Genomic DNA, 57,671 nt, shown 5'->3' on the forward strand with positions numbered 1-57,671 from the left:
CGCGGGAGAATTCGAATTCTCCCGCGCCGCGTCACCTTTTCACCGCCCCCGGCACTCTCAATGCGAAGAAGTCGAATACGGCAGAGAGTCCCCCTACTCGAGTCCCGGCTCTTCACCCACCGGCTCGCAGTTCCCCCCTTCTTGCCGCAGCCGGCACGGATGGGCGTTCCTCCCCGGGAGGAACGCCCATCCCCTTACCCCGCTCCGCCCCGCTCGCCCTCGAGCGCGAGCCACGCGAGCTCCTCGTCGACGACGAGCTCGGTGATGATCCCGGCCGCGAGGGCGCCGCGCAGGCTCTGCAGCTTGGCGGCTCCCGAGACGACGCAGATGCGGCGGGGGATCCGGCGCACGATGTCGAACGAGGGGCCGCTCGATCGTTCGTTCAGGGGGATCCCGTCGGTGCTGCCGTCCTCGCGGAAGAACTGGGTGGCGCAGTCGCCGACCACGCCGGCGTGCGCGAGCTCCTTCAGATCCTCGCGCTCCAGGTAGTTGCCCGAGTAGATGTGGGAGCGGCGGTCGCCGAGGCGCGAACCGAGGCTGAACACGAACAGGTTGGCGGATGCCTGGAGCTTGAGCACCCGGCTGATGGAGCGTTCGCGCCACAGCGCTCGCCGCGTCTCGGGGTCGTCGAAGATCGCGGGGACCGTGAACTGGTAGACGGTGGCCGAGAAGGCGTCGCCGAATCCGCCGAGGAGGCCCGCGGAGTACGCGAGGCCGGAGGTGTGGAGGTTCGCCGCGCCGTTCAGCTGCACCACGCGGGTCTCGTGCACGGGCTTCGCGGGGAGGTGCCGGGCGACGGCGGTCGTGGTGGCGCCCCAGGCGACGCCGATAGTGGATCGGTCGTCGACGGCTGCGGCGACGAGGTGGGCGGCGGTGCGCGCGGTGCGGTCGAGCCGCGCGCTCTCGGAAGCGCGGGCGGGGGCCGGCGCGACGTGCGCGGTGATCCCGAATCGTTCGGAGAGCTGCTGCTCGAGCCGGGAGCGCGCCTCCTGCGGGGAGTGGACGCGGATCTCGACGAGTCCGGTGTCGCGAGCGTAGCTCAGCAGTCGCGAGATGGAGGACCGGGAGACCCGCATCTCCTGCGAGATCGCCTCCATCGTGTGGTTCTGCAGGTAGTACAGCTGCGCCGCGCGCAGCGCCTCCCGCGCCTTCGTCGCGTTCGCCGGATCTGCCATCGTGCTCCTTCGAGTCGACCCATTCTGCACATATGTGCAGATCGCTTGCAAGCCCGTTCAATGCTGGATCAGGCTGTGCGTGAATCTCGAAAGGTCTGGACCCAATGAACGATCGCCCGTCGCCCGCTCGCCCCGCCGTCGAAGCTCTGCGCGAGCGCCCGAGCGCCGATGTGCTGATCATCGGCGGAGGCATCAACGGCATCGCCACCTTTCGCGAGCTGGCGCTGCAGGGCGTCGATGTGGCCCTGGTGGAGCGCGGCGACTTCGTCTCCGGCGCCTCCTCCGCGTCGAGCCACATGGTGCACGGCGGGATCCGCTACCTCGAGAACGGCGAGTTCCGGCTGGTGAAGGAGGCGGTCACCGAGCGCAACCGCCTGCTGCGCACCGCCCCGCACTACGTCCGTCCCCTCGAGACGACGATCCCGATCTTCTCGACCTTCTCGGGGATCCTCTCCGCGCCGTTCCGCCTGCTCGTCACGCACGGCCGCGGCAAGCCCCGCGAGCGCGGCGCCGCGCTGATCAAGATGGGCCTCACCCTCTACGACACCTTCTCGCGCGACGGCGGCCAGGTGCCCCGGCACCGCTTCCTCGGGCGCCGGCGCTCGCTGGCGGAGCTGCCGCAGCTGAACGACGACCTCTCGTACACGGCGACCTACTTCGACGCCTCGATGCACGACCCCGAGCGGCTCGCCCTCGACGTGCTGCACGACGGGATCGTGGCCGGCGGCGACCGTGCGCGCGCCGCGAACTACCTGCCCGCCGTGGGCTTCTCGGACGGCGCCGTGCGGCTGCGCGACGAGGCGAACGGCGGCGAGGAGTTCGACTTCGCCGCCAAGCTGATCATCAACACCAGCGGCCCGTGGACCGATCTTACCAACGCCGCGCTGGGCGAGGACACCCGCTTCATGGGCGGCACGAAGGGGTCCCACGTGGTCCTCGACCACCCCGAGCTCCTCGCGGCGACGGGCGGACGTGAGATCTTCTTCGAGCACTCCGACGGCCGCATCGTCCTCATCTACCCGCTCAAGGATCGGGTGCTCGTGGGCACGACCGACATCGAGGCGGATCCGGCGAAACCCGTGGTGTGCACGCCCGACGAGGTCGACTACTTCTTCGACCTGATCTCGCACGTCTTCCCGAAGATCGAGGTCGATCGCTCGCACATCGTCTACACCTTCTCGGGCATCCGTCCGCTCCCGCGCCACGACGACACCGCTCCCGGCTTCGTGTCGCGCGACTACCGCATCGTCGCGTCCGAGCGCGCAGGGGTGCCCCTGCTGAGCCTCGTCGGCGGCAAGTGGACGACCTTCCGCGCGCTCGCCGCGCACCTCGCCGACGATGCGCTGGAGATCCTGCACCAGCGCCGCACCGTGCACACCGAGACGCTCCCCATCGGCGGCGGGGACGACTTCCCGCGGACCCCGGCCGCGCGCACCACCTGGGTGGCCGCGCGGGCCGACGGACACGGCCGGGATCGCGTCGAGCAGCTGCTCGACCGCTACGGGACCCGTGCCGACGAGGTGCTCGCCGCGGCGCCCGAGCACGAGCCGGAGCTGACGCGGATCCCGGGCTACACGGCGTCCGAGCTCGCCCACCTCGCCGGGACCGAGCAGATCGTGCACCTCGACGACCTGCTCCTGCGCCGCACGTCGATCGCGTTCGTCGGCGGCGTGACCGCCGAGCGGATCCGCGCCGCTGCCGAGGCCATCGCGCCGACGCTCGGCTGGGACGAGGCTCGGACCGCGGGCGAGGTCGCCCGCACCGTCGAACTGCTGCGCACCGCGCACCGCATCGATCCCGAGAAGGGAGGCGCGTTCATCGGCGGCTGAGCAGCCCGATCCGAGCGGCGCGTCCGCTCCTCCACCCGCCGGTCCGCAGCACCGGCCCACCCACACTTCTCCGATGCGCGGGCGATCCGTCCCGTGTACAGCGCGAGAGAACCCGAAAGGTCAATGACGACATGCAAGAAGTCAATCTCGGTCTCTATTTCCTCTCCGAACTCGTCGGCACGGGGCTCCTCATCCTCCTCGGATGCGGCGTCGTGGCGAACGTCGTGCTCGCGAAGACGAAAGGCAACGGCGGCGGCACCCTGATGGTGAACTGGGGCTGGGGCCTCGCCGTGTTCATCGGCGTGCTCGCCTCCGCCTACTCCGGCGCGATCCTCAACCCGGCCGTCGGCGTCGGCCTGCTGATCGCCGGCAAGATCTCCGCGGTCCAGTTCTTCGTCGCGGCGGGCGCCGAGCTCCTCGGTGCGATCCTCGGCGCGATCCTGTGCTGGATCGCGTACCGTCAGCACTTCGACGAGGAGCCCGAGGCGGCCAACAAGCTCGGCGTCTTCTCGACCGGCCCCGCGATCCGCTCGTACGGCTGGAACTTCATGACCGAGGTCATCGGCACGTTCGTGCTGGTCTTCGCGGTGTTCGCGTTCGCCGACCAGGGCGACATCAACGTCGGCGTGCCCGGAGGCCTCGGGCCGCTCACCGCGCTGCCGGTCGCGCTCGTCGTCGTCGGCATCGGCGCCTCGCTCGGCGGCCCCACGGGCTACGCCATCAACCCCGCCCGCGACCTTGGTCCCCGCATCGCGCACGCGCTGCTCCCGATCAAGGGCAAGGGCTCCAGCGACTGGGGCTACGCTTGGGTTCCCGTGCTCGGCCCGCTCGTCGGCGGAGCGATCGCGGCGTTCGCTTCCCCCGTCCTTCTGGGGCTCGCCGCCTGATCGGCGCGCTCACCGCAGCAGCACCCGAACCAGCAATTTCCTCACCGGAGCAACGCCGCTTTCACGAAAGGAAGCACCACATGTCTCAGTACATCATCGCGATCGACCAGGGCACGACCTCGAGCCGGGCGATCATCTTCGACAAGGCGGGATCGATCATCTCCGTCGGCCAGAAGGAGCACGAGCAGATCATGCCGCAGGCCGGCTGGGTCGAGCACGATCCGCTGGAGATCTGGCGCAACGTGCAGGAGGTGATCGGCATCGCGCTCGGTCGCGCCGACCTCACCCGGCACGACATCGCGTCCATCGGCATCACGAACCAGCGCGAGACCGCGGTGGTCTGGAACCGGAAGACCGGCCAGCCCGTCTACAACGCGATCGTGTGGCAGGACACCCGCACGCAGGCCATCGTCGACCGCCTCGCGGCCGACGGCGGCATCGAGCGCTTCAAGGAGACCGTCGGGCTGCCGCTGGCGACCTACTTCTCGGGCACCAAGATCGCGTGGATCCTCGAGAACGTCGAGGGCGCGCGCGAGGCGGCCGACGCCGGTGATCTGCTCTTCGGCACCACCGACTGCTGGGTGCTGTGGAACCTGACCGGCGGTCCCGAGGGCGGCGTCCACGTCACCGACGTCACCAACGCGTCGCGCACCCTCTTCATGGATCTGCGCACGCTCGAGTGGCGCGACGACATCCTCGAGGCCTTCGGCGTGCCCCGCTCGATGCTGCCGCAGATCAAGTCCTCCTCCGAGGTGTACGGCGAGGCCGAGGACTCCTCGCTGCTGCGCGGGACCCCGATCTCGGGCATCCTTGGCGATCAGCAGGCGGCGACCTTCGGCCAGGCGGCGTTCGACGCCGGTGAGTCGAAGAACACGTACGGCACGGGCTGCTTCCTCATCTTCAACACCGGTGAAGAGATCGTGCACTCGCAGAACGGCCTGCTCACCACGGTCGGGTACAAGCTTGGCGACGGCCCCACGCACTACGCGCTCGAGGGATCCATCGCGGTCACCGGCTCGCTGATCCAGTGGCTGCGGGATCAGCTCGGGATCATCTCGGCCGCGCCCGAGGTCGAGGAGCTCGCGGACAGCGTGCCCGACAACGGCGGCGTCTACATCGTCCCGGCGTTCTCGGGCCTGTTCGCGCCGTACTGGCGTCCGGACGCCCGCGGCGCGATCGTCGGGCTGACCCGGTACTCGAACAAGGGGCACATCGCCCGTGCGGCGCTCGAGGCGGTCGCGTTCCAGACCCGCGACGTGCTCGACGCGGTCAACGCCGACGCCGGTGTGGACCTCACCGAGCTGAAGGTCGACGGCGGCATGGTCGCGAACAACGCGCTCATGCAGTTCCAGGCCGACGTGCTCGGCGTCTCGGTCGTGCGCCCCGTCGTCGCCGAGACCACGGCGCTCGGTGCGGCCTACGCCGCGGGCCTCGCGGTCGGGTTCTGGAGCGGCCTCGACGATCTCGCCGCGAACTGGCAGGAGGATCGCCGTTGGGAGCCCGCCATGGAGGACGCCGAGCGCGACCGCCAGCTGCGCAACTGGCGCAAGGCCGTCACCAAGTCGACCGGATGGGTCGACGAGGACGTGCGCTGAGCGAGCTGATGCGCACCGACGTGCGCTGACGCGATCCGCGTGACGCAGAGGGCCCGACCGGTCGACCGGTCGGGCCCTCTGCGTCGTTCGGCGAGTCTGCCGAGCCTGTAACGCGACATCCGTCCGGTAATTCGCGACAGTGCGTTTCGGAAAACCGCGTCATGAATCACCCGATTCCCCGTGTTACAGGGGATGGGCGCCTTGTGAGCGCTCGTCGCGCTCACGAGGGGACCCCATGAACAGATTGACCACCCGCGCGCTCGGCGCGGTCGCATTGGCGGCGATGGCCGTCTTCGCCGTGCCCGCCGCGGCGCTCGCCGCACCGGCGCCGCCGGTGGCCCCGGATTCCGGTCCGACCGCGGGCGGCACGACCGTGACGCTGCAGGCGCCCGCGGGGATCTCGTACACCGAGGTGAGCGCGGGATCCGACCACACGGTCGCGCTCGGCTCCGACGGCAGCACCTACGCGTGGGGGCAGAACGCGTCCGGCCAGCTGGGCGACGGCTCGACGGCTTCGAGCAGCGCACCCGTGAGGGTCTCGGTGCCGGCGGGCGTGACGTTCACGCAGCTCGCCGCGGGCAGCGGCGGCAACACCCTCGCCATCGGTTCCGACGGCAACGCGTACGCGTGGGGGAACAACGAGGACGGGCAGCTCGGCGACGGCACCCGCACGAACCGCAGCACTCCGGTGAAGGTGCAGGCCCCGGCGGGCGTCTCGTTCACGCAGGTCAGCACCAACTGGTACACCTCGCTCGCGCTCGGCTCCGACGGCGGCGTCTACGCGTGGGGCGACAACACCTACGGCAAGGTGGGCAACGGCGCCGCCGGGCCGAACGGCGGCGACAACGCCGTGCCGACGCCGACGCGGGTGCTCACGCCCGCGGGCGTGACGTTCACCCAGGTCGCGTCCGCGGGACGGCACTCGCTGGCGCTGGCCTCCGACGGCACGGCGTACGCGTGGGGCGGCGGCTGGCTGGGGCAGCTCGGCGACGGCGCGGCGCTCGACAGCGCCCTGCCCGTGGCGGTGCAGATGCCGGCCGGCGTGACCTTCACGAGCCTCTCCGGCGGCTACTGGTACTCGCTCGCCATCGGTTCCGACGGCAACGGGTACGCGTGGGGCGACAATCAGTACGGCCAGCTGGGCGACGGCACCACCGCGCAGCGGAACGCGCCGGTGCGGATCCAGGCCCCGACAGGGGTCACCTTCTCGCAGCTGAGCGCGGGCAACGGGCAGTCGCTCGGCCTCGGTTCCGACGGGTTCGTGTACTCGTGGGGCGCCAACGGCTCGGGCCTCGGCACGGGCACGACGTCCGCCACGGCACCGGCGCGGGTGCAGCTGCCCGCTGCATCGGCGCCGTTCACCGGGATCGCCACGGGATTCGGGCACTCGCTCGCCATCGGCTCCGACGGCGGGACGTACAGCTGGGGGCGGAACGCCGCCGGGCAGCTCGGTACGGGCACGACCGCGAACCAGCCGCTGCCGGCCACTGTGCTCACCCCGCCGGTCGAGGTGACGGGAGTCACCTTCGACGGGATCGCGGGCACCGGCCTCGTCGACAACGGCGACGGCACGGTGTCGGTCGTGACGCCGCCGCACGCGGCCGGTCCGGTCGACGTGGTGCTGAGCTGGACCCTCGGCGGTGATGCCCGCCCGGTGGTCACGCACACGGACGGTTTCACCTACGTCGCTCCGGCGGTCGCCCCGACCATCACCGACCCCGAGGACCGCACGGTCGAGACGGGCGGATCGGCGACCTTCACCGTCGAGGTGACGGGCACGCCCACGCCGAGCACGGTGTGGGAGGTCTCGACCGACGGCGGCAAGACGTGGAAGCCGGTGTCGTCGATCCCCGGCGTGCAGGTTTCGACGGACGGCCTGAGCCTCACGGTGTCGCCCGCGACCGCGGTGCACGACGGACTGCGTGTGCGCGCGACTGCGACGAACAGTGCGGGTTCGGTGACGAGCGAGTCGGCGCTGCTGACGGTCGTGGCGAAGGCTGGACCGGGCGGCGGTTCCGACGGCGGTGCGAATGCCGGTGGCGGATCGACCGCGGATGGCGGATCGACCGCGGATGGCGGATCGAACGGCAGCGGGTCGGGTTCCTCGGCGAAGCCGGGCGCGGGGCTCGCGACCACGGGCGCCGGGGCGTCGTGGGCGACCGCGGCACTGGGCGCCCTGCTGCTCGCGGGCGCGGCTGCCGTCGGTCTGCGCGCGCTGACGCGCCGCAGCGCGACCTGACCGCGGCCTGATCCGGGCCCGACCGCGGCCTGGGCAATCCGGTACGCATTTCGGGGATCCGCGCGATCTCGGACCCTTCCGCACAGGAGGTCCGAAATCGTGCGGATCTCCGCGTTGTGGGACGGCGCAACGCGAACCCCGGCCGAGGACTCGCGGCCGCACCGCCCTACCCCTCGCCGGCCTCGATGAGGCCGTGCCGGATCGCCGCGCGCACGGCCTCGGCGCGAGTGTGAGCGCCCAGCTTGCGGTAGAGGCGCTGGATCTGGGTCTTGGCCGTGTTGACCGAGATACCCAGCTCGTCGGCGATGGCCTGCACACTCTGCTGCGTCGCGAGCGCGTGCAGCACTTCGCGTTCGCGCTGCGAGGGCGGTTGGATCCGCGGCAGCTCCGAGACGAGCGAGGGGGTGGATCCGACGTCGGCGAGCAGCTCGGCGAACGCGGGGAACTGCTGATCGCGCGCGATCCCGGCCAGGTCGATGCGCAGCCGTTCGGGGATGAACCGCACCTGCAGAGACAATCGACTGCTCTCCGCGGCCAGGGCGGCCTGCCCGAGATACAGGGCGACCTCCTTCGTCGCGGCGCCGCTGTCGAGCGCGGCGGCAGCGGCGACGAGGGTGCGCCAGGCCTCGGTGCGCGGGACCTCGCGGGCGCCGTCGAAGGCGCCGGCCTCGCGCGAGAGCCGCAGGGCGCCGCCGGGGTCGGAGCGGAGCAGCCGCTGGAGCGCGGGCACCACCGATTCGAGCGGGTCGGCGATCCCCGGGGGCGGAGCGATCCCGGTGTCGTCCAATGTGATCTCCGCGCCCGTCGCGGTCGGGTCGACGAGCCGCATGAGGGCGATCGCGGTGCGCACGTAGCGGGGGATCACGACCCGGTCGCCCTGCTCGGTCCGGTCGCGCAGCGCGCGTTCGAGCCGGGCCGCCGCGACGGGGACTCCGGCGACGGTATCGACGAGCGCGGCGATGCTCTCGTAGATGGGCCACAGCTCGGCATCGCCGATCAAGGTGCGCGCGGTCGTGATCGATGCGCGGGCGGTGTCGAGGTCGCCGTGCTCGAGCGCGATCATGCCGGCGACGAGCGGAGCGGGCGCAGTCATGAACCGAGGTGAGAGGTCGACGTCCGCATGGCGCAGTGCACGCAGGGTGCGTTCGGCGGCGGCCAGGTCGCCGCGGATCGCTTGGATCATGACCAGATTGCCGCCGAAGACGGCGCCGATGGGCGGATCGCCGGCGGCGACAGTGATCTCCCACGAGGCGCGGATGCATGCCGCGGCCTCGGTGAGGCGGTTCGCCGCGAGGTAGGTCATCCCCGCGGTGTCGAGCCCCCAGGCGCCGACGCCCTGATCCCGCGGGGCGAGGGTGCGCGAGAGGTCCTGCCAGATCGCGAGCACCCGATCGGCGCAGTCGGTCGCGCGCTCGAGGTTGCCCTGGATCCGGAACGCGACGGTGAGGATCGCGAAGAAGAGGAGCCGGTCGGCGGGCGGCCCGGGCAGGGCGAGCTGCGTCGGCTCCATCGCGGCGATGAGCCGGATCCGCTCGGTGATCCCGGGACCCTCACCGCGGGTGAAGACTGCGGCGAACCAGCCGAGGTAGGGGCTGGGCTCGAACCAGGCCGGCGGTTGGCCGAGGCAGTCGCGAGCGATCCGATCGAGCACCTGGGTGTTGAGCCGCGCGGCGGCGGTGACGCCGATGCGCCACGCGAGCTGCGCGCCGGCGCGGGGGAAGGCGATCTCCCAGGCCTCGTCGAGGCGGTCCTCGTCGATCCGATCCTGCGCGAACGCGGCGAGCAGCGGCAGCGCGGTCGCGTCGTCGAGGGGCGGCAGTGCGGAACGGAGGCCCGCGGGGACCCGACTGCGGGTACTGCTGGCACCGCCTCGGGAGCCGGTTCCCGAGAGCGTCTCGAGCCAGCCCGCACGGGCGATGCGCCGCTCGGTCCAGCCGCCGGGCAGCTCGAGGGCGGCCTCGTCGCTTGGGCTGAAGGCGGGCAGCAGCGCGAGCCGCTGCAGGCTCGCGCGCAGCGAGGCCGCGCCGGGAGTCGACTCGGGGGACGCTCCGGGGAGCGAATCAGGATCCGCGCCGGGTTCCTCGTCGAGCTCGGCGTCGACGAGCTCGCGCAGCGCTCGGGCGAGCTGCAGCCGGCCCGGCACCGGGCGGTCCTGGGCAGCGGCGTGGCGCAGTTCGTCGAGGGTCGCGGCGACGAGTCCGGGCAGGCCGCCGGTCAATTCCTCGACGAGGGTCGTCGTCTCGGCTCCGGCGTCCGGGTGGGCGGAGGGGAGGATCGCATCGAGCTCGTCCGCGGTGAATCGGAGGTCGCGCAGCCGCAGTTCCGAGGCCGTCGAGAACCGGTGGTGGGAGCCCGTTGCGCGGCCGAGTCCGGCGCGCGATCCGATCGCGATGCGGGCCGAGGGGCCGGCGGCCTCGACGATGGCGGCCAGCCGCGCAGCGGCGTCCGGAGCGTATCCGTCGAACCCGTCGAGCACGAGGGCGTCGGCGTCGGCGACGAACGGCGGGATGGTGGTGTCGCTCGTGGTCGCGCTCGCCGCAGCTGAGTCGGGTCGCTCCTCTGCCCGGGATTCGATCCAGGAGCGGGCGTCGATCCACGCGGTGCGTTCGCCGCGGGCACGACGGTGCTGCAGCCACTGGTCGAGCACCACGGTCTTGCCGCCGCCGCGCGGCGCGATGAGCACGGTGATCCCGGCCGAATCCAGGCGGTCGAGCAGGTGGGTGCGCAGCAGCGGCGCGGCGTCGGGCCGCGAGCGGGGTTCGTCGGTGAAACCGGTCACGGGTCAACTGTAGGGCTAGCGGAGCCGGGCGGACGTTCTGTTACCGAGCTCTGACATGGAGGGATTGACTTCACTCATGAGAGAAAGGTAACATGTCAATACGTTATCGAGGGGATCTGCTTTGGCCTTCCAGCCGACCGAAATCGCCGTGGTGCTCGGCACTCGACCCGAGATCATTAAGCTCGCGAGCGTGATCCGCGCGCTCGGCGATCGCGTTCGGGTGATCCACACGGGGCAGCACTGGGACGACGCGATGGCCGGGCACTTCTTCGACGACCTGGGCATCGGGCAGCCCGACGTGCGGCTCGAAGGCATGTCGGGGGTGGGGCGGGCAGAGCAGATCTCGGCGGGCATCGCGGAGCTCGCGGCGCACTTCGCGGCGCACCCGGTCGCGGCCGTGGTGGTGCAGGGCGACACCAATTCCACCTCGGCGGGCGCACAGGCGGCCAACTACCTCGGCATCCCCGTGGTGCACGTCGAGGCAGGGCTCCGCTCCTGCGACCGCGGCATGCCCGAAGAGATCAATCGGCTGGTGGTCGGCGCCATCGCCGACGTGCACTGCGCAGCGACCGAGCAGGCGGTCGCGAATCTGCTCGACGAGAACCTCCCGGCCGAGCGCATCGCACTGACGGGCAACACCGTGGTGGAGGCGACCATGGAGGCGATCGCGCACGCCGATTCCGCCGCGCGCTTCGCCGCGGAGCCGGGTGCCAGGATCCTCGCGACGATCCACCGCCCCGAGAACACCGACGACCCTGCAGCGCTCGAGCGTGTGCTCGCGGCGCTGGTCGAGAGCCGGGCGAACGCGGTGCTCGCGGCGCATCCGCGCACGGTGGCCGCCGCCGAGCGCTTCGGGCTCACCGAGATGATGCAGTTGCTCGATGTGCGCACGGGGCTCGGGCACGCCGACTTCCTGGCGCTCGCGCAACAGGCCGACCTGCTGGTCTCCGACTCGGGCGGGGTGCAGGAAGAGGCCACGGTGCTGCAGAAGCCGCTGCTCGTGGTGCGGCGCTCGACCGAGCGTCCCGAGTCGATCGCCGCGGGATTCGCCCGGCTGGTGTCGCCGGGCGAGGATCTGCTGGCGGCGATCCGCTCGGCGCTGGGGCAGAGTTGGGTGCACCTGCGCGAGACGCTGTCGCCGTACGGCGACGGGCTCGCGGGGACGAGGATCGCGCAGATCGCGATCGGGCTCGCTGAGTCGCGGGCTCCATAGGGTGCATATCCCCGGTGCATGGACGCCCCGGGATCATGCATCTCTCATCTTCCAGGTGACCGCTGAGTTGTTAGGGTGGCAGTCGAGGAGGACGACATGCCGATCCCACAGACCGCATCGCCGATCATTCCAGCACGGGTGCTGCTGAAGGACGCGATCACGGAGACGATCCGAGACGCGATCCTCTCGGGCGAACTCGCGCCGGGTGCTTCGCTCACCGATATCTGGGTGGCCGAGCAGTACGGCGGCACGCGCGCTTCGGTGCGCGCCGCGCTGCGCCGTCTGGCGGGAGAGGGCCTCGTGGTCGTGCGGCCGCAGGTCGGCACCCGCGTGCGCGAGGTTACGCCGGAGCGCACGCGAGACGCGCTCGCGCTGTACCGCGGCATCACCGAGTCGACGGCGTTCATGGTGGCGGCCGGGCTCGACGACGACGATCTGGCGCTGCTCCGCGATCGTGCAGAGGCCATGCGGAAGGCGCAGCCGGGGCCGGCGAGCGTCGCCGCGTTCGACGCCTTCTACGACGTGCTGCTGGTGCGCACCGGAAACGAGCTGCTGCGCACCTTCCACACGCAGATCGCGGCGCACCTCACGCAGGCGGCGGCCGTTCTGGGCGTCGCGTCGCTGCATCGGCCCGAGGTCGACGCGGTGCTCGCGGCGGCCGAGGCCCGTGACATCGTCGAGCTGGAGCGCGCGATCGACGCGCACTTCGCGCGGGTGGCCGAGGCGTTCGATGTCGTGCTCGAAGCCGAAGGGGGCGAATGACCATGCCGCAGACCGCCAACCGCACGTTCCTGCGGGATCAGGTGTACATCGCGATCCGCGACGCCATCGCCGACGGCGTGCTCGAGCCGGGGGAACGCCTCCGCGAGGACGAGATCGTGGAGTGGCTGGGGTCCTCGCGCGCGTCGATCCGCGACGCGCTGGCGCGCCTCAGCGACCAGGGCCTCGTCGAGATGGTGCCGAACCAGTTCACGCGAGTCGCCCTGGTGGATCGCGACGACGTGCTGCAGTCGCTCGTCACGCAGTTCGTGTTCTTCCGCATCGCGATCAGCGAGGGCACGCCGCGCCTCGGCGATGAGCATCGCGCAGAGCTGCAGCGCCTCACCGACGTGGTGACGACGTCGGTGGCCGAGGGTGGGCGCCCGTCGGTGTACATCTCGGGCCTCGGCGCCTACATGCGCGTGCTCGCGCGGGCGGCGGAGAACGAGATGCTGCTGCACTACATCGAGCAGAGCGGGCCGCTCGTGTCGCGCGCACTGAGCATTCCGGGCACGAGCGTCGACCTGGAACGCCTGAACGGCTCCGTGGTGAGTGTGCACGAGGCGGTGCTGGCCGGCGAGACGGCCCGCGCGGTGGTGCTGCTGCGCGAGTTCGCGTCGGCGATCATTCGCGATCTGGAGTAGCCCCCGCTCCTTCGGCCCCGCCCGCCCTTCGAGAGGCGGGGCTCTTCGCGTGCCCTCGTCCGGGCCTGCGACGGAGTTATCCACAGCGGGAGCGAATCGTCGAACCGAATTGGTGTTACCTGTTACCGTGAGCTATCGCACAATCTCACGGAAGGGGCGGACCTGTACACCGCAGCACCTCCCACCGGCATCGGTGTCGTCGCCGGCGTCCTCGCCATCACGGGCAGCGAGCAGCTCGGCGTCATCCTCATCGGGATCGCGCTCCTGATCAGCGGCGCAGTCCTCACCCGTCTCGGCTGGCTCAATCGTCGGCGTGCACGGGCCGCGTGACCCGCGCGGTACGGCAGGGGCACGCGATGAGCGACATCACCGTCACCGGCGTTCAGCCGCTGAGCCGTCGTGCCCGCCGAGAGCGGGCCGCGGCCCCCGAACCCGCGACCGGCGAGCAGCCCAGCGGCTCGAAGGCGCGTCGTGCCGGTTCGCTCCTCGACCGCTGCGGCCGCGCGCTCATCGCGTTCCTGCTCGCCTGCGCGGGGGTCCTCTGCTTCGTCTTCGAGCGCGAACTGCGCTGCACCGAGACCGAGATCCAGGCCTGGATCATGAACAGCACGGGCCTCGCCGAAACCGCGGTCCCGTCGGTCAACAACGGCATCCCCGCAGTCACCTTCCACGCGGACGACACCTGGATCTCGCTCCGGCTCATTCCGCAGTGCGCGATCGCCGTGTACCTGGGAGCGGCGTGCTGGCTTTCCGCGATCCTGATCCGGGCGCCTCGGGTCCGCCCCGTCCGCCTGTTCACGGCGCTCGCCGTCACGAGCTCTGGCCTCATCCTGCTCAACCAGGTACGACTGCTGGTCAACGGGGTCATGTTTGCCGAGGGCGGGCGCGAAGCCTTCAACTGGGCGCATGGGCCGATCGGCTCCACGATGATGATGCTGGGCGTCGCCGGATCCCTCGCCGTGTTCTTCGCGCTCTGCATCCGACGCTCGGAGCGCCGAGCGTGATCGCGGCCCTCGCCGCCACGGCCCTCGTCGTCATCTGCATCTCGTTCCTCTACCTCTGGGCTCTGTTCTTCGCAGGACTCCGCACCATGAAGAAGCAGGGGGCCGCGCTCTCGACGCTGCGTGGAGCGAGGTACGAGAACCCCTTCGTGGGCGAGCCGGGCACGTTCCATACCTACTTCCTGATCCCGTGCCTCAACGAGGAAGCGGTCATCGGTGCCACGGTCAGGGCGCTCGCGGGCTCCCGGTACTCGACCACGATCGTGATCGACGACGCCTCCGACGACTCGACCATCGCCACCGCCTACGCGCACGGCGGCAACAACGTGATCGTGCTCGAACGCCAGAAGCCCGATGCCCGACGGGGTAAGGGCGAGGCGCTCAACGACGCGCTCAGCCTCGTGCGGCAGCTCGTCGCCGAACGCGGACAGGACCTCGGTCGAGTGCTCGTCACCGTCATGGACGCCGACGGCCGCCTCTCGGACGGAGCGATGGCTGCCGTTCTGCCGCTGTTCGACGACCCCGAAGTCGGTGCGATCCAGCTCGCCGTGCGCATCCGCAACCGCGAGCGCTTCCTCACCCGATTCCAAGACTTCCACTTCTGGTCCATGACCTCCGTCACCCAGTTCGGGCGCCACCAGTCCTCGACCGTGTCGCTCGGCGGCAACGGCCAGTTCTCGCGCCTGTCCGCTCTCAACGAGGCAGGCGAGAAGCCGTGGAGCGAATCCCTCACCGAGGACCTCGACCTCGCCGTCACTCTCGCGATGAAGAGATGGAAGCTCGCGACCACCTCCAACGCGGCTGTCGAGCAGCAGGGCGTCGAGCAGATCAGGACCCTCTTCACGCAGCGTCGTCGCTGGTTCCAGGGACACATGATGCTGGCGAAGCGCCTACCCGAGATCTGGGGCGATGCGCAGCTGTCGCAGCTGCGCGTCCTCGAACTCTCCGCCTACATCCTCACCCCGTGGGTCACGATCCTGCCGTGGTCGATCCTCTTCCACTTGGGCCTCTTCGGTCTCATCGTCGACGGCCCCTCGTTCTTCTCGTTCGTCACCGGCTCCGCGACGCTGCTCATCGGGCTCGTGATCTGGTACGTGCTCGCCTTCGGCCCCGTCTTCGTCTCCGCGTTCGTCTACTGGAGACGCGACGAGGAGAACCGGTTTCGGACGGCGCTCCTGCACGCGCACTGCTTCCCGCTCATGAACTGCATCGCCTTCGCCGCCGTCTGGTCCGCGCTCGCCCGTATCCTCATGGGCGAGAACGGCTGGCAGAAGACCGCCCGGGTGCAGGAAGCCCGTACCGGCGACCCCGTCGAGGTGAGAGCCGACGCCGAAGTCGTGTCGATGTCCGCCACCCCGCTCGGCTCGCGCATCACCATGCACCCCGCCCGCCTCGAGCGCCTCGGGCACGCGCCGGCCCCGCTAGCGCTTCTTGCCGCCCGTGCCCGACCTCCGGGGACGCAGCCACGGGAACAGCGACCCGACGGCGACGCCGATGAGGAGCACGACCAGGAACCAGATCCAGGCCGGCATGGTGAGGGCGAGCCCGAGGAAGAACACGCTCGCGCTCCCCAGGTTCGAGAAGACGAACAGCAGGGCGATCACGAGCAGCACGATCGCGACGATGCTCCTGGCGGAGAGACCCTTCGATTCGGATTCCGCTCCCGGCGTGCTCGCCGGTGCTCCAGTGGTGTGCGACATCTGCCTGGCCCCCTCTCGTCGGCCGCGGATCGGCCGAATGCTGAAAACGCTAGGGGCTCCGGAACACCGTCGAACCGAAGGGTGACATCCAGGGTGACACCGCGATCCGGGAGCTGAGTTCTTCCTGAAAGATCCCTTGAACAGGCAGCAGTTCTTTGGGGGAGACATGCTCGGTAGACGATGGCTCGCGTCCGTGGCGGCGCTCAGCGTGGTGCTCACGGCACTGGTACCGCTCGGCGCGACGGCGGCGTCCGCCGCCGACAACGCGGTGCTGCAGCTCAAGAAGTCGCTCGTGGGGGAGCAGACGGTGTTCGCGCCGGGCGACACCTTCGAGTACGAGATCGTGGTGGGCTGCTCGTCCACCCTCGACCTGGGCTGCCTCGACGCCGCGCTCACCGACGCGCTGCCCGAACCCCTCGTGCTGAACCCCGCGAACCCGGAGCCCGTGACCGCGTCGGTCGCACCGGGCGGCACCGCGGACGTGGTGCTCGACGGCACCACCGGGTTCACCGTCACGCCACAGCAGCAGGACGCCGACGGCAACACCGGCCTGCTCGCCGGCGGCACCATGACCGTGACGGTCAACGTACAGGTCCCCGCCGATACCAGCGGCGAGTTCAACGGCGCCAAGATCACGAACACGGCGAAGGCGGACGCCGGCAACGCCGCCGAGGTGCAGTCCTCCGCCGACATCACCCTGCGGGTCGACACCACCTTGGCGGCGTCCATCTCGAAGCGGGTCTCGCCGGCGACCGTTCCGGCGGTGCCGGGTCGCGCGGTCGAGTGGACGATCGCCCCGGGCAACGCCTCGAACCAGACGGTCGACACGATCGTGATGCAGGATCCCACCGCGCCGCCCTTCACCTTCGCACCGAACCTCGAACTCGTCGGCGTCGACGTCACCGAACCCGCGGGGGCCACCGGTCACGAGGTGCAGTACTGGGTGACCGGCACCTGGACCAACGCGCCGCCGAACCCGATCGGCAGCGCCGGAGGCGTGCGCGTCACCTTCACCGGATCCTTCAAGCCCGGTGCAACCGGCGAAGTGAAGCTGCGTACGCAGACGACCGATGCCGTCGCCGGGATCCCCGAGGGCGGATCGGTCGAGGCCGCCAACACGGCGCAGGCCACCGTCGAGAAGAACGGCGAGGCGAGCGAGCCCGTCACCGCAGACGCGAAGACCACGATCTCGGCGAGCGGCCCCGACGCGACGATCACCAAGACCTTCGACGACAGCACCCTGGTCGCGGGCCAGTCCACCGTCGCCACGATCACCGCGACGAACGGCGCGCAGAACGTGCAGCGCCTCACCGTCACCGAGCCCTCGGCGGGCAAACCCGGCCTCGTGGCACAGGGCCTCGAGTTCACCGGTTTCGGCGAGGCGCTCGCCTGGCCGGTCGCGGCGAGCAGCGCGACCATCACCTACCGTTACACCGACTGCGCCGAGACCAGCGAGCGCACCACTCGCGTCGACTCGCTGCCCGCCGCGCAGAGCGGCTGCACCGTCGACGGCTTCACCATCGTGTTCGAAGCCGATGGTGACGGGATCCAGCCGGAGGCGTACGCGGCACTGCCCCTGCGCGTGGCCGCGCTGCCGGTGACGACCACCGCTGAGCTGCACAGCACCAACTTCGTCGATACGCAGGTCGAGAACGAGCTCGGCCAGACCGGTTCGGCCCAGACCGACGCGTCGTTCACCGTCAAACCGCTCGTCGTCGGGACCGAGGCGTCGAAGCGGATCACGCCCGCGGACATCTACGGGGTCCCGGGCACCCGCGCGAACGTGGCCCTCTCGGGCAAGGTGAGCGACGACTCCACGGTCGGGTCGACCGAGCTCGTCCTCACCGACCCGGTGGATCCCGCGACAGACGGGGACTTCTGGAACGCCTTCGCGCCCGCGCGGATCCACGACACCGACATCCCCAACTGCGTGGCGCTCAGCGTCAGCATCTGGTCGCGGGCCGACGGAGCCTGGAAGCCGCTCGCCGGCGCGACCGACGTGCAGGGTGCGCAGGCCAAGTGGGGCGTCGACATCCCGGCGAGCGTGCGCGCGGACGCCGGCGGGATCCGCTTCGCGTACCGGCCGACGTGCGAGAGCACGCTGCCGCCCGGCTTCACCGCGCTCGTGAACCTCGACGTCGAGGTGATCGCCGCGCACAGCGGTCGCGAGACCTTCACCAACACCGTGCAGTCGTCCGTGCACAACGACGACGCCGTGGAGCCCGACGCGACCGACACGGCCGAGGCGCCGCTCGGCGTGCACCCGCTCGACGGTACCGGCCCCGACCTCGTCGACAAGCACTGGCTCGACGGCACGGTGCCCGCGCTGTCCGGCGAGGAGCGCACCGCGCGCATCGGCTGGAGCACGCAGGGCCTCAAGCTCACCGACATGACCATCACCGACCCGGCCTCACCGGGCGAGCTCTCGGACATCGCGACGTCCGTCTACGACGCGTTCGACCTCGTCCGCATCGCGCCCGTGACCCCGGCCTCCGATCCCCTGATCGCGAACGACCGGATCACCGCCGTCTTTCGCTACTCGGCGAGCGCGAGCGACTGGGTCGACATCACTTCCGCGGCGTGCGCCAACGGATGCGAGGGGAGGTTCGGCGGATATTCCCTCTTGCCCGCCGAGCAGAGCGACACCCTCGGAATCCGCGTCACGTACTCCGAACGCGTCGCGGAAGCCGGGGTCGGCGCATCCTACGATCGTCGCCCCCTGGACCTCGTGTTCCGGATCCGGGACACGCTGCGCAGCGACCCGAGCGCGTACGCGCTGGGTACGTTCCACGAGTACGGCTACAACACGGGAGAGCCCGGTCTCGTGCACAACTCCGTCGCCGCCCACGGGGTGAACACCGCGACCGGCATCGATCGCACGAGCACCGACGGCGACCGCATCACGATCATCGACAGCCCGCTCAACGTGTCGCTGCAGAAGGAGTTCGATCAGAGCCAGCTCGGCCTGCCGCAGCCCGGCACCGATCCGGCAGACTATCCGCTGATCTCGGCGAAGCTCACCGCGAGCAACGACTCGGCCGTCCGCATCGCGTCGATGCGGATCAGCGACCCGGCGTCCGCGCAGGCGCAGCCGACGGCGTTCGACACGCTGAACCTGTTCTCCATCGACGGCGTGACCGCGCCCGCCGGACTCGCGGCGGCCGATGCGCGCATCGTGCTCACCCGCGGCGCGACCGCGGACGCGCCGATCACCGTCGCCGCGGCGCAGGCCCTCGCCCCGAGCGATCTCGCCGACGTCACCGGCGTCGAGGTCGTGTTCGCGAAGTCCGACGGCAGTCCGGTGATCGAGCCCGCCGCGACGGGCGTGCTCGACCTCACTTGGCAGCTGCGCGCCGAGAAGCGATCCGGCGGAGCGGTCGGGATCACCCCCGCGGGGGAGTCGATCCTCAACGAGGCGCACGCCGCGATCGACAGCCCCGGCAGGATCGCGTGCCCCGCCGACGGGTGCAGCACGGGAGAGGCGACCGCCGACGACGAGTTCCGCGTGGTCGAGGCCGACTACGCGATCCGCACGAAGAAGACGATCGCGCCCGGGACGGTTCCCGAGAACGGTTCGACCTCCTACCGCACCACGCTCACCGGCCAGCCGCTCGGCAGCGCGCGCACCACGCTGCTCACCCTGACCGATGCGACGCCGACCTTCTGGAACACCATGGAGTACACGGGCGTCAGCATCCAGGTGCCGCGCCCGGTCAACCAGCTGCGCATGGACGTGCTGATCGGGGTCGACTTCGAACTGCAGGGCGGCGCGCTCGTCGCCGTCTGCGACGGGGTACCCGTCGATGCGTCATCGGACTGCTGGAAGACGGGCGACTGGGTGGACGTGCAACCGGGAAGCACGGCCCAGCTCGACCTGCCGGCCGGCGTCCCGGCGGGCGATGTGGTCGGCGTGCGCTTCTCGGCGCGGGACCTCGAGAACGGCGCGCCCGCGCAGTGGGAGCGTCCCTTCAACCCGACGCTGAACTACGAGCTGCAGACCGAGCGGCTCGAATATCTGCGCAGCGAGCCGATGCGGCGGGTCTCGACCACGCGACCGGGCCTCGACCCGAATCCGGGCGAGACCGAGCGCGGGGTCATCAGCGACACCGTCATCGCCGACGGCACCGCCCAGTTCGGTGCGGACCAGCGGTTCACCGACCAGAAGACGGACACCGCGACGACCACGGTCACGCACCTGACGAACGCGATCAGGGTGACCAAGACCCGCGGCACCAACCCGCTGGTCAGCCCGAGCGCCACCATCCCCTACGTGATCACCGTCGCGAACACGGGTCAGTGGGACATGACCGGCTTCCGCGTGAGCGACCGGATCGGGCTGATCGACGGGCGCTCGCCGCTGGTCGAGCCGACCCCGGCCGCGTATGATTTCGCGGTCAGCGGCCCCGGCGCCCCGTCCGGCGCAACCGGATTCTCGGCCAGCCTCGACGAGAGCACGGGGATCCTCGACATCGTCAACGCCGATCCCGGATTCGTGTTCAAGGCGGGATGGACCCTGACCGTCAAGACCCCGCTGAAGTTCCGCGCCGGAGTCTCGCCCGACGTGACGATCGACAACCGGGTCTCGGCGACCTCCGATCGCCTGTTCGACACCTGCCAGTCGACCACGACCGACCTCAAGCCGAACCCGGACACCCACGAGGTCGCGACCTGCGCCGCGGAGACAGAGATCGGCGCGCGCGCCAGCGCCTCCGTCGCGCTGAAGAAGTGGGTCAAGGGCGACGGGGCTGGCGATCCCGCGACCGGTGCCGACGACCTCGGCGTGCTCAACGTGCTCGGCGACGGCACCGAGTGCGATCCGTCGACGCCGGGCCTCACCGATCGGGGCTTCACCTCGTACCCCTGCGCGCCGATCACCCGACCCGGCGGACTCGCGACCTGGCGGCTCGACTTCCAGAACACGGGCAATGCGAACGCGCGGGTCATAGCGGCGGTCGACACGCTGCCCGATGTGAGCGACCAGGGCGTGATCGTGTCGAGCGGGCGCGGGTCGCAGTTCCACGTCACCCTCGCGGGGACGGCGGGCAGCAACCTGGGCGAGCTCGCGGACGCCGCCGACGGTCAGTTCGAGTTGTTCGGCTCGACCTCCGTGCAGAGCCAGACCTGCAACCAGAACGCGATCGAGCACTTCACCGAGGGCGCGGTCGTCGATCCCGCCTGCGGTTTCGATTGGCAGCCGCTCGCCGCCGGCATGGACGAGACGCAGCTGTCGAGCATCCGCTCGCTGCTCGTCGTGCTCCGGTTCGACGACCCGACGCGCGCGACGAAGCCGGGCCTGCGACCGGGCGAGACGCTGCGGCTCGAGTTCGATACGCGCACCCCGTGGGTGCTGCCGGTCGAGAGCGCCGTCGCCGACGGCCTGCCGGTCGCCTACAACTCCTTCGCGGGCGCCTCCCGGTCCGTCTCGACGGCGACGCAGCCCGAGCGCTCCGAGCTGGTGCTCGAGCCGCAGCGCGTCGGCATCGCGACCGTCACGGCGCAGCTCCAGCTGCGCAAGGCGGTCGAGCGCGGCGGGTTCCCCGCCGGGGTCGAGCTGCCGGCCGCGTTCTCCCTGCGCGCCGACTGCGTCTCCGGCACCGCGCCGGTAGCGCTCCTCGCCTCGAACGGCGACGACGCGAGCCGGACGACGGTGCCGGGCGACGGGACCCCAGTGTTCGTCAACGCCGAGACCGGCCCGGTGAACCTGCCCCTCTTCGCGAAGTGCGGCATCACCGAGGACCCGGCGCCGGCCGGGGCGACGGTGTCGGTGGATCCGGCGGACGGTGTCGTCGCCGAGCGGGATCTGTCGCAGAACGCCTCGGTGTGGAACCCCTACCGGGGCGAGACCGAGCGCTCGGCCGTCACCGTGACGAACACCTACACGACCGGCGGCTTCACCGTGCGCAAGGTCGCGGATATGGGCGGCGCGGTCGATCAGGACGGCACGCCGATCGGCACCGCGCAGCGCTTCGCGTTCGCGGCGAGCTGCGACTACCTCGGCCAGGAGGTCCTGCCCCAGGCGCAGCGCGGCTTCGAGCTGCGGGCGGGCGAGACCCGAACGATCACGGGGATCCCGACCGACGCGAACTGCCGCGTCACCGAGACCGACACGGGTACCGCGGTGGGGACGAGCACGACGGTCACGGGCGATTCGGCCGAGCCGCGCACCGAGGCCGGCGAAATCGCCCGCTTCCGGGTCGTCTCGGGCACGACTCCGCAGGTCGCGGTCGAGTTCGTGAACCGCTTCACTACCGGCACGCTCAGCATCACCAAGGAGCTCACCGGAGCCGGCGCGGAGCGCTGGGGCGACGGACCGTTCACGGTGCGGGTCGTGTGCACCCTCGCCGGGGCCCTGCCCGAGACCGTCTACGACGGTGGGGTGCAGGTGTCGCGCGCGGCACCCACCGCCACGGTCGAGCACCTGCCCACGGGCGCCGAGTGCACCGTCACCGAGACGGATCCGGGCGTCGCGACCGAGCACACGACGGATCCGGCGGGCGGGCGCGTCACGATCGGCGACGACGCGGACGATCCCGTGGCCGCGGTGACGGTCGTCAACGAGTTCCGCACGGGCGCCTTCGACGTGCTCAAGGAGGTCGCGGGCCCCGGTTCGCCGACGTTCTCCGACGGGCCGTTCGATTTCGGCTACGCCTGCACCTTCGGCGGCGAACGGATCGCCGACGGCACGCTGACCCTGCGCGGCGACGGCTCGGGCGACCCGCTCCGGTCCGAGGCGGTACGCGGGCTGCCCGTCGGCGCGGAATGCGCGATCGCCGAGACCGGCACGGGCGGAGCCGACGAGACGCCGGCGCCCGTGAGCATCACGATTCCCGACGAGCAGGAGGGTGCGGAGTCGGTGGTGACCGCCGGATTCCTCAACGAGTTCTCGGCCGGCACCATGACCGTCGAGAAACGCCTCGACGGGCCCGGTGCCGAGCTGCCGAGCGCGCGGGACGCGCAGTTCACGATCCTCGCCACCTGCCAGGCGGAACGCGACGGCACGCTCGTCACGCTGCACGAGGCGAGCCTGCGGATCCGTGGCGGCCAGACCCTGCCCGTGGCCGACGCGAACGGCGACCCGGTGCAGCTGCCGTTCGGCGCGCACTGCTTCATCCGCGAGACCGACCGCGGCGGGGCCAGCGCCTCGACCGTCAGCCACGGCGACTACGTGAACGCGGCCGTGATCGCGCGCTCCGATGCGTCGCAGACGCTCGCGCTCGTCGCGACCAACACCTTCGAGCTCCCGGCCCCGAAGCCGGGCGGTACCGGCGGCGCGAACGGGATCGCGGTGACGGGCGCGCCGCTCGGCACCCTGCTCGGCACGGCCGGAGCCGCGGCGCTCATCGCCCTGCTCGGCGGGGTGCTGCTGCTGCGCAGGCGGAGGTCGTAGGCGGCGCCGCGCGGGATCCGGAGCGGATCCGACGGAGGGGCGGGGGCCGAGGATCCCCGCCCCTCCCGGGCGTTATCGCGGCGGCAGCTGGAACACCGCGGACGTGGCGTTCTCCGCCGCGGCGGTGTCCTGCGCGCGGGTCGCCGCGGCGAGATCCGCGATCTGCTCGGCCGCCCGGTCGATATCGAAGAGCTCGAGCACGCGTTGCGACCGCACCTTGAAGGCGAGGCCGTCGACGGACTCGCGGCAGAGCTTGACCAGCAGCGGGTTGCCGCACTCGCGCTCGAAGAGCTCGAAGGTGGGGAAGCCGTACTTGCGGACCTCGAGCGGCTCGCGTCGCTCGAGCGCGTCGCGGAATCGGTCCAGCTGGTCGGCGATCCGCGCGGCGGTGCGCGCAGAGAGCCGCGGCACGGCAAGGCGCACCACGCCGGAGTAGATGACGCCGAGGGTCTGCATCGCGACGACCGTCTCATCGTCGCTGGGGTTCGCGACCCGGGTGTAGCGGTTCGGTTCCATGTCGACGAGGCCCATGCGGGCGAGTTCGTTGATGGCGTCGCGGATGGGCGTGCGCGAGACGCCGAGCCACTCCTGCAGCTCCTTGTCGTGCAACGCCTCGCCGGGTTCGAAGGTCCCGTCCATGATCCCCTCGCGCAGGCGCTCGCGAACCGTGTCGCGGAGCAGGACGCGTGCGGGTGTCGCGGCCGAGACGGTCTTCGGGACGGGCATGCTGATCCTCACTGAGCGGCGCGATGGGGGAATACCAACATTTTATCGGGGGATCCTATTTGCGATACTGAATAGCGAAGCGCCACAGACCAGATGAGGGAGACGCATGCCGGTTCCGGCGAAGAAGAACGAGTCGCAGAACCAGCGCGTGCTCCTGCGCGATGTGGTGCAGGAGCGGATCCGAGACGCGATCATGGACGGCACGCTCGAGCCGGGCGAGGTCCTCCACGACAAGGAGCTGCAGGAGTGGCTCGGCGTCTCGCGCACGCCCATCCGCGACGCCATCAACGAACTCGCCCGGTCGGGCCTGATCGAGATGGAGCCCAACCGCTACACGCGCGTGGCGACGCCCCGCAAGGAGGAGACGCTCGAGGCGATGCAGACCCTCGGCGTGCTGCTCGGCGGCGTGGTGCGCCTCGCCGTCCCCCGCCTCGACGCGAAAGCGCGGACGAAGGTCGCGTCCGATCTCGACCGGGTCGCCGAGGGACTCGCCGGAGGCGACGTGCGCCGAGCGCGCGACACGATCTTCGCCGTGTGGGATCGTCTCGCCAAGGCCTCGGGCAACCAGCTGCTCCAGGGCGTCTACCACGATGCGACGTCGGGTCTCTTCTTCAAGATCCCGCCGGAGTTCTTCGTCGAGCTGTTCGACCAGGCCGAGATGCAGCGACTGATCGCCCGGCTCGCCGAGGCGATCTCGGAGGGCGATGCGGTGCGGGCCGAGCTCGCGACCGAGGCGATCTACCAGCTGCCCTGAGGGCCCGAGGCAGCCGACCGTTCCACGCCCGGTGGCCGGTTCACTCCACCCGGCGGCGGTGCCAGAAGCGCAGCGCCTCGATGACGACCATGCCGACGAGCGAGACGACGAGCACGGCGATCGCGAGCGGTGCGGGCAGGAACTCGACCCGGAAGAACGTCGCGACGATCGGGATGCACCAGATCAGCGCGAGGCCCGCGTACATGGCGACCACGACGGCCGCGCGGAACGCGGTGACCGGGCGGGCCAGCACGGCCAGCACCCAGAGCGCGATGCCGGCGAGCACGAGCGTCGATGCGGACTGCATCTGCACCACCGTCGCGCCGATGTCGTGGCCGACGATGCGCAGCGCGATGAGCCCGGCGGTCACGACGAGGCCCGCGGGGATCGCGAACGTCAGCGAGCGGCGCAGGAAGCCGGAGCGGTAGCGCGAGGCGTTCGGCATGAGCGCGAGGAAGAACGCGGGGATGCCGATGGTGAGGCCGTCGGTGATCGACAGCTGGCGGGGCAGGAACGGGAACGCCCAGGCGAGCAGTCCGAAGATGATGCCGATCGCGAAGGCGTAGGTCGTCTTCGTGAGGAACAGCATCGAGACGCGCTCGATGTTGGCGATCACGCGACGCCCCTCGGCCACGACCCCGGGCATGCGGTCGAAGCGGCCGTCGAGCAGCACGAGGCGGGCGACGGCCTTGGTGGCCTGCGCGGCGGAGTCCATCGCGATGCCGAGGTCGGAGTCCTTGATCGCGAGGGCGTCGTTCACGCCGTCGCCGGTCATCGCGACGACGTGCCCGCGGCTCTGCAGCGCGTGCACCATGGCGCGTTTCTGCTGCGGGGTGACCCGGCCGAACACGCGCTCGGTCTCGAGCACCTCGGCGAGCGCGTCCTGATCCTCGGGCAGCGTGCGCGCGTCGTACCCGTGGGGAGCGTCGAAGCCGACCTCGCGGGCCACGGCCGCGACGGTGCGGGGATCGTCGCCCGAGATGACGCGGACCTCTACGCCCTGCTCGCGGAAGTAGGCGAGGGTCTGCGCCGCGTCCTCGCGCACGCGCTCGTGGAACGTGACGAGCGCGACCGGGACGAGGCCGGTGGGCAGCTCGGGATGCTCGGCGGGGCCGTCGATCACGGCGCTGTGCGCGAGCACGAGGGTGCGTTTGCCGGCCTCGGCGAGTTCGCCGGCCTGCTGCAGCACGCTCTCGATCCCGGCATCGCCGCGCGCATCGGCGAGCACGAACTCGGGGGCGCCGAACACCCAGGTGCCGCCGCCCTGCTCGGCCGGGCCGCCGGCGATCACGGAGCTCCACTTGCGCGCCGAGTCGAAGGGGATCTCGCCCGTGATCCGGGGCGCCTGCTCGCCGCCGAAGGGCTCGGCGAGGCACTGGGCGGTGAGGTTCGCGTCGGGCGCGGATCCGATGCGGCCCAGGATCCCGCGCCAGCCGGCGATCTCGTGCAGCTCGATCGTCTCGCCGAAGCCCATCTTGCCGGTGGTGAGCGTGCCGGTCTTGTCGAGGCACAGCACGTCGACGCGGGCGAGGCCCTCGACCGCGGGGAGCTCCTGGATCAGTACGTTCTGGCGCGACAGCTGCACGGCGCTGACGGCGAACGCGATGCTCGTGACGAGCACGAGGCCGAGCGGCACCATCGCGATGACGGCGGCGACCGCGCCGACCACGGCCTCGCGCCATTCGCCGGTCTCGAGCGTGCGCTCCCAGCCGCCGTGCGACTGGATCTGGCCGTACGCGACGATCAGGATCATGGGGCCGAGCGCCCACGCGATCCACTTCAGCAGGCGGTTGATGCTGCCGCGCAGCTCCGACTGCACGAGCGAGAAGCGGCGGGCCTCGTTGGTGAGCTTCGCCGCGTAGGAGTCGTCGCCGACCCGCACGACCTCGGCGAGGGCGGTGCCGCTCACGACGCTGGAGCCCGACAGCACCTCGTCGTCGCGGCGCTTGCGAATGGCGTCGGACTCGCCCGTGAGCAGCGACTCGTCGACCTCGAGGCCGCTCGGACCGTGCTCGTCGGTCTGCACCACGCGGGCGTCGGCCGTGACCTGGTCGCCGGTGTGCAGCACGAGCAGGTCGCCCAGCACGACCTGCTGCAGCGGGATCTCGGCGTCGTCGCCGTCGCGGCGGACCCGGGCGGTCGGGGCGTTGAGCACGGCGAGCCGGTCGAGGGTGCGCTTGGCGTTGAACTCCTGCACCACACCGATCACGGTGTTGAACAGCGCGGGGAAGGCGAAGAGCGCGTCCTGCCAGCGGCCGAGCGCGAACAGGATCCCGAAGCCGGCGAACACGATCGCGTTGAACAGCGTGAACACGTTCGCGAGCAGGATCTGCCACAGCGAGCGCGTGGAACCGTCGCTCGACACATTGCCCTGGCCCGCCTCGAACCTGAGGGCAGCCTCTTCCGAGGTCAGTCCCGTCTGCTCGACGTCGACCTCGTCCATCACCCGCTCCATGGGGAAAAGACTACGGAACGCGGGCCCGTTGCGGACTGGAAATCCGACCTGATCGGCCGAAGATGGTACTCGGGTACCACCTGCCGCACCGACGCCCCCTACCGGGGAGGGAGCCGCGTGCGGTTAGGCTGATGCCATGGGTACCTCCGCGCACATGATGACCCGGATCCGTCGCTTCTAGCGGCGGACGCTCCCTCACGTCGTCTCCGCCGCTCCTCGGTCCAACCGGGCGGCTGTTCTCGCGCGCCCGGAAGATCTTCCGCCCCAGGAGTGCTTTCCCATGCCCACGTACCGTGGCGGCCGTCATGAGCACGGCCAGAACTATCTCACCGACCGACCGACGGTCGCCGCCTTCACCCGGCTCGTCGCAGACTCGACCGGGCCGATCATCGAGATCGGACCGGGGCGGGGCGCGTTGACGCGCGAACTGCACCGCCTCCATCGTCCGCTCACCGCGGTCGAGATCGATCCGCGCAGCGTCGCCGTCCTCGGCAACGCCCTGCCCGGGATCCGGGTCGTCCACGCGGACTTCCTCGATTGGCGGCTGCCCGGAACCCCGCACGTCATCGCAGGCAACGTGCCGTTCCACCTCACCACCGCGATCCTGCGCAAACTGCTGCACGCGCCGGGCTGGAGCCGGGCCGTGCTGCTCGTCCAGTGGGAGGTCGCCCGCCGCCGCGCCGGGGTCGGAGGCGCGAGCATGATGACGGCGCAGTGGTGGCCCTGGTTCGAGTTCGGAGTCGACCGCCGGGTGCATCGATCCGCGCTGCGCCCGGCTCCGAGCGTCGACGGCGGGATCCTGGTCATGGATCGCCGGGCGCAGCCGCTGATCGACGATCGGGATCGCGCCGCCTACCGCGAGTTCGTGCATCGCGTGTTCACCGGCCCCGGGCGGGGCATCGCGGCGATCGCTGCCGCCGCAACGAGTCTGCCCCGGCGCGAGGCCGCGCGGCGTATGGCACGGATCGGTATCGCACCGGATCGGCTCCCGAAGGATCTGAGCGCCGAGCAGTGGGTGGCGCTCTTCCGAGCGACGCATCGGGGGTGACCCCGGCGAATCCTTGGAGGTTCCTTGGCGGGCCCGGCGGAGGCTGGGTTGCGCGGTGCACCGATCCCGGAGCACCGCGCAACCGACGGGAGGATCCGGATGACCCGGACGACCACGACGCAGCCGATGCGCGAGCGAGGCGCGCAGCATACGCAGCACGCGCACCGTGCGCCGCGCGCGACGCACGCACCGGACGACCGGGCGGGCTTCGGCGCGCAGCGCGGGATCCTGCGCCGGGCTCAGCGGCCCGCCGTCGCGTTCGTCACGACCGCTGTGGTCGCCGCCGCCGTGATCGCGCTCGGCTTCGTGATGCGTGCGCACCCGGTCGACGCCGGGATCGTGGCCGCGTTCAACCGGGATCACGTCGGGGCCTGGGGCTTCGTCGCGGACGCGATCTACCGGCTCTTCAGCCCCGTCCCGGCCGTCGTGCTCGTCGTCGCGCTCGCCCTGCTCGTCTGGTGGCGCTCGCGCTCCGTGATCCCGGCGCTGGCGTTCGGCGGCACGATCGCGGTGACCTGGCTGCCGGTCGCGGCGATCAAGATCCTCGTGGATCGCCCGCGCCCCGATCTGTCGCTGCTCACGCACCTCCCGGCCCAGGTCCAGACCGACGGATCGTTCCCGAGCGGGCACACGGCGTTCGCCGTCTCGCTCTCGATCGGGATCTGGTTCCTGCTGCGCGACAGCCGGTGGGAGGGAGTCGCGATCGTCGGAGGCGTCGCGTTCACCCTGCTCGTCGGCGCCGCGGTCGTGAGCGACGGCCTGCACTACCCGAGCGATGCCCTCGCCTCGATCGTGTGGGGGCTCGCGATGGCGCCGACGGCGCGGATCCTGGTCGCCGACGTCGCACTGAGCCGGCTCGCGGCGCGATTCGCGCACTGACCGCGCACGTCGCACGTCGCGCGCCCCGCGCATCCGGTGCTCCGGCACCCGCCCCACCGCCACGAACCACGGAACGGACGGAACCCATGTCTCGACGACCCCGGAACCCGCAGCCGCTCGACGCCCCGGCCCCGCGCAGGCGGCGGATGAGCCGCCGGAAGCGCCTGCTCGTCACGATCTCGGTCGTGCTGACGGCGCTCCTCGTCGCGGCCGGAGCGGCGGCCGCGTTCGTGCTGCGCAGCCTGAACGAGGGGATCGTGCGCTCGGACTTCGCGCTGCCGCACGCGACGAAGAAGCCCGAGCCCGGTGAGCAGAACATCCTCATCATGGGCATGGACACCCGCGTCGACCAGCGGGGCGAACCGTTGCCGAAGCAGGTGTACGAGGCTCTGCACGCGGGCACCGAGGACGACGGCGGGTACAACGCGAACGTGCTCATGCTGATCCACATCCCCAAGGATCGGAAGAAGTCGGTCGGCATCTCGATCCCGCGCGACGACTACGCCGAGATCGTCGGCGCCCCGCTCGGGGTGACGCATTCGAAGATCAAGGAGGCGTACGGCCTCGCGATGCAGCAGCGCATGAACGAGCTGCAGGGCGACGAGAAGCTGTCGCCGGACGAGAAGTACCAGCAGGCGCGCGCCGCCGGCCGGCAGGCGCAGATCGAGACCGTCTCGCACTTCCTCGGCGATGTGCGCATCGACCACTTCGTCGAGATGACGATGGGCGGTTTCTACTACGTCTCCGAGGCGGTCGCCCCGATCACGGTGTGCCTGAACCGGGCGACCGAGGACAGCTACTCGGGCGCCCGCTTCGCGGCGGGCGTGCAGGAGCTCGACGCGCAGCAGGCCATGAGCTTCGTGCGCCAGCGCCGAGACACGGGAGTCGACGGTCCCGAGCTGACCGACCTCGACCGCGCGCGGCGCCAGCAGGCGTTCCTCGTGGCGCTCGCCGACAAGCTGAAGCAGCAGAGCACCCTGACCGACCCGAAGACCGTGACGGAGCTCGTCGGGGTCACCCAGTCGCACGTCGCGCTCGACACCGGCTTCGACGTGCTCGGGTTCCTCGACATCGCCCGCACGGCCGCGCAGAACGGGATCGAGTTCGTCACCCTGCCGATCGTCGAGTTCAGCACGATCGACGGGGCCGCCGTGAACATCGTCGACCTCGACGAGATCCACCGGGTGACCGCATCGCTGCTCGGCACGGCGCCGCCCGCGACGCCGAAGCCGGCGCCGACATCGGCGCCCGGCGAGCCGGGTGCGCCCGCGGCAGAGGGATCCGCCCCGGCGCCGAACTCGAACCCGACCGCGCCGACCGCGGCGCCCGATCCCGCGCCTGCGAAGACTCCGGCCTCGGGTCCCACCTCTTACGGCTCCTGGGACGAGCCGATCCGTCCCGGCACCCGCCCCTGCGTGAACTGAGCCCGCCGTGTCCACGATGCAGCGCAGCACCATCGGCCTCCCCGAAGCAGCCCCGGCCCGGTTCCGGCTGATCCCCGAGGCGCCCGGACCGCTGCGCCGCCTCACCGTCGCGCTGCTCGTCATCGTGCTGCTGCTCGTCGCCGTCGGCGTGGTCATGGTGCAGTCGGCCGGCGAGGTCACGGCCATCGCGGCCGGCCAGTTCCCGCTCGAGGGGCTGATGCGGCAGAGCGCGTACGCGATCCTCGGCCTCGGCGCGATGCTCGTGCTGAGCCAGGCGCCCACCGCGCTGCTGCGCAGGTACGCCTGGGTCGCGCTGCTCGGCGGCTTCGCCCTGCAGGCGCTCGTCTACACCCCGCTCGGCTACGAGGCCGGGGGCAACCGCAACTGGCTGCAGCTCGGCCCCGTCTCGATCCAGCCCGCCGAGTTCATGAAGATCGTGCTGCTCGTCTGGATCTCGACCGTGCTCGCCGCCAAGCGCAAGCTGCTGTCGCGCTGGGTGCACGTCGTGATCCCGATCCTGCCCGTGGTCGCGCTGTCGATGCTCATCAACGTGATCGGGGGCGACCTCGGCACGCTCATGATCATCGCGGCGCTCGTGTTCGGTTGCCTCTACTTCTCGCAGGTGCGCCTGCGGATCCTCGCCGGGATCGCGGGCGTCGCCGTGCTCGGCATCGGCGTCATGACCGTCATCAAGCCCAACCGCGTGTTCCGCATCACGCACTTCCTCGAGGTCGACTGCGTCACGGACGCGGCGCACGCGCAGGGCATGTGCTGGCAGTCGCTCAACGGCTTCTGGGCGCTCGCGGGCGGCGGCCTGTTCGGCACCGGCATCGGCGGATCCACCGCCAAGTGGTCGTGGCTGCCCGAGGCCGACACCGACTTCATCTTCGCGATCGTGGGCGAGGAGCTCGGCTTCGTGGGCGCCGTCTCGGTCGTGCTGCTGTTCGCCGCGCTCGCCGCCGTGCTGCTCGCGCTCATGGCGCGCTGCCACGACCCGTTCGCCGTCTCGGTGATCGGCGGGTGCATGACCTGGATCACCGCCCAGATGCTCGTGAACGTCTCGGTGGTGCTGGGGTTCGTGCCCGTGCTCGGGGTGCCGCTGCCGCTCGTGTCGGCGGGCGGTACCTCGCTCGTCTCGACGCTGATGGCGGTCGGAGTGGTGCTGTCGTGCGTGCGCGAGCAGGGGCTCGCGGCGGATCCCGGGCCCTGACGTGCGAGAGTGGACCCGGGCCCGGCTTCGGGCCGTGCGCAGACGGAGGGGGAGCGAGATGCCCGCAACCCGGATCGAGCCGGGGGAGCTGCCCGACGAGCGGGCCTACCGGCGGTCGGCCTCGCAGATCGGCTGGCAGGTCATGGCGGTGTGCGCCGGGCTCGTCGTGATCGGCGGCGGCGTGATCCTCGCGTTCGTGTTCTGGCAGACGACCCCGTGGGAGGCGAATCAGCCGCCGCAGCCGGGGGAGATCGAGGTGCGCCTCGATCCCGGCGAGCTGGTGCTCGCGGTCGTGCTGCTCGCGACGGGAGCCGTGCTGAGCGCCGGCTTCGCGGCCCGCATGATCGCCCGCAGGGCCGTGCAGCCGCTCGACGAGGCGTTCCAGCTGCAGCGCCGCTTCGTCGCCGACGCCAGCCACGAGCTGCGCACCCCGCTCGCGGTGCTGGGCGCCCGGGCGCAGCAGCTGGCCGCGATGACCCCCGACGGGGATCCGCGGGGCGCGATCGTCGCGGAGCTGCGGCAGGACGTGCGCAACCTGGCCGTGGTGATGGACGACATGCTCGACGCCGCGACGGGCGCGGCGGCGGCCCGCGGCCGGGCAGCGCTCGACGGCGTGGCCGGCGAGGTGGCCCGCGACCTCGCGACCGTCGCCGAGGAGTTCGGCGTCGCGATCGCGGTGGTGGCCCCGCCCCTCGCGGTCGCGATGCCCGAGAGCGCCCTGCGGCGCTGCCTCGTCGCGCTCGTCGACAATGCGCTCGATCACTCGCCCGCGGGCGGCACGGTGCGGATCGAGGCCGAGCGGCGCGGCGGTTCCGCGGTCCTGACGGTGTCCGACGAGGGGCCCGGGATCCGGGGCGTCGCCCCCGAGCGGGTGTTCGACCGTTTCGCCCACGGCACGCCCCCGCGTACCCCGCGCGGCCGCGGCCGCACGGGCCGGGGGATCGGCCTCGCGCTCGTGCGCGAGCTCTGCGAGGCCTCCGGCGGCGAAGCTCGGGTCGCGTCGACCGGGCCGGACGGGACGCGGTTCGAACTGAGCCTGCCGCTCGCCGCGGACGGGGCCTCGAGATGATGCGCCTGCTGCTGGTCGAGGACGACCCGAGACTCGGTCCCATCATGCGCGACGTGCTCGGCGTCGACTGGCGGGTCGAGCTCGTCGAATCGGCGGAGGCCGCGCGGGACGCGGTGCGCACGACGGCCTTCGACGCGATGGTGGTCGACCGCGGCCTGCCGGGGATCAGCGGCGAGGACTTCGTGCGCGAGCTGCGCCGGCAGCGGATCGCGACCCCGATCCTGCTGCTCACCGCCCTCGGGCAGCTGCACGACCGGGTGGAGGGGCTCGACGCGGGCGCCGACGACTACCTCGTGAAGCCGTTCGAGTTCGAGGAGCTGAACGCCCGGCTCCGGGCGATGACCCGCAGCTACGACCAGCCGCTCGGGGTCGAGATCGGCGGGTGGTTCTTCTCGCCCGAGGACCGCAGCATCGAGTCGCCCTACTCGGGTCGGATCGCGCTGACCGAGACCGAGACGGCACTGCTCGCCGTGCTCGTCGCCGAGCCGGAGCGCACCTTCACCCGGGAGCAGCTGCTCGAGCGGGTCTTCGCGCAGGGCGAGCGCGCGACGACGGTCGAGACCTACGTGCACTACCTGCGCCGCAAGATCGACCGCGACCTGATCCGCACGGTGCGCGGTCGCGGGTACCGGCTCGGCGCGCTCGACTGAGCGAGCGGCCGAGGCCGGTACCCGCGAGGTGCGGGTCAGTCGCAGCAGCCGCAGCCGCGGCGGCGCACCAGCATCTCGTTCGGCTGCATCACGAGGCGCGAGTAGCGCTCGGCGCGCTTCGCGGCGGCCTCATCGATGCGATCCGTGCGCTTCGCGCTGCGGCCGGTGGTGCTGCTCTCGGAGGAACGGACGGACGGGTTCATGGGGTTCTCCAATGCTCGTGCGGGCTCAGGCCAGGTTCGCGCGGAGCGCGGCACCCAGCTCGGCGTCGACGCTGCTCCAGTAGGCGATCGCGCGTTCGCGGATATCGGCGTTCTGCACGGATCCGACGGCGCCCGTGATGGTCGCGAGGAAGCGCTCCTTCGCGGCCGCGTCGAACACGTCGCGGTAGAGGGTGCCGGCCTGGCCGAAGTCGTCGTCCTCGGCGTGCAGGGTCGCCGCGGCGCGCACCAGCTCGCCGTCGGACTCCCAGGAGCCCGCACCCGCGGCGGCGGGATCGGCGACGGGGCCGCCGAGCGAGTTGGGGGCGTAGACCGGCGTGCTCGGCGAGTTGAAGCCGTGCCGCTGCGCGCCGTCCTGCGAGTAGTTCGCGACCGGTGCCACGGGGGCGTTGACCGGGATCTGGGTGTAGTTCGTGCCCACGCGGTAGCGCTGCGCGTCGGGGTACGAGAACACGCGGGCCATCAGCATCTTGTCGGGCGAGATGTCGATGCCGGGGACGGTGTTCGCCGGTGAGAAGGCGGCCTGCTCGATCTGCGCGAAGAAGTTCTCGGGGTTGCGGTTCAGCGTGTGGACGCCCACCTCGATCTTCGGGTAGTCCGCGTGCGGCCACACCTTGGTCAGGTCGAAGGGGTTGAAGCGGTAGGTCTTCGCCTCCTCGTAGGGCATGACCTGGACCGAGACCTTCCAGGCGGGGAAGTCGCCGCGCTCGATCGCCTCGTACAGGTCGCGGCGGTAGTAGTCGGCGTCGGCACCGGCGATCGCCTCGGCCTCCTCGCCGCTCATCTCCTCGTTGCCCTGCAGCGCGTCGAAGTGGTACTTCACCCAGAAGCGCTCGCCCTCCGCGTTGATCCACTGGTAGGTGTGCGAACCGAAGCCCGGCATGTGGCGCCACGAGCGGGGCAGGCCGCGGTCGCCCATGAGGTAGGTGACCTGGTGGGCCGACTCGGGCGAGAGAGTCCAGAAGTCCCACTGCATGTCGGCGTCGCGCAGGCCGGAACCCGGCAGGCGCTTCTGCGAGTGGATGAAGTCGGGGAACTTGATGCCGTCGCGGATGAAGAACACGGGGGTGTTGTTGCCGACGATGTCGTAGTTGCCCTCGCTCGTGTAGAACTTCACCGAGAAGCCGCGAACGTCGCGCCAGGTGTCGGGCGAGCCCTGCTCTCCGGCGACCGAGGAGAAGCGCTGCACCGTCTCGGTGCGCGCGCCGGGCTGGAACACCGCGGCCCGGGTGTAGGCCGAGACGTCGCCGGTGACGACGAACTCGCCGAAGGCGCCGCCGCCCTTGGCATGCACGATCCGCTCGGGGATCCGCTCGCGGTTGAACTGGGCCAGCTTCTCGACCAGGTAGCGGTCGTGCAGCGCGATCGCGCCGTCAGGACCGGCGCTGAGCGAGTGGGCGTCGCTCGCGACCGGCGTTCCGGTCTGGGTGGTGGTCTGCGGGGTCTGGGGGCTGGACATGGCTCTCCTTGGGGGATTTCCGGGCACGACGAATCACCGCCCGGCCGTGGGGCGGGCGGACGAACGCGAGTCGTCTATGCGGCCGAGGCTCGGCACGTGGGGCACAGGCCCCAGAACGTGACCTCGGCGGTCTGAACGGTGAAACCCGACGTGGACGACGGGTCGAGGCACGGCGCGTGACCGACGACGCAGTCCACATCACCGACCGCACCGCATTCGGTGCAGACGATGTGGTGGTGGTTGTCGCCGACGCGCCGTTCATACAGCGCCGCGGATCCTGCCGGCTCGATCCGGCGGGCGAGGCCCGCCTCCGTCAGGTCCGCGAGGATGTTGTGCACCGACTGGATCGAGGTGGTCGGCACGGTTCTCGCGACCACCCGGAACACCTGGTCGGCGTCCGAGTGGGGCATGGAGGCGAGCGCGTCGAGCACGGCGACCCGGCCAGCGGTCGCACGCAATCCGGCACTGCGCAATGCCGATTCGAGCGTCGTCTCCATGTTCCCCAACCCTACCACTTAGTTTTTAGTGATTCAAAAATAGATGCCGTGTCCGGCGTGGCCCCGCTCCGATTCTCCCGCAGCGGGCCGCGATCCTCCAGGGCGAGCGAGCGCCGGTACCGGCCGGGCGTCTGCCCGACGAGCTCGGTGAAGGCGTCGATGAACGCGCTCGGGTTCGCCCAGCCGCACGCCGTGGCGGTGTCGACCACCGAGACCCCGTCGGTGAGCAGCAGGAGCGCGCGGTGCACGCGCAGCTGGATCCGCCACTGCCGGAAGCTCATGCCGACCTCCTGCCGGAACAGGCGGCTGAGCGTGCGACCGCTCGCGCCGACCCTGCGGCCGAGCTGCTCGAGGGTCTCGGGGCTCGACAGGTCCTGCTCGACCAGGCGGGTCAGGGCGCGGAGCCGGTCGTCGTGCGGCTCCGGCAGGTGCAGGGGCTGCTCGGGCGTCGCGCACACGTCCTCGATGATCACGCGGCGCAGCCGATCCCGCGACTCGGGCGAGCGCGACGGATCCCCGGTCAGCGTCAGCGCGGCCTCGCGCGCCAGGGCGCTCATCGCGAGCACCGCCGGTCGCGCGGGAAGCAGCCCCGCGAGCTCGGTGGGCAGGAACACGACCCGCATGTCGGTCGCCCCGTGCGCCCGGTGCCGGTGCCGGAACCCCGCCGGGATCCAGACCACCCGGTTCGACGGGGCGATCCACGATCCGTCGTCGGTGACGAGCGAGAGCACCCCGGTCGCCGGGTATACGAGGTGCCCCATGGCGTGCAGGTGCACGGGGGTGCGCTCGGCGTGGTCCAGGAGCAGGATCTGCTCGGGCGCGAGCGAGTCGTGGCGGGTTTCAGGCATCATCGGTCACTGTACCGGTGGATCGCCTCCGCCGGCGGCGATGGAATGGAAGCACTGGTCGGAATCCCCGACCGCGTCCCGATGCCGAGCCGCCGCAGCCCCTGCCGCTCGTGCGTCTCGGCCCCCTCGTGAAGGAGCCGCCCGTGCGCACCTCGGAAATCCCGATCACCGACGACCTCCCGGTCGAGGCCGCGCGGCCCGACGAGCGTCCGGTCGAACGCTCCCGGAGCCGGGGCGGCATGCTGCTGCTCGCCGCCGGCCTGATCCTCATCGGCCTCAACCTGCGCATCGGCGTCGCCTCGATCGGACCGGTGCTCGGCGAGATCCGCGACGCGCTGGGGCTCTCGACCACCGCGGCGGGCCTCCTCACCACGATCCCGGTCTTCGCCTTCGGCGCCTTCGCGTTCCTCACGCCCGGGCTCACGCGCCGCCTCGGCATGCACCGGCTGCTCGGCGTCACCATGATCGTGCTCGCCGCCGGGATCCTGCTGCGCCTGCACCCGAGCCTCGTCGGGCTGTTCGTCGGGACCGTGCTCGTCGGCGCCGCGATCGCCGTCGGCAACGTGCTCATGCCGCCCGCCATCAAGCAGGACTTCTCGCATCGGTCCGGGCTCATGATGGGGCTCTACTCGACCGCCCTGTTCGTCGGCGCGGCCGCCGCATCGGGCCTGACCGTTCCGCTGCTGCCGCTGGTGGGCGGCGACTGGCGTGCGGCGCTCGCCGTCTGGGCGGCGCCCGCGATCCTCGCCGCCGCGATCTGGATCCCGCAGATGCGCCGCTCGCCCGGCTGCGCGCGGGCCGGCGCCGGGGTCGCCGACGCGCCCTCCGAGGCCGGCGAGCCGCCGTTCCGCGCGATCCTCGGCGACCCCATCGCCATCGCCGTCACCGCGCTCATGGGTCTGCAGAGCGCCGCCTACTACACGAGCCTCACCTGGGTGCCGACGATCCTGCAGGACGCCGGCATCGCCGCCGGCACCGCCGGCTGGCTGTTCGCGTTCTCGGCGTTCCCCGGGATCCTCGCCTCGTTCGTGGTGCCCGCGCTCGCGAAGCGGATCCGGCCCGTCTGGCTGCCGGTCGCGGTCGCGGTCGCGCTGATGGCCGCCGCCTACGTCGGGCTCGCGGTCGCCCCGGCCGCGGCGCCCTACCTGTGGATGACGCTGCTCGGCCTCGGGCAGGGCGCGTCGATCAGCCTGTCGCTCGCCTACATCGTGCTGCGCTCGCCCGACGCGCACCACACGGGTCACCTCTCGACGATGGCGCAGGGCTTCGGCTACCTGATCGCCGGGCTCGCGCCCATCGGCTTCGGCGCGGTGCACGCCCTCAGCGGGGAGTGGACGCTGCCGCTCGCCGCGCTCGGCCTGCTGCTCGTGCTCCAGCTCGTCGCCGGAGTCGTCGCCAGCCGGCCCGGGCACATCCGGGCCAGGGTTCCGGTGCGGCGCGTCAGTTCGTGACGCGGCGCGAGATCGAGTCGATCAGACCGGGCAGCTCGTCCATGCGCGTGAACACCGCGGCGGCGCCCGCCGCGCGCAGCGCCTCGGGCGCCGTGCGGGTGGGGCCCTCGGGAGAGAAGCCGAGCACGGTGGCACCCGCCGCCACGCCCGCGGTGGTGCCCGAGACGGTGTCCTCGACCACGATCGCGCGGTCCGCGTCGATACCGACCGCCGCGGCCGCCGCGAGGTAGACGTCGGGTGCGGGCTTGCTGCGGGGCTGATCCATGCCGCTCAGCACCCGGCCGCCGAACAGCGGGGCGAGGCCCGTCAGCTCGAGCTGCATCCGCGCCTTCGGCAGGTCGGCGCCCGTCGCGACCGCGATCCGGCCCGCGAAGCGCTCGGACGCCGCCGCAACGGCCTCTCGCGCTCCCGGGATCGCGGACAGCTCCGCGCGCAGACGCTCGTCGCGGCGCTCGCGGAACAGCCCGATCCACTCGTCGGTGATGCGGAAACCGGTGCGGTCCAGGATCACCTCCCACTCGTCCTTCAGCGCGCGACCGATGAACAATCGAATGCAGTCCTCCGCCGAGATCGCCCAGCCGAGCTCGTGCAGCATCTCGCGCAGCACGCCGTTCGTGATCAGCTCGGAATCGACGAGCACGCCGTCGCAGTCGAACAGCACCCCGTCGAAGCCGCCGCTCGCGGCCCCCGTCGTCGTATCGGAGGAGGCGGTGGCGGCGGTCGGCTGCGGGGTCCCGGTCATGCTCGGAGGCTATCCCACCTCGCTGAGGTCGATGAGCGCGAGCCGCGTGCCCGCGGAGGTCGGCCCCTCGAGCACCACGATCTCGGGGAGGCGCTCGCCCGAGCCGCTCGACGGCACCGAGAGCCGCTGCGCATCGAAGATCTCGATCAGCCCCTGCCCGACCGCGCGGTCGAGGACCGCCTGCGGCAGCTCGCCCGGCTGCACCTCGCGGAACCGCGTGTCGAGCGTGATGGACCCGTGCTCCGGGACCCGCACCAGCGCGCTGCGGTCGACCGTCGACCGCGCGCCGCCTCCCGACGACTCCGATTGGACCAGCTGCGTCCCCTCGGGGAACGAGATGCGCGCCCGATCCTCGACCGCGCTCAGGATCTCGGTCTCCGAGGCGGTCCGGCACGCCTGCGCGTCGTGGAGGAAGCACTCCGTGCCCCGCTCCTGGGTCTCGGGCAGCACCGACCCGACCCAGAACGCCAGGCCGACGAAGATCGCCACGGCGGCCGCGCCGAGAGCGACGACGAGGCCCCAGTGCGCGGAGGTCCGGGTCGCGAGCCGGGCCGGGCCGTCGACCTCGGTCGCCTCGGGGAGCTCCGGAAGCGTCATGGGATCCCTCTCCGCCGCGGGTGTCGGGCCGCCGCGGCTCCGGCCAGGATACTCAGCGGCGATGAATCCTCGCGGGGCACCCGGAAAGCCGATACAAGTAGTGGTGGGCGATGAACGCCCGGCGACCCGCACCGCGTCGAAAGGGCACCCGTGACCGACTCCCAGCTGCTCCGCTACACCGGTCGCTTCGTGCGCACCGACCTCGACTGCGTCGGAGGCGAGGGCTCACCCGCCGACCCGGCCGCCGCACCCGAGGCGATGCTCGTCCGAGACGGGATCATCGTCGCCATCGGGTCCCGCGACGAGGTGCCCGCGCCGACCGACGCCCGCAGCATCGACCTCGGCGAGGGCTGGGCGATCCCGGGCCTCATCGAGCCGCACGGCCACCCCTCCGAGGCCGCGACCCTGCTCGGCGACGACGCCATCGACATCCGACCCGTCACCATCGGGACCGCCGACGAGGTGTGGGCCGCGATCCGCTCGGCGCTCGCCGCCGAGCCCCGGCCGGCGCGCGTCGTCGCGAACGGGTGGGATCCGCTGCTGCAGCGCGGCCTCGTGCCGCCCACGATCCAGGATCTCGACGCGCTCGCGGGCGAGATCCCGCTGGTGATCGTGCACAACTCGCTGCACTCCGTCTACTTCAACTCCGCCGCCGCGCGCGAGGCGGGCGTCGACCGCGACACCCCGGACCCCGCGGGCGCCTCCTACGGGCACGACGCGTCCGGCGAGCTCAGCGGCGTGGCCTACGAGGCCGCCGCGGTCGCCCGGATCGCGGGCCCCGCGCTGGCCGCCGCCGAAGCCGACATGCCCCGGCGCATGAGCGCGTACCTCGGCGACCTGCGCCGGCGCGGCATCACGACCATCGCCGATCTCACCTGGACCGAGGACCTCGCGCGCCTCGCGACCGGCATGTCCGCGGCCGGGCGGCTGCCGATCCGCCTGCGCGGCTACGAGATGTCGAAGCCCGGCGCGACCGCCACCGCCGCGCTCGACAACGGCGACGCCCGCTACCGGCAGGTGGGGATCAAGATCTGGTCGGACGGCTCACCCTGGGTGGGCAACATCGCGACCTCGTTCCCCTACCTCGACACGGCGGCGACCCGGGCGCTCGGCTTCGCGCCCGGCCACATCGGGCACGCGAACTACTCGACGGAGCAGCTCATCGAGATCGGATCGCAGTACGCGGGCGACGGCTGGCAGTTCGCCTGCCACGCGCACGGCGACGTCGCCATCGACAGCACCCTCGATGCCTACGAGGAGCTGATCCGGCGCTTCGGACTGCGGGACCACCGGTTCCGGATCGAGCACTGCGGCCTGATGACCCCGGCGCAGTTCGTGCGTGCGGCGGCGCTCGGTGTGACCGTCAGCCTGTTCGTCGACCACATCACCTACTGGGGCGACGTGCTGGTCGACGACCTGTTCGGTGAGCACGGAGCGGCGTGGGCGGACGCGGGCGCGGCCTTCGCGGCCGGGCACCGGGCGACGTTCCACAACGACGGCACCGTGACACCGTGCGAGCCGCTGCGCAACATGGCGGTCGCCGAGACCCGCACCTCGCGTACGGGGCGCAGGCTGGACGGCGGCACCGGGGTCAGGCGCCTCGACGCGCTGCGGGCGCACACCGCGAACGCGGCCTGGCAGCTGCGCAGCGAGCACGAGATCGGGGCGCTCGCACCGGGCCTCCGCGCCGACTTCGCGGTGCTCGACGTGGATCCGCGCACGGCGGAACCGGAAGCGCTGGCCAGGGCGCGGACGCTCGCGACCGCGGTCGACGGCGAGCTCGAATAGCGGGATCCCGGGCGGGGCCGGACCGGAGAACCGGTCGGAACTGAGCCGGCCCGGCGTCAGCCCTGCGGCCCGCCGCCGAGCTGCTGCGGCGTCGCGACGGTGCCGAGCGCCGCGCGCTGCTCGGGGTGCATCCAGGAGTAGTGCAGCGCGGAGTAGAGCAGCACCGGGTCGGCGTCGATCACGGCCGGCTGCAGGTCCCAGTGCTCGGCCCCGCGTTCGATCCGCAGGACGGGGACGAGCGCGGGAGCCTTGCCCGCGTTCCTGCGCCTCGTCGCGCGCACCGCGGTGACCTCGTGCCAGGCCACGTCGAAGTCGAAGCCCTGCAGCCGGATCGCGATGCCGCTCGTGCCGAAGGCGATGCACTGGCGATTCGCCCAGCTGCCTCGCGTGAACGATGCCGTGATCGCGTTCACGAACGCGAGGAGGAAGAAGAGGCCGAGCAAGCCGAAACCCGCGGCGACGATGAACGGCATCGGTCCCTGCATGCTCGGCGTCGTGCCGGCCTGCGCGAGCGTGCCCCACACGATCAGGCCGCACACCGCGGCGATGACGCCGCACGCGATGAGCAGCGGGAGCGGTGGCCGGCGCAGCGGCGCGACGTGCAGGTATGCGTCGGGTGCCGGGCGGTACGAGCGGTTGAAGAGCTCGGCCGGCATGATGCGGAGCGCCTTGCGCGACGGCGCACGACCGGCCCAGCCGTCGGGGATCGAGGCGATGCGCGGGTCGGGATCGGTCATGCGGCATACGTTACCCGCGGGCGACGATCGCGGCACCGCTTCCACCGAGTTATCCACAGGTGGAGGGCGGTTCGAAACTACACCGGTGTAATTTTCTCTTTGGAATTACACCTGGTCAGAACGGGTTTCGTGAAAACCGGATTCGCGTTTCTCCACGGGTGTCCCCAGTGCACTCCACAGAGTTGTCCACGAGCGGGACGCGGCGGTGGAGGCCGGGTCGCTACTTCGTCGACCCGGCCAGCAGCGCCGACACGAAGTAGCGCTGGAAGGCGAAGAACACGACGAGCGGGATCAGCATCGACAGGAACGCACCCGACGAGAGCACGTCGATGTTCGCCCCGAACTGCCGCAGCTGGCTCTGGATCGCGACCGTCACCGGCTGCGAGCTCGGGTTGGTGAAGATCAGGGCGACGAGCATGTCGTTCCACACCCACAGGAACTGGAAGATACCGAGCGACGCGATCGCCGGCATGCCGAGTGGGAGGATCACGCGGACGAAGATCCGCCACTCGCTCGCGCCGTCGATGCGGGCGGCCTCCATGAGTTCCGCGGGGATCTGCGTGAAGAAGTTGCGCAGGAGGAAGATCGCGAACGGCAGGCCGAACGCGGTGTGGAAGAGGATGACGCCGAGCACGGAGCCGAAGATCCCGAGTGCGCCGAACAGTTTCGACACCGGGATCAGTGCGACCTGCACGGGTACGGCCAGCAGCACGATCACCACGATGAGCAGGGCGTCGCGTCCGGGGAAGCGCATCCACGCGAACGCGTAGCCGGCGAGTGCCCCGATCACGACCACGAGCACGGTCGAAGGGACCGTGATCGCGATGGTGTTCCAGAACGAACCCATGAACTGCGCGTTGCCGAGCAGCCCCGCGTAGTTGTCGACCGTGAGCTGGGCGGGCGCGGCGAACACCGTCCACCAGCCGCTCGCGCTGTTGTCGGTGCTGCTGCGCAGCGACGAGAGGAAGAGTCCGAAGCTGGGCACCAGCCAGAACACGGCGACGATGCCGAGCACGAGGTTGACGACGCTCCGGCCCAGGAGCGCGCTCGTCCCGGAGCGGCGCGATCCCGCCGGGCGCGGTTTCGGAGCCCGGCGAGCCGACGCGATGGGATCGGTCCCGGGGGCGGTGGGGACGGTGGTGGCCACGGCTATCGACTCCGATCCTCGCGGAACCTGCGGACGTTGATGATCATCGACGGGATGACGAGCACGAGCAGCAGGATCGAGAGCGCGCTGCCGAGGCCCTGGTCGTTGCCGCCGCCGAACGACACCGTCCACATCTGCACCGCGATCACGGTCGCATCGGGCAGCGAGGACGGCGGCGGAATGACGTAGACGAGGTCGAAGATCTTGAGGACGTTGATGATCAGGGTGACGAACACGACCACGAGCACGGGGGCGAGCATGGGCACGGTGACACGGGTGAACACCTTCCACTCGCTCGCGCCGTCGATCCTCGCGGCCTCCTGCAGGGAGCGGTCCAGGGCCGAGAGGCCCGACGCGATCATCACCATGGCGAAGCCGGCCCAGATCCAGATGTAGCTCAGGATGATCACTGCGGTGACGAGTCCGGGCCCGAGCCAGGGGACCCCTTGGAAGCCGGCCGTGAAGTTCGATGCGGGCAGGCGCACGGTCGTCTCCCCGCCGCCGACCCCCTCGATGGCGAAGGTGCCGTCATCGGCGGTGGTCGCGGTGCCGATGACCGAGCCGTCCGCACCGAGCGCCTGCACCTCGACGCCGGGGAGGCCGCGCTTGCCGTCGCCGAGCGCTCCGACGGTGCCGCCTCCGCCCTTCACGAAATCGAGCCAGACGGTGCCGGTCACGGCGCCCGCCTTCGGCTCCGCGGCGACGGCGGGTTTCGCGCCCGCCGGCAACGAGTCCGGCTTCACCCCGACGAGCGGGAACTCCGCCGCCCGGCCGGGCGCCGAGACGAGTTCGAGGCCGCCCGCACGGTTCTCGATGCCGAGATCGGGCCGGGGCCGCGCGCCCGGATATCCGGCGGACGTCCCCGCCGCGTCGCTGATCGCGACGAGCCCCGCGTTGACGGCGCCGAGCTGCGGGTTCTCCTGGAACGTCGTGCGGAAGATCACGCCCGCGGCGACCATCGAGATGGCCATCGGCATGAACAGGATGAGCTTGAACGCGGTGCCCCAGCGGATCTTGTCGAGCAGCACGGCGAAGATGAGCCCGAGGATCGTGCAGCTGATCGGGACGACGAGTACCCAGATGAGGTTGTTCCGGATCGCCGTGAAGGTCTCGGGATCCGTGAACATGGTGACGTAGTTGCCGAGCCCCAGAAAGTCGGTTCCGGCCGCGTCGTAGAGCGACCGCCAGCCCGAGTAGATGACGGGGTAGGCGACGAGCGCGCCGAGCAGGATCAGGGCCGGCGCGAGGAACAGCCCGGCCGTGACGAGTTGGCGGCGCGAGAACGTGCGGCGGTGCCGCGATCCCCGTCCGCCCGTCTCGACTCGGCGCATGACCTCGGTCTGCGTGGTGGCCACGGATCCTCCCTCCGCTGCATCGGGCCCGCGCCGGAGCGCGGACCCGATGCCGTTCGGCGATTACTTCCAGGCGGCCGCGGCGGCGGCTTCGAGCTTCTGCTGGGTTCCCGCGACGTCGCTCGGGTTCTGGAAGAAGTCGATGAGGATCTGCCACTCGCCGGCGCCCTTGGTGCCGCCGAAGGCGCTGGGCGCGAGGTCGGACATGTCGAACCGGAACGTCTTGGCTCCCGTGAGCGCCTCGGCGATCTGCTTCGACGTCTCGTCCGGGTACTTCGCGGTGTCGACCTTCGAGTTCGGCGAGGTGAATCCACCGAGCTCCACCCAGACGGTCGCGGCCTCGGGCGACGCCAGGTACTGCATGAGCGCCGCGGCCCCCTTGTTGTCCTTCAGCTGCACGGCGGCGTTGCCGCCGCCGACCACCGAAGGGCCGGAGCCGTTGATGGCGGGGAAATCGTAGAACTTCGCGTTCTTGCCGACGACCGACTTGGTGCTCGACGCGATGTTGCCGGCGACGAAGTCGCCCTCGTAGACCGTGCCGGCCTTCGGCGGATCGCCGAACACCGCGGTCACCGAGTCGCCGAAGGTGCGCTGAGCGGTTCCCGGCTGGACCAGGGTCTTGTCGCCCCAGAGCTTGCCGAGAGTCTCGAGCGCCGTCTTCACCGATGGGTCGGTCCACGGGATCTCGTGCGTGCTCAGCTGGTCGTACTTCTCGGGGCCCGCGGTGCGCAGGTACACGTTCTCGAACCAGTCCGTGAGCGGCCAGCCCGCGTCGGCGCCGATGGAGAGTCCGTACACGCCCGAGTCGGAGACGGTCCCGAGCTGCTTCAGGAATCCGTCCCAGTCCTTCGGCACGGAAGCTCCGGCGGCATCGTAGACGTCGGTGTTGTACCAGACGGTCGACTTGTTGGAGCCCTTGAACCAGACGCCGTAGAGCTTGCCGTCGACCTTGCCGAGATCGACCCAGTCCTTCGAGTAGTTCTTCTCGACCTCGGCCTTCGTCGCCTGATCGACCTCGATGAGGGCCTGCTTCTTCGCGAGCTGCTGCATGAGGCCCGGCTGGGGGATCACTGCGACGTCCGGCGGATCCCCTCCGTCCACCTTCTGGCCGAGCACCGTGGCGACATCGGTGCCGTAGCTCGTGTAGTTGACCTTCGCGCCGGTCTGCTGCTCGAACTTCGCGAGCACCTGCTCGAAGTTCTTCTGCTCGGCACCCGACCAGTCGGCGGCGACGTTCAGCGTGACCCCCGAGAGTTCGGCGCCGCCCCCGCTGCCGCCACCCCCGTTCCCGCCGCCGGAGCAGGCGGTGAGGGCGAGCGCTGCCGCGCCCGCGAGCGCGATCAGAGCGGTGGGGATCCGTTGCTTCCGAGACTGCATGATGGGAGTCCTTTCCCCCGTTCCGGGGGCGGCCCTGCCCCTGGAAGGGCTGCCTTCACGCTACGTCGGGACTCGGATGGCGGCACGGATCGTGACCGGGTCGTTACCTCGCGCAGATGAGGCCGACCGGTCGGATAGGGTCCGGCTACGCGTCCTGCGGCGCCTCGGTCTTCGCGTCCTGCGCCGGGAACACGACCTTCTGGATGATGATGATGAGGCTCGCGGCGACGGGGATGGCGACCAGTGCGCCGAGGATCCCGCCGAGCGCGCCGCCGCCGACGGCCGCGATGACGACCATCGCGCCGGGCACGGCGACCGCCTTGCTCATGATGCGGGGGCTGAGCACGTACGCCTCGATCTGCATGTAGATGAGGTAGTAGATGATCGCGACGAGCGCGGTCAGGGGCGATGCGAACAGGCAGATCACCGAGTTGATGATCGCGGCGCTGAGCGTGCCGACGAGCGGGATCAGCGAGCCCATGAACGCGATGAGCGCGAGGAGCACGGGCATGGGGGCCCCGATGATGCTGAGGAAGATGAGGCTCAGGACGCCGTTGATGAGCGCGAGGCTGGCCTGCCCGATGACGTAGCGACCGACGGCGCCGGACACGTCCTCGAGGATCTCCGAGAATCCGGGGCGACGGTAGGCGGGGACGAAGCGGGCCGCGGCGTGCTTCATCGATCGCAGCGACGCCATGAAGTAGAGGGTGAGGATCAGCACGATCGTCACGCCCGTCGCGCCACCCGCGATCCCCGCGCCGACCGCGAGGATCCCGCCGCCGATCTGGCTGAGGTTGCCCGGATCCTTCAGGAACGTCACGACGCTCTGGAGGGCGTTGTCGATGGTGCCGCTGTATTGGCTGGTCACATCGTGGTACCAGGTGCTCGCGGTGAACTCCTTGATGAGGCGCGGGGCGTCGTCGATGAGGCCTGCGACCTGCTCCACGAGCACCGGGATGACGGCGAGCACGATCCCGGCGAAGGCGGCGAGCACTACGACGACCACGATGGTGACCGCGGCCGGGCGGGGGAGCTTGCGCTCGATGTACGAGACGATCGGGTCGAGCCCGAGCGAGAGGAACAGCGCGACGCCGATGTAGATGAGCACGGTGGCGAGCTGGCCGACGATGGAGCCGATGAGGAGCGCGACGAGCACGCCGAGGGTGCCGACGAGTCCGAAGGTGAACGGTTCGATCCGCGCCCTCGGCGTGCTCGGGGCGCGCGTCGACGCGCCTTCGGTTTCCACGGCGCTTCGCTTGATCCGCACGTTGACCTCTTCCTCGACCGGTGTGCACTCAGTCGAGCACTGCGGAACGCGCCGAGTCAAGTCGAGCGGGTGGTGGGGACGGCGATCCGGCAATTACACGTACACTGTTCCGGTAATGTGCCGAGGACGGACCGGGTCCGCCCGGCCGCTCGCGAAAGGATCCCCTCCGATGGAAATCGTCACGCAGTTCTTCGACTGGTTCTGGGACCCGGCCAACGCCGTGATCCGCTGGATCATCATCGGCGTGCTCGTCGTCGCCCTGCTCTTCGTTCTGCTCTGGGCGTACGGCAAGTTCGCGCCGCTCGCGCACCACAAGGACTTCCCGGTCGACACCCGCGAGGCGAACCTCCTCGCCCTCGGCTTCCAGCAGATCCTGAACTCCGGCGAACTGTGGAACGATCCCACGGCGAGCACGCTCACCGCCAAGCAGAAGCAGGAGCTCGCGCGGATGTGGGGGCTGAATTCGACGCAGGACGTCGTCGAGAACGTGGAGCGGCTCACCACCCAGCGCCGCCGACGCGAGCTGTGGCAGCAGCTGCTCGCGCTGCGCGCGCGCGCCGCCCAGGCGAACGGCGGACGCCGCCCCAGCGAGCGCCAGTGGATCGCGGCAATCAAGGAGGCCGGCGGCACCGGCAAGGGCGAGGAACGGGACTTCGTGCGCGCGGTCAACTACTACGAGAAGGAGCTCGGCAAGAAGATGTTCCCCGCGAACGAGCCGGTCGTGAGCCTCGACGGTTACGCGCTCGGGCAGGCGGCCGCGGTGCCGGTCTGGGGCGTCGGCATGGGGCTCATCTCGCGAGCGGACTCGATGAAGCTCGTCGAGTACGTCAACGGTCTCGCCCGTACCGAGTTCGACTCGTGGGCGGCCTTCGGCCGCAGCTACGCCCTCGGCCGAGTCATGCACTGGAGCGACGGCACCATGGATGAGAAGCAGGCGAGTCGCGGCGGGGATGCCGTCGCCGCGATGCAGCACGCGCTCGACGGCAAGCGGCGCGGCCCGTGGGGCCTGCTCCCGTGGCGGATCTGAGCCGACACGATCCGAGTCGCGTCCGCCGTCCGCCGCTTCTCGGCCCGGCGGACGTGCTCGCGCCGTCGCCCACGCTCGCGGAACTGCGGGAGTACCGGCGCGGTGTCGGCGTTCCGTGGCACCGCGGGGTCGCCGTGCTCGCGACCGGATCCCTGCTCGGAGTGGCGCTCGTCGTCTGCGTCGCGATCCTGATCGCCCGGGCGATCGACCCGGTCGGGATCCCGTCGCTCGCCCGGTCCGCACTGCTGCTCGTGCCGCTGTCGTGGACCCTGCTGATCCTCGGCGGTTTCACCTGGTGGCTGCGCTGGCGACTGCGCGACGTCCGACTGCGCAGGTTCGCGCGGGCGAACGGTCTCGGCTTCGTCGACCGGGCCGCCTCCGGAACGCTCGACTGGCGGGTCGCGCGCGCCGGACTCGGGTTCCCGAAGAATATGGTCAACGTGGAGCGGGCGGCGGTGCTCGGCGACGGGATCGTGCTCGCCCGCAACCAGCCCGTCACCAAACCGGGCGGCGGGTCGGGCTTCCGCCGCCCGTTCGCGTTCGCGCAGCTCGATCTCCCGCGCGCGGTGCCGCACATCGTGCTCAAGAACCGGCGGTCCCGCGTGCTCGCCCTCGCCGGTCTGGGGCTCGGCAACCGGGTCGTGCTGAGCCTCGAGGGCGACTTCGATCGGCACTTCACCCTGTTCTGCCCCGCGGGCTACGAGCGCGATGCCCTCGAGATCTTCACGCCCGACGTGATGGCCGCGCTGATCGACGTCGCGAACGACTGCGAGGTCGAGCTCGTCGACGATCACCTGCTGCTCTACTTCCGCTTCGGGCTGCCGCTCTGGAGGGCGGAGACGATGGAGCGGGTGCAGGCGGCGCTCGCGCTGCTGGGGGATCGCTTCGCTCGCCAGGCGGGCGGCTACCGCGACGAGCGCTCGGCGCGTTCGCACGATACCGTCGGGGGTGCGGGACCGATCGCGCTCGCGGGGCGCCGCACGACGAGCGGCACGGGCGTGCCCGCGGCGGCCGTCGTCGCGACCGCCGCGGTGCTGCTGCTCAGCGCCGTGGCTACCGCGCTCTCGGTGCTCGTGCTGCCGGGGCTGTAGGTGCGAACCCGGCGACCGTCCTCATCCCGCCGTCCCGGCCCAGTTCGAGGGTGAGATCGATCCCGAGCCGGCCGAGGAACGCGTCGTCGTGGCTCACGACGATCAGTGCGCCCCGGTAGGCGTCGAGCGACTGCGCCAGGTGATCGATGCTCGCCGTGTCGAGGTTGTTCGTCGGCTCGTCGAGGATCAGCAACTGGGCGGGCGGATCCTGGAACAGCAGGCGCGCGAGCGCGACGCGGAAGCGCTCCCCGCCCGACAACGTGGCCACCGGCCGGTCGGCGGCGGCGCCTCGGATCAGCAGGCGCGCGAGCAGGTTACGCGCGGTGCCGTCGGGAACCTCGGGCGCGGCTTCTCGCACGTTCGCGAGTGCGCTGGCGGCCTCGTCCAGGCCGCTCTGGCGCTGGTCGAGGAACCCGATCCGGTCGGTGTGCAATCGGGTCCGGATCCGGGAGGAGGCCGGCGTCGCTCCGGCGCCCGCTCCATCGTGCCCGAGCAACCGGGCCAGCAGGGTCGACTTGCCGACGCCGTTCGGTCCGACGAGCGCGACTCGCTCCGGTCCCTGGACCAGGATCGTGCGGTCCCCGTCCTCGAACTCCGCGATGCGACGATTCGAGCGCACATCCGGATCGGGGAGTACGAGGCTGATGCGCTCCTCGACCCGGACCCGTGCGTCCGCCCGGTCGACGGCTTCCTGGGCGGCGGCGACCTTCACGTCGAGGGTCGCGCGCATCGATCCCGCCGCGTTCTGCGCTTTGCTCGCCCGATTGCCGGCCAGGATCTTCGGGATCCCACCGTCCCGCTGGGTCCGCTTGCCCGTGCGTTCTCGCCGCGCGAGCTTGGTCTCGGCCTCGACGCGCTGGCGTTTCTCGACCTTCAACGCCTGTTGGGCCGACCGGGCGGTCGCGATCGCCGCCGCCTGCTCGCGGTCGCGATGCGCGAGCCAGGCGCTGTAGGGGCCGCCGAAGAACTCGAGGCCAGCGGCGGACAGTTCGGCGGTGGCGTCCAGGGTCTCGAGCAGATCGACGTCGTGGCTCACGACGACGAGGGATCCCGGCCAGTCGGCGAGGAGGCTGCGGACGCGGGCGCGCATCTCCCGATCCAGGTTGTTCGTCGGTTCGTCGAGCAGGGTGATGGCGGTGCGCCGCACCCGCATGCCCTCGATGGCGATCAGCATCGTCTCGCCGCCCGACAGCGCTTCGACGCGGCGGTCGAGGGGGACTCCCTCGAAACCGAGGCGGTCGAGCGCTTCGCGGGCGCGGGATTCGAGGTCCCAGTCGTCGCCGATCGTGTCGAAATGCCGTACATCGACGTCCCCGTGCTCGACCGCGCGGATCGCATCGAGCACGGGCGCGATCCCGAGGAGGTCGGCGATGGACACGCCGGTGCGCAGGGTGACCGATTGGTGCAGGTATCCGACCGTGCCGGAGGCCGCGACTTCGCCGCGGCTCGGACGGAGCTCGCCCGAGACGAGCCGGAGCAGGGTGGACTTCCCGGCGCCGTTGCGGCCGACCAGGCCGGTGCGCCCGGTCGGGAAGGTGCCGGACAGGCCGGTGAAAGCGGTGGCCCCGTCGGGCCACTCGAAGGTGAGGTCGCGGAGGGTGACCGCGGGTGCGATGGACATGACGCTTCTCCTGAGTGCGCGATTCGCGCTGGTGGGTGCTCTCGATGGAGCCGCGACCGGAAACCGTGCGCGGAGGCGCAGCGGGGAGGGCGGATCGCGGCGGCGGAGTACCGCAGCCGTTCGGGGCGTCGGATCACGAGGATCGCCGAGCGCGGCGGCATCCGAGAACGGATGCGGGCTCGGTCGGGGGCGCCACCGGCGGTGCGGTGGCTAGCGTCTGTCGATCTCGATGAGCACGGATCGAGCCTATCGGAGGGTGGAGCGCGGCGCTCGCCGCGTGGGCGAGCGCCGCCCGGGGGATCAGGCGTGGCGCACGGCGCTGCCCTCCTGGTCGCGGATCTCCTCCGTCTCGATCTGGAACGTCGAGTGCTGGACCGAGACCTTGAAGTGCTCGGCGACGCAGGACTTCACAGTGCTGAGCGTCTCGGCGGCGTGGCCGTCGGTGAAGCACTCGTCGTCGACCACGATGTGGGCGGTGAGGGTCGGCAGGCCGGTCGCCACGGTGGAGGCGTGCAGGTCGTGCACGTCGAGCACGTGGTCGAGTTTCAGGATGTGGGCGCGCACCTCGTCGAGGTCGAGCCCCTTCGGGGTGAACTCCATGAGCACGCCCGCGGTCTCGCGCATCAGGGTGAACGCGCGGGGCACGATCAGGGCGGCGATGAAGAGGCCGGCGAGCGCGTCGGCCTGCTGGAAGCCGGTCGTCGCGATGACGATCGCCGCGACGATCACGCCGAGTGATCCGAGCGCGTCGTTCATCACCTCGAGGAACGCGGCGCGCATGTTGAAGTTCGCTCCGCGGCTCGACGAGAGGATCAGCAGCGCGACGATGTTGGCGGCGAGGCCGACGACGCCGAAGATGAGCAGCTCGCCCGCGGGCACCTCGGGCGGCGCGAAGAGGCGTCGCACGCCCTCGATCGCCGCGTACACGCCGACGGCCAGGAGCAGGGTGGCCTGGCCGAGCGCCGCGATGACCTCGATGCGGCGGAAGCCCCAGGTGCGCTTCGAGGACGCGGGGCGGAGCATGAGCGTGCCGGCGATGAGTGCGACGAGCAGGCCGGTCGCGTCGGTGAGGGCGTGCGCCGTGTCGGTGAGCAGCGCGAGGCTGCCGGTCACCCAGGAGCCGACCGCCTGCGCCACCACGATGATCGAGGTGATCGCGAAGGCGATGGCGAGCCGTTTGCGGTGGTCGCCGGGGTGGCCGGCTTCGCCGACCGCGGGTCCGTGGTCGTGTCCTGCGCCCATCAGTGGTCCTTTCGCTCGGCGGCCGGTGCCGCGGTTCGGGGGGTGCGGAGGTGCGAGCAGAGGATCGCCCGCGTGCCGGCCGCTTCGAGCAGTGCTTCGGCGGCGGCGATGACGGTGCTCAGCCGCTCCGGGTGCGCGAGGGAGTACCAGGAGGCGCGCCCGTCGGGGCGGACCGCGACGAGACCGCACTCGAGCAGGAAGCTGAGGTGCTTGCTGACCGTCGACTGCGCGAAGCCCATGTGCTGCACCAGGTCGCGGACCCGGTGCTCGCCCGACGCGAGGTGCTGCAGCACCGCGAGGCGGGTGGGATCGGCGAGGCCCTGGAAGAGGTGCGCGTAGGCCGCGGTGGCCTGCGGATCCAGGATCACCGGCTCGGTCGCATTCATCGTCATATGGCGATGCTATCGCTCAGCGACGATTTTGAAAAGGGTCGATTCTCCCGCCGATCTCAGGGTCGGATGTTAGCTTTGCTGGGTTTTCGATTCATCCGCAGCGATTCCGACCGGGAGGTGGAGCATGGAGCAGGCACGCGCGACCGCGCGCTGGAGCGCGAAGGGCTCCGCCGCGCCCTGGATCGTGCTCGCGGTTGCGGCGATCGTGCTCGGCCTGCTCGGCATGCACGCCCTTCGCGACGTGGATCCCGCGCACGGTGCCGCGGCTTCCGCCGCCTCGACCGTCGCGGCCGGATCCACCGGGACCCGGGTCGTCGCCCACGACACCGCGGCCGCGACGGCGGCCCCGACCGCCTCGAACCAGGGCCTGACCGGCCAGGAGCGCGTGCACGACACCCCGGCCGAGGGCCACGACACCGCGGCCCCGATCGGCGGCTGCCTCGACCTGGTCTCGGTCTGCGTGCTGGCGCTCCTCCTCACCTTCGCCGTCGTGATCCGCCGGAACCGCGGGCGCACGAGCACCCTCTCGAAGCGGGCGTTCGTCGTGCTCCGCGTCCGCGCACCCGGGCGCCCCTTCATCGAGCCTCCGTCCCCCTTCACCCTCTCCGTCCTCCGTACCTGATCGTCGGCGCGCGTCGCTGCTCCCGTCCCTGCCTCCGCATCGGACGTCGAGCCGACGCGCAGCAGCCCGCCCCGCGGCGTCCGTTCCGGCCGCACGCGGACGCCCGACGACCGATACCCAGAGGAGTCCTCGATGCACTCGACCAAGCATCCCTTCCGCAACCCCATCGTCTTCACCGTGCTCATCGTCCCGGCGGCGCTCGTCGTCGCCGGACTGAGCTACGTGCTCACGGCGGTGCTGTTCGCGTGAGCACCGAATCCCCGAACGCGCCCGAGGCGCATCCCCACGACGAGCTCTGCACGCCGAATCCGATCCACCTGATGTCGGCCGACGGACCGCAGTCGGCGATCGAGGCGGCGGAGCCCGAGAGCGCCGCCCCCACCGCGGCCCGGCGGCTGCGCCGCGCGGTGACCGCGACCACCGCCGCGCTCGGCGCCTGCGTCATGGTCGCGGGTCTCGCCGCGCCGCTCCTCGCCCAGCCGCAGCAGGCCGGAGCCTCCGGCCCGGGTGCGGCGCTCGCCGCCGCGGCACCCGCGCAGCACCTGAACGGCACGGGCGGCACCGCGCTCGGCTCCGGCGAGCGGGCCTTCGACACCATCTCGCCCATCGAGACCGCGCCCGAGGCGAAGCCGGGATCCCCCGACCTCTCGGGGCTCTCAGACTCGAAGGTGCGCTACCCGTTCGACGCCCAGGTGCCCCTGACCGATCCGTTCGGCTACCGCACCGCCCCCGTCGCCCAGTTCCACGACGCGCAGGACTTCGCTGCGGCCGACGGCACGCCGATCCGCATCATCGCGAGCGGGATCGTGCTCGAGGCGGGGCAGACGATCGACGGCTGCGGTTTCGGGCTCAAGGTGCAGCACAAGATCGGCGGGCGCGACGTCACGAGCCGCTACTGCCACATGCAGAACGACTCGAGCAGCTTCACGGTCGGTCAGCAGGTGAAGATCGGCGATACCGCCGGCCGGGTGGGCGCGACTGGCATGGCCTTCGGCTCGCACCTCCACCTCGCCATGCGGCAGGACGACAAGCCCATCGACCCCATGGTCTTCCTGACCAAGAACATCCGGTGACCGGCGGAACGGCAGAGGAGCAACGCATGACCACCCCTTCCGATTCCACCCGGCCCAAACGGATCTCCACCTCGACGCGGGCGGCTCTGATCGTGATCCCCGCGGTGATCCTGCTCGCCGTCGTCGCGATCGCGGTATCGATCCTGGCGCGACCGGCGACCCCCGCCCCGAGCGCCGACGCGCCCGCTTCGGTGTCCGACGTCGTCGCGGCGGACTCGCACGTGCTCGACGACGGGGGTCCGGGCGCCCCCACCCTGGTCGAGTTCCTCGACTTCGAGTGCGAGGCGTGCGGCGCCTTCTACCCGTACGGAGAGGAGATCCGGAAGCAGTACGACGGCAAGCTCACCTACGTGATCCGCTACTTCCCGATGCCGGGGCACAGGAACTCGATGACCGCCGCGCTCGCGGTCGAGGCCGCGGCGCAGCAGGGCAAGTTCGAGCAGATGTACCGGCAGATGTTCGAGACCCAGGCGGAGTGGGGCGAGAAGCAGACCTCCGAGGCGCCGCGATTCCGCGAGTACGCGCAGCGCCTGGGCCTCGACCTCGCGGCCTACGACGCCGCGGTCGCGGACCCGAAGACCCGGGACCGGGTGCAGAAGGACTTCGACGCCGCGCGCCTGCTCGGGGCGACCGGAACGCCGACCTTCTTCCTGGACGGGCGCAAGCTCGAGCTCACGAGCGTCACCGACCTGACCGACGCGCTCGACCGGGCGCTCGCCGCGAAGGCCGGGGCCTGATCCCGCGTCCGACGCGGTCGAACCATCGCAACCACCGAATCACCGAACCACCGAAGGAGAACCATCATGAAATGTCCCATCGACGCGACCGACCTGGTGATGTCCGAGCGCTCCGGAGTCGAGATCGACTACTGCCCGCAGTGCCGGGGCATCTGGCTCGACCGCGGCGAGCTCGACAAGATCGTCGACCGCGCCGCGACCGAGTACGGCCGCACCGCTCCCGCCGCCCCCGCGGCTCCGCAGGCGCCGGTCGACGACCGGGGTCGCTTCTCGGATCACGGACGCGACCGGGGCTACGACCGCGGTCACGATCGGGGTCACGACCGCGATTACGACCAGCGCTCGGGCAAGAAGCGCCGTCGCGAGGGATTCCTCGGCGAGCTCTTCGACTTCTGATCGGCCGCGGCCTCCGCACGCGGCAGCGGGCCGGGATCCTCCTCAGCGGAAGGATCCCGGCTCGCTGCCGTTCGTACGGTGCGCCGGCTCAGGCGCGTGCGTCCTCGGGCAGCGCCGCCCCCAGCTCGCGCATCGCGGTGCGCGCCGATTGCCGGACGATCTTCTCGGTGATGGGCGCTTCGCCGGGGAGCGCGGCGCGCAGCAGCAGCGGGCCGTAGAGCAGGTCGATCACATACTCCGCGTCCTCCGGCGGCTCGATCTCGCCGCGGTCGACCGCGCGCTGCAGCATGCGGCGGCAGGACTCCCGCTGGGGGTGGATGAACTGGGAGGCGAACAGCTCGGCGACGACGTCGTCCTTCGCGCTGGCGTCGAGCAGCAGCGGGATCAGTTCGCGGCAGACGCCGTCGGTGTACATGTCCACCTGATCCTGCACGACGGACTCGATGTCGCCGAGGAGGGTGCCGGTGTCGGACGCGGGATCGAGCGCGTAGCGGTGCACGGCGACGTCGACCAGGAAGTGCCCGAGCGAGTTGTAGCGCCGGTAGAAGGCGTCACGGTTGGTCCCGGCTCTGGTGATCAGGTCTTTCATGGAGATCGAGCGGATCTCCGAATCGATGGCGAGGCCCTCGAAAGCGCGCTTGAGCGCTTCGTCGATGCTCTTGTCGCGGGGCCGCCCGGAAGAGGTTCCTGCTGCTTTGCTCATTGTCCGCAAGGATAGAGCATCGACCTTCTTTCCTTACTGAGGTAAGGTAATTGTGGGTTGCGCACGCGCGCGACGACGAGCGCCCTCCCCCCTGCACGGGGCCCGTCGTTCCACTCTGTCGGCACCCGCGTCCGCGTCCGCGCGGAACGGGGTGCCGACAGAGTGTCCCAGCCGCTATGTTCGTGTCATGAACTCGCCCCGCGGCATGAGAGCCTGGTCCTTCGTTCGGCTCCTCGGGTCGGCGCTGATCCTCGCCGCGGTCGCGCATCAGCTGATCATCACGGTGACGAACGCGCTCGAGGCGACGACGCCGCACGGATCGCACCTGCCGACCGTGCTCGCCAACTTCGCGAGCTTCTTCACGATCGAGTCGAACCTGAGCGCGGTGGTCGCGCTGCTGCTCGCCGGCCTCTGGGGGCTGCGCGCCGCGGAGGGCGAGCGGGAGCCCCGCGGGCTCGCGATCCTGCTGGCCTGCGCCTCGACCTACATGATCACCACCGGCATCGTCTACAACACGCTGCTGCGGGGGATCGAACTGCCGCAGGGCGCGACCGTGACCTGGGCGAACGAGATGATGCACCTGATCGGGCCGCTGCTGCTGCTCGCCGACGTGCTCGTCGCACCCGGGCGCGGGCCGTTGCGGAAGCGCACGGTCGCCGTGATCGCGGCGTTCCCGGTGCTCTGGGCGGTGTACACGCTCGTACGCGGGCCGCTCATCACGAGCCCCGCGACGGGGCTGCACTATTGGTACCCCTACCCGTTCCTCAACCCGAACCAGCCCGGCGGCTACCCGCTGGTCGCGGTGTACATCGCCGGGATCGCGGTCGTCGTGCTCGCGATCGGGTCCGGAGTGGTCTGGATCTCGCGGCGACGGAACCGGAGCCGGGCGACGACGGACTAGCGCGCGAGCGCGGCGACGACGAACCAGCGCCCCGCCGTGCTGCGCGCTTCGAACTCGCGCAGCGCCCCCGAGGTCTCGGAGCGCGCGCGGAAGCGCCATCTCGGACCCGCGGTGTCGGCGAGCGGGGCCGGGGCGTCCACGACGCGCCAGCGTTCGCTCCGCCACACCATGCGGTCGGGCCGGCCGTCGGTGAGCCAGAGCGCGACCTGATCGTCCAGCAGTACGTCGACGCTCATCTCGCACCCCCGAATCGCTCGAACACATGTTCGAGTATCGAGGGGCCCCGGGGCGGCCGCAAGTCGGCGCTCGGCGATCCGCGAGATCGGTCAGGAGCGCCGAAGATCCTGCGAGATGCCGTCAGATGCGAGCACGGCCCGATCGATGAGCTCCCGGTCGCCGGCCCGCTCGGGATCGAGCCAGTCGTCGTGCATCTCGCTCGGGAGGATGAGCGGCATCCGGGGTTCCCCGTCACCGGAGTGCGCGTCGAGCGCCGACCCGACCGCGCGACGGGTCACGAGCGAGTAGCTCAGGATCTCCTCGCCGTTCGCGTCGTGCGACACAGCGGTGATCGCGGCGATACCGAACATCGAACCGCCCAGATCGAACCTCGCCCCCTTCTCCAGGTACCAGCTCGCGGGCACCAGTGCGCGATGCTGGAACGGGGTGCGCCAGGATCGCAGCAGCGCGTCGTCGCGGGAGTTGAACGCCGAGAATCTCGCCGGCGCATCGCCCTTCCAGAGCCACCACCAGGCGAGGTCGAGCCGCCGCCGCCCGTCGACCTCGCGGATCAGCGGATTCAGATTTCGGGCGTTCTTGCCGGTGATCCGCGCGGTGCCGTCGCGTTGCGCCGCCCATTCGGCGACGCGCTCCGCCGACTCCCGCTCGTCGAGCGGCGGGATCGGGGTGTCCGGCGGTTCGACGTAGGGTCCGCCGCCCAGTCCGTACTGCGCGCACATGCCG

General features: G+C 71.1%; 47 protein-coding genes. 26 read left to right on the forward strand and 21 right to left on the reverse strand.

What is annotated here, in order from left to right:
* Positions 1–194: 194 nt before the first annotated feature.
* Positions 195–1,175 carry a sugar-binding transcriptional regulator gene (locus XM48_RS13750; RefSeq protein WP_046456414.1) on the reverse strand — a complete coding sequence of 327 codons (981 nt, stop codon included), beginning with the start codon at positions 1,173–1,175 and terminating at the stop codon, positions 195–197.
* 104 nt (positions 1,176–1,279) lie between these two features.
* Here XM48_RS13750 and XM48_RS13755 point away from each other — a divergent pair, with 104 nt between their 5' ends.
* The 4 genes from XM48_RS13755 to XM48_RS17110 all read left to right on the forward strand — a co-directional run bounded on the left by XM48_RS13755 (position 1,280) and on the right by XM48_RS17110 (position 7,725).
* A complete protein-coding gene (locus tag XM48_RS13755; protein ID WP_046456415.1) occupies positions 1,280–3,004 on the forward strand; it encodes a glycerol-3-phosphate dehydrogenase/oxidase in 1,725 nt (574 codons plus the stop codon).
* Between the two features lie 131 nt (positions 3,005–3,135).
* Entirely contained in the window at positions 3,136–3,891 is a 756-nt protein-coding gene (locus XM48_RS13760) for an MIP/aquaporin family protein (protein ID WP_046456416.1), read from the forward strand.
* A gap of 80 nt (positions 3,892–3,971) precedes the next feature.
* Complete coding sequence (glpK, locus tag XM48_RS13765) at positions 3,972–5,486, forward strand: glycerol kinase GlpK (RefSeq protein ID WP_046456417.1); 1,515 nt, start codon at positions 3,972–3,974, stop codon at positions 5,484–5,486.
* Positions 5,487–5,721: 235 nt separating this feature from the next.
* Positions 5,722–7,725, forward strand: a complete 2,004-nt coding sequence (locus XM48_RS17110; RefSeq protein ID WP_052961525.1) for a hypothetical protein — start codon at positions 5,722–5,724, stop codon at positions 7,723–7,725.
* Between the two features lie 166 nt (positions 7,726–7,891).
* On the opposite strand, the gene XM48_RS13775 is transcribed toward XM48_RS17110, so the two are convergent.
* The gene (locus XM48_RS13775) at positions 7,892–10,504 is read right to left on the reverse strand and encodes a LuxR C-terminal-related transcriptional regulator (protein WP_046456418.1); all 2,613 of its coding nucleotides are present in this window, start codon (positions 10,502–10,504) and stop codon (positions 7,892–7,894) included.
* A 121-nt stretch (positions 10,505–10,625) separates the two neighbouring features.
* On the opposite strand from XM48_RS13775, the gene wecB reads away from it, so the two are divergent.
* From wecB to XM48_RS13805, 6 genes are all read left to right on the forward strand, one after another.
* Entirely contained in the window at positions 10,626–11,717 is a 1,092-nt protein-coding gene (wecB, locus tag XM48_RS13780) for a non-hydrolyzing UDP-N-acetylglucosamine 2-epimerase (RefSeq protein ID WP_046456419.1), read from the forward strand.
* A gap of 96 nt (positions 11,718–11,813) precedes the next feature.
* On the forward strand, positions 11,814–12,479 hold the full coding sequence (locus XM48_RS17115) for a GntR family transcriptional regulator (RefSeq protein ID WP_052961526.1): 666 nt from the start codon (positions 11,814–11,816) through the stop codon (positions 12,477–12,479).
* Entirely contained in the window at positions 12,476–13,120 is a 645-nt protein-coding gene (locus tag XM48_RS17120; RefSeq protein ID WP_084821186.1) for a GntR family transcriptional regulator, read from the forward strand. Before XM48_RS17115 ends, XM48_RS17120 begins: the two co-directional genes overlap by 4 nt.
* A 356-nt stretch (positions 13,121–13,476) precedes the next feature.
* Positions 13,477–14,124, forward strand: a complete 648-nt coding sequence (gene xrtR / locus XM48_RS13795; RefSeq protein WP_046456420.1) for an exosortase R — start codon at positions 13,477–13,479, stop codon at positions 14,122–14,124.
* Positions 14,121–15,938, forward strand: coding sequence for a glycosyltransferase (locus XM48_RS13800; protein WP_231580886.1), 1,818 nt, complete (start codon positions 14,121–14,123; stop codon positions 15,936–15,938). The genes xrtR and XM48_RS13800 overlap by 4 nt, the downstream gene beginning before the upstream one ends.
* A 49-nt stretch (positions 15,939–15,987) precedes the next feature.
* Positions 15,988–23,208, forward strand: a complete 7,221-nt coding sequence (locus XM48_RS13805; protein ID WP_156175072.1) for a DUF5979 domain-containing protein — start codon at positions 15,988–15,990, stop codon at positions 23,206–23,208.
* 72 nt (positions 23,209–23,280) lie between these two features.
* Here the strand turns inward: XM48_RS13805 and XM48_RS17125 are convergent, their stop codons facing one another.
* Positions 23,281–23,934, reverse strand: coding sequence for a GntR family transcriptional regulator (locus XM48_RS17125; protein WP_052961528.1), 654 nt, complete (start codon positions 23,932–23,934; stop codon positions 23,281–23,283).
* Positions 23,935–24,040: 106 nt separating this feature from the next.
* Between XM48_RS17125 and XM48_RS17130 the strand changes: the two genes are divergently transcribed.
* A complete protein-coding gene (locus tag XM48_RS17130; protein ID WP_052961529.1) occupies positions 24,041–24,688 on the forward strand; it encodes a GntR family transcriptional regulator in 648 nt (215 codons plus the stop codon).
* 40 nt (positions 24,689–24,728) lie between these two features.
* On the opposite strand, the gene XM48_RS13820 is transcribed toward XM48_RS17130, so the two are convergent.
* Positions 24,729–27,143, reverse strand: coding sequence for an HAD-IC family P-type ATPase (locus XM48_RS13820; RefSeq protein ID WP_046456422.1), 2,415 nt, complete (start codon positions 27,141–27,143; stop codon positions 24,729–24,731).
* A 280-nt stretch (positions 27,144–27,423) separates the two neighbouring features.
* Between XM48_RS13820 and erm the strand changes: the two genes are divergently transcribed.
* The 6 genes from erm (at position 27,424) to XM48_RS13850 (ending at position 33,423) form a co-directional block, all read left to right on the forward strand.
* Positions 27,424–28,191: a 23S ribosomal RNA methyltransferase Erm gene (gene erm, locus XM48_RS13825; protein WP_046456423.1), complete on the forward strand. Its 768-nt coding sequence runs from the start codon at positions 27,424–27,426 to the stop codon at positions 28,189–28,191.
* Between the two features lie 99 nt (positions 28,192–28,290).
* Positions 28,291–29,070, forward strand: a complete 780-nt coding sequence (locus XM48_RS13830; protein WP_052961530.1) for a phosphatase PAP2 family protein — start codon at positions 28,291–28,293, stop codon at positions 29,068–29,070.
* An 86-nt stretch (positions 29,071–29,156) separates the two neighbouring features.
* Entirely contained in the window at positions 29,157–30,494 is a 1,338-nt protein-coding gene (locus XM48_RS13835; RefSeq protein ID WP_046456495.1) for an LCP family protein, read from the forward strand.
* A 16-nt stretch (positions 30,495–30,510) separates the two neighbouring features.
* Complete coding sequence (locus XM48_RS13840) at positions 30,511–31,704, forward strand: FtsW/RodA/SpoVE family cell cycle protein (protein ID WP_046456496.1); 1,194 nt, start codon at positions 30,511–30,513, stop codon at positions 31,702–31,704.
* Positions 31,705–31,762: 58 nt separating this feature from the next.
* The gene (locus XM48_RS13845) at positions 31,763–32,773 is read left to right on the forward strand and encodes a sensor histidine kinase KdpD (RefSeq protein ID WP_052961532.1); all 1,011 of its coding nucleotides are present in this window, start codon (positions 31,763–31,765) and stop codon (positions 32,771–32,773) included.
* Positions 32,770–33,423 carry a response regulator transcription factor gene (locus XM48_RS13850; RefSeq protein ID WP_046456424.1) on the forward strand — a complete coding sequence of 218 codons (654 nt, stop codon included), beginning with the start codon at positions 32,770–32,772 and terminating at the stop codon, positions 33,421–33,423. Before XM48_RS13845 ends, XM48_RS13850 begins: the two co-directional genes overlap by 4 nt.
* A 35-nt stretch (positions 33,424–33,458) precedes the next feature.
* Here XM48_RS13850 and XM48_RS18020 read toward each other — a convergent pair whose 3' ends face one another.
* The 4 genes from XM48_RS18020 to XM48_RS13865 all read right to left on the reverse strand — a co-directional run bounded on the left by XM48_RS18020 (position 33,459) and on the right by XM48_RS13865 (position 36,448).
* On the reverse strand, positions 33,459–33,626 hold the full coding sequence (locus XM48_RS18020) for a hypothetical protein (protein WP_156175073.1): 168 nt from the start codon (positions 33,624–33,626) through the stop codon (positions 33,459–33,461).
* A 25-nt stretch (positions 33,627–33,651) separates the two neighbouring features.
* A complete protein-coding gene (locus XM48_RS13855) occupies positions 33,652–35,103 on the reverse strand; it encodes a catalase (RefSeq protein WP_046456425.1) in 1,452 nt (483 codons plus the stop codon).
* Between the two features lie 74 nt (positions 35,104–35,177).
* On the reverse strand, positions 35,178–35,600 hold the full coding sequence (locus tag XM48_RS13860) for a Fur family transcriptional regulator (protein WP_046456426.1): 423 nt from the start codon (positions 35,598–35,600) through the stop codon (positions 35,178–35,180).
* 11 nt (positions 35,601–35,611) lie between these two features.
* The gene (locus XM48_RS13865; RefSeq protein WP_084821200.1) at positions 35,612–36,448 is read right to left on the reverse strand and encodes a helix-turn-helix transcriptional regulator; all 837 of its coding nucleotides are present in this window, start codon (positions 36,446–36,448) and stop codon (positions 35,612–35,614) included.
* A gap of 143 nt (positions 36,449–36,591) precedes the next feature.
* Between XM48_RS13865 and XM48_RS13870 the strand changes: the two genes are divergently transcribed.
* Complete coding sequence (locus XM48_RS13870) at positions 36,592–37,899, forward strand: MFS transporter (protein ID WP_231580887.1); 1,308 nt, start codon at positions 36,592–36,594, stop codon at positions 37,897–37,899.
* Here the strand turns inward: XM48_RS13870 and XM48_RS13875 are convergent.
* Together XM48_RS13875 and XM48_RS13880 are read right to left on the reverse strand one after the other, a co-directional pair.
* The gene (locus tag XM48_RS13875) at positions 37,889–38,641 is read right to left on the reverse strand and encodes an HAD family phosphatase (protein ID WP_084821188.1); all 753 of its coding nucleotides are present in this window, start codon (positions 38,639–38,641) and stop codon (positions 37,889–37,891) included. The two genes, XM48_RS13870 and XM48_RS13875, sit on opposite strands and share 11 nt — an antisense overlap.
* Positions 38,642–38,650: 9 nt before the next feature.
* Complete coding sequence (locus tag XM48_RS13880) at positions 38,651–39,238, reverse strand: hypothetical protein (protein ID WP_046456427.1); 588 nt, start codon at positions 39,236–39,238, stop codon at positions 38,651–38,653.
* Positions 39,239–39,388: 150 nt separating this feature from the next.
* On the opposite strand from XM48_RS13880, the gene XM48_RS13885 reads away from it, so the two are divergent.
* Positions 39,389–41,026 (forward strand): amidohydrolase, encoded by a 1,638-nt coding sequence (locus XM48_RS13885; RefSeq protein WP_231580888.1) that lies wholly within the window; start codon positions 39,389–39,391, stop codon positions 41,024–41,026.
* Between the two features lie 56 nt (positions 41,027–41,082).
* On the opposite strand, the gene XM48_RS13890 is transcribed toward XM48_RS13885, so the two are convergent.
* The 5 genes from XM48_RS13890 to XM48_RS13910 form a co-directional block, all read right to left on the reverse strand.
* A complete protein-coding gene (locus tag XM48_RS13890; RefSeq protein WP_156175074.1) occupies positions 41,083–41,763 on the reverse strand; it encodes a hypothetical protein in 681 nt (226 codons plus the stop codon).
* A gap of 220 nt (positions 41,764–41,983) precedes the next feature.
* Complete coding sequence (locus tag XM48_RS13895; protein WP_231580889.1) at positions 41,984–42,910, reverse strand: carbohydrate ABC transporter permease; 927 nt, start codon at positions 42,908–42,910, stop codon at positions 41,984–41,986.
* A 2-nt stretch (positions 42,911–42,912) separates the two neighbouring features.
* Complete coding sequence (locus tag XM48_RS13900; RefSeq protein WP_231580890.1) at positions 42,913–44,265, reverse strand: carbohydrate ABC transporter permease; 1,353 nt, start codon at positions 44,263–44,265, stop codon at positions 42,913–42,915.
* Positions 44,266–44,325: 60 nt separating this feature from the next.
* Positions 44,326–45,639: an ABC transporter substrate-binding protein gene (locus XM48_RS13905; protein ID WP_046456429.1), complete on the reverse strand. Its 1,314-nt coding sequence runs from the start codon at positions 45,637–45,639 to the stop codon at positions 44,326–44,328.
* 145 nt (positions 45,640–45,784) lie between these two features.
* Positions 45,785–46,885, reverse strand: coding sequence for an AI-2E family transporter (locus XM48_RS13910; protein WP_046456504.1), 1,101 nt, complete (start codon positions 46,883–46,885; stop codon positions 45,785–45,787).
* Positions 46,886–47,075: 190 nt separating this feature from the next.
* Between XM48_RS13910 and XM48_RS13915 the strand changes: the two genes are divergently transcribed.
* Both XM48_RS13915 and XM48_RS13920 read left to right on the forward strand, forming a co-directional pair.
* The gene (locus XM48_RS13915) at positions 47,076–47,933 is read left to right on the forward strand and encodes a DUF1266 domain-containing protein (protein ID WP_046456430.1); all 858 of its coding nucleotides are present in this window, start codon (positions 47,076–47,078) and stop codon (positions 47,931–47,933) included.
* Positions 47,921–49,024, forward strand: coding sequence for a hypothetical protein (locus tag XM48_RS13920; RefSeq protein WP_046456431.1), 1,104 nt, complete (start codon positions 47,921–47,923; stop codon positions 49,022–49,024). Before XM48_RS13915 ends, XM48_RS13920 begins: the two co-directional genes overlap by 13 nt.
* Here XM48_RS13920 and XM48_RS13925 read toward each other — a convergent pair.
* The 3 genes from XM48_RS13925 to XM48_RS13935 all read right to left on the reverse strand — a co-directional run bounded on the left by XM48_RS13925 (position 48,987) and on the right by XM48_RS13935 (position 52,279).
* Positions 48,987–50,645 carry an ABC-F family ATP-binding cassette domain-containing protein gene (locus XM48_RS13925; RefSeq protein WP_046456432.1) on the reverse strand — a complete coding sequence of 553 codons (1,659 nt, stop codon included), beginning with the start codon at positions 50,643–50,645 and terminating at the stop codon, positions 48,987–48,989. The two genes, XM48_RS13920 and XM48_RS13925, sit on opposite strands and share 38 nt — an antisense overlap.
* A 300-nt stretch (positions 50,646–50,945) precedes the next feature.
* Positions 50,946–51,887, reverse strand: a complete 942-nt coding sequence (locus tag XM48_RS13930) for a cation diffusion facilitator family transporter (protein WP_046456433.1) — start codon at positions 51,885–51,887, stop codon at positions 50,946–50,948.
* Positions 51,887–52,279, reverse strand: a complete 393-nt coding sequence (locus tag XM48_RS13935; RefSeq protein ID WP_046456434.1) for a metalloregulator ArsR/SmtB family transcription factor — start codon at positions 52,277–52,279, stop codon at positions 51,887–51,889. Before XM48_RS13935 ends, XM48_RS13930 begins: the two co-directional genes overlap by 1 nt.
* Positions 52,280–52,403: 124 nt before the next feature.
* Here XM48_RS13935 and XM48_RS13940 point away from each other — a divergent pair, with 124 nt between their 5' ends.
* The 4 genes from XM48_RS13940 (at position 52,404) to XM48_RS13955 (ending at position 55,107) form a co-directional block, all read left to right on the forward strand.
* Complete coding sequence (locus XM48_RS13940) at positions 52,404–52,901, forward strand: hypothetical protein (RefSeq protein ID WP_046456435.1); 498 nt, start codon at positions 52,404–52,406, stop codon at positions 52,899–52,901.
* A gap of 245 nt (positions 52,902–53,146) precedes the next feature.
* Positions 53,147–53,974 carry a M23 family metallopeptidase gene (locus tag XM48_RS13945; protein WP_052961533.1) on the forward strand — a complete coding sequence of 276 codons (828 nt, stop codon included), beginning with the start codon at positions 53,147–53,149 and terminating at the stop codon, positions 53,972–53,974.
* A gap of 26 nt (positions 53,975–54,000) precedes the next feature.
* Complete coding sequence (locus XM48_RS13950) at positions 54,001–54,711, forward strand: thioredoxin domain-containing protein (protein ID WP_046456436.1); 711 nt, start codon at positions 54,001–54,003, stop codon at positions 54,709–54,711.
* Positions 54,712–54,777: 66 nt separating this feature from the next.
* Entirely contained in the window at positions 54,778–55,107 is a 330-nt protein-coding gene (locus XM48_RS13955; RefSeq protein ID WP_046456437.1) for a zf-TFIIB domain-containing protein, read from the forward strand.
* 88 nt (positions 55,108–55,195) lie between these two features.
* Here the strand turns inward: XM48_RS13955 and XM48_RS13960 are convergent, their stop codons facing one another.
* Complete coding sequence (locus XM48_RS13960; protein ID WP_046456438.1) at positions 55,196–55,810, reverse strand: TetR-like C-terminal domain-containing protein; 615 nt, start codon at positions 55,808–55,810, stop codon at positions 55,196–55,198.
* Between the two features lie 187 nt (positions 55,811–55,997).
* Here XM48_RS13960 and XM48_RS13965 point away from each other — a divergent pair, with 187 nt between their 5' ends.
* Positions 55,998–56,711 carry a Pr6Pr family membrane protein gene (locus XM48_RS13965; RefSeq protein WP_231580891.1) on the forward strand — a complete coding sequence of 238 codons (714 nt, stop codon included), beginning with the start codon at positions 55,998–56,000 and terminating at the stop codon, positions 56,709–56,711.
* Here XM48_RS13965 and XM48_RS13970 read toward each other — a convergent pair.
* A complete protein-coding gene (locus tag XM48_RS13970) occupies positions 56,708–56,947 on the reverse strand; it encodes a hypothetical protein (RefSeq protein ID WP_046456440.1) in 240 nt (79 codons plus the stop codon). The two genes, XM48_RS13965 and XM48_RS13970, sit on opposite strands and share 4 nt — an antisense overlap.
* Positions 56,948–57,037: 90 nt before the next feature.
* Entirely contained in the window at positions 57,038–57,667 is a 630-nt protein-coding gene (locus XM48_RS13975; protein ID WP_046456441.1) for an SOS response-associated peptidase family protein, read from the reverse strand.
* Positions 57,668–57,671 lie beyond the last annotated feature (4 nt).

This window comes from Leucobacter sp. Ag1, from assembly GCF_000980875.1.
In the GTDB taxonomy this organism is placed as follows: Bacteria; Actinomycetota; Actinomycetes; order Actinomycetales; family Microbacteriaceae; genus Leucobacter; species Leucobacter iarius.

Bases quoted from the DNA above. Each gene is read 5' to 3' on its own strand.
- XM48_RS13970 (WP_046456440.1), bottom strand. From the start codon at position 56,947: ATGAGCGTCGACGTACTGCTGGACGATCAGGTCGCGCTCTGGCTCACC.
- XM48_RS13760 (WP_046456416.1), top strand. From the start codon at position 3,136: ATGCAAGAAGTCAATCTCGGTCTCTATTTCCTCTCCGAACTCGTCGGC.
- xrtR (WP_046456420.1), top strand. From the start codon at position 13,477: ATGAGCGACATCACCGTCACCGGCGTTCAGCCGCTGAGCCGTCGTGCC.
- XM48_RS17130 (WP_052961529.1), top strand. From the start codon at position 24,041: ATGCCGGTTCCGGCGAAGAAGAACGAGTCGCAGAACCAGCGCGTGCTC.
- XM48_RS13830 (WP_052961530.1), top strand. From the start codon at position 28,291: ATGACCCGGACGACCACGACGCAGCCGATGCGCGAGCGAGGCGCGCAG.
- XM48_RS13915 (WP_046456430.1), top strand. From the start codon at position 47,076: ATGGAAATCGTCACGCAGTTCTTCGACTGGTTCTGGGACCCGGCCAAC.
- glpK (WP_046456417.1), top strand. From the start codon at position 3,972: ATGTCTCAGTACATCATCGCGATCGACCAGGGCACGACCTCGAGCCGG.
- XM48_RS13835 (WP_046456495.1), top strand. From the start codon at position 29,157: ATGTCTCGACGACCCCGGAACCCGCAGCCGCTCGACGCCCCGGCCCCG.
- XM48_RS17125 (WP_052961528.1), bottom strand. From the start codon at position 23,934: ATGCCCGTCCCGAAGACCGTCTCGGCCGCGACACCCGCACGCGTCCTG.
- XM48_RS13845 (WP_052961532.1), top strand. From the start codon at position 31,763: ATGCCCGCAACCCGGATCGAGCCGGGGGAGCTGCCCGACGAGCGGGCC.
- XM48_RS13960 (WP_046456438.1), bottom strand. From the start codon at position 55,810: ATGAGCAAAGCAGCAGGAACCTCTTCCGGGCGGCCCCGCGACAAGAGC.
- XM48_RS17110 (WP_052961525.1), top strand. From the start codon at position 5,722: ATGAACAGATTGACCACCCGCGCGCTCGGCGCGGTCGCATTGGCGGCG.
- XM48_RS13930 (WP_046456433.1), bottom strand. From the start codon at position 51,887: ATGGGCGCAGGACACGACCACGGACCCGCGGTCGGCGAAGCCGGCCAC.
- XM48_RS13750 (WP_046456414.1), bottom strand. From the start codon at position 1,175: ATGGCAGATCCGGCGAACGCGACGAAGGCGCGGGAGGCGCTGCGCGCG.
- XM48_RS13905 (WP_046456429.1), bottom strand. From the start codon at position 45,639: ATGCAGTCTCGGAAGCAACGGATCCCCACCGCTCTGATCGCGCTCGCG.
- XM48_RS17115 (WP_052961526.1), top strand. From the start codon at position 11,814: ATGCCGATCCCACAGACCGCATCGCCGATCATTCCAGCACGGGTGCTG.
- XM48_RS13965 (WP_231580891.1), top strand. From the start codon at position 55,998: ATGAACTCGCCCCGCGGCATGAGAGCCTGGTCCTTCGTTCGGCTCCTC.
- XM48_RS13755 (WP_046456415.1), top strand. From the start codon at position 1,280: ATGAACGATCGCCCGTCGCCCGCTCGCCCCGCCGTCGAAGCTCTGCGC.
- XM48_RS13935 (WP_046456434.1), bottom strand. From the start codon at position 52,279: ATGACGATGAATGCGACCGAGCCGGTGATCCTGGATCCGCAGGCCACC.
- XM48_RS13850 (WP_046456424.1), top strand. From the start codon at position 32,770: ATGATGCGCCTGCTGCTGGTCGAGGACGACCCGAGACTCGGTCCCATC.
- XM48_RS13805 (WP_156175072.1), top strand. From the start codon at position 15,988: ATGCTCGGTAGACGATGGCTCGCGTCCGTGGCGGCGCTCAGCGTGGTG.
- XM48_RS13860 (WP_046456426.1), bottom strand. From the start codon at position 35,600: ATGGAGACGACGCTCGAATCGGCATTGCGCAGTGCCGGATTGCGTGCG.
- XM48_RS13890 (WP_156175074.1), bottom strand. From the start codon at position 41,763: ATGACCGATCCCGACCCGCGCATCGCCTCGATCCCCGACGGCTGGGCC.
- XM48_RS13955 (WP_046456437.1), top strand. From the start codon at position 54,778: ATGAAATGTCCCATCGACGCGACCGACCTGGTGATGTCCGAGCGCTCC.
- XM48_RS13855 (WP_046456425.1), bottom strand. From the start codon at position 35,103: ATGTCCAGCCCCCAGACCCCGCAGACCACCACCCAGACCGGAACGCCG.
- XM48_RS17120 (WP_084821186.1), top strand. From the start codon at position 12,476: ATGACCATGCCGCAGACCGCCAACCGCACGTTCCTGCGGGATCAGGTG.
- XM48_RS13820 (WP_046456422.1), bottom strand. From the start codon at position 27,143: ATGGAGCGGGTGATGGACGAGGTCGACGTCGAGCAGACGGGACTGACC.
- erm (WP_046456423.1), top strand. From the start codon at position 27,424: ATGCCCACGTACCGTGGCGGCCGTCATGAGCACGGCCAGAACTATCTC.
- XM48_RS13975 (WP_046456441.1), bottom strand. From the start codon at position 57,667: ATGTGCGCGCAGTACGGACTGGGCGGCGGACCCTACGTCGAACCGCCG.
- XM48_RS13925 (WP_046456432.1), bottom strand. From the start codon at position 50,645: ATGTCCATCGCACCCGCGGTCACCCTCCGCGACCTCACCTTCGAGTGG.
- XM48_RS13940 (WP_046456435.1), top strand. From the start codon at position 52,404: ATGGAGCAGGCACGCGCGACCGCGCGCTGGAGCGCGAAGGGCTCCGCC.
- XM48_RS13865 (WP_084821200.1), bottom strand. From the start codon at position 36,448: ATGCCTGAAACCCGCCACGACTCGCTCGCGCCCGAGCAGATCCTGCTC.
- XM48_RS13840 (WP_046456496.1), top strand. From the start codon at position 30,511: ATGCAGCGCAGCACCATCGGCCTCCCCGAAGCAGCCCCGGCCCGGTTC.
- XM48_RS13875 (WP_084821188.1), bottom strand. From the start codon at position 38,641: ATGACCGGGACCCCGCAGCCGACCGCCGCCACCGCCTCCTCCGATACG.
- XM48_RS13880 (WP_046456427.1), bottom strand. From the start codon at position 39,238: ATGACGCTTCCGGAGCTCCCCGAGGCGACCGAGGTCGACGGCCCGGCC.
- XM48_RS18020 (WP_156175073.1), bottom strand. From the start codon at position 33,626: ATGAACCCGTCCGTCCGTTCCTCCGAGAGCAGCACCACCGGCCGCAGC.
- XM48_RS13950 (WP_046456436.1), top strand. From the start codon at position 54,001: ATGACCACCCCTTCCGATTCCACCCGGCCCAAACGGATCTCCACCTCG.